This is a genomic window from Clostridium sp. 7_2_43FAA (assembly GCF_000158375.2).
Taxonomy (GTDB): domain Bacteria; phylum Bacillota; class Clostridia; order Clostridiales; family Clostridiaceae; genus Clostridium; species Clostridium tertium.
In genome coordinates this window covers 1,379,886-1,437,556 of record NZ_JH815222.1, presented here as the reverse complement: position 1 = coordinate 1,437,556, position 57,671 = coordinate 1,379,886, and the positions used below count along the sequence as shown (strand labels likewise).

Genomic DNA, 57,671 nt, shown 5'->3' with positions numbered 1-57,671 from the left:
CTGTTGTTTTGTACGTATTTTCCATATCATTTTCACCTCCATTTTTATAATAACACCTATATAAAGTCTGGTGTTATATTGGAGTGTTTATAGGTTGCATGTTAAATAATTAAAAATATTTTTACTTTTTATATAATTTCAAATTATCCCCTTGACTATCAATCCAAATATTTAGAAGTTCTTTTAAGTCATAAAGAGTTTCTTTTTCTGTAGAACCTTCCTTTTTCTTAAGCTTTTCTACAACTTTAAATTCAAATGCACTTTCTCCATATTTATCTCTCTTCAAATAACCATAGTCCACAAATATCGTCTTATTAATGCATCGTTATCATAAACTTTATTGATTATTGCTTTAACTTCATTTTTTGTATATAACCTATTTGGCTCAAATAAATTAGCAAATCTAGGCAGTAAGACTTTTCTTTTTTCTTCTTAATAGGAAAATATCTAATTTTATGATTTACCGAATTTGATGCGCCTTCATCCACTAACTCCATAATAGCCAAAAATGCTCTCGCTTGCCTTGCTCTTTCCCTTAAAGAAAATCTAATATTCCTTACTGTAGAGTCTGTACAAGCAAGATTACTTGCTATTTCTTTATCACTACATTTGCTAGATAACATATCAAGTAACTCTTTTTTAATTTCAGTTAATCCTGTATGCTTTTTATCTAACATTAATAATCTTTCTACTGGAGATCCATGAGTTAGCATATGATCATTTATAATATCAGTATTTATTCCAATATTCTTTCCACATATTAAGCATATAAACTCACCTTTTTTGTTATCCCATAGATACCCTCTTTTAAAATCTTCTATGGTTTCATTACGAATAATCTCTTTCTTTTTCCCTCACATCTATTAAATTTATAGATATAGTAATATTTATGTCAAATATACAATTTCACAAACTTTCTAATTAATATCTTTACATTAATATTCATTAAAAATATAGATTATTAGGTATTTTTTAATTACTACAACTTCTCCATTTAACTAATCAACTAGACTATCATATTTATTAAGCTTTATTTGAATTATAAGATTATTTGATACCCTAATCCTTTTTATGAAGCTCGTATAACAAAATAATTTCATTCATTATTTATTAATCAAATTATTTTCGATATAAATTACTCATTATTTAATTAATCAATTCACTTATGAGGTTAATATTAGTATAATTAAATAAAAAGAACTATGGAGGAAAGATAAATGAGTAATATAAAAGTAATTATTATGGATGTAGATGGTACATTAACTAATAGTAAAAAAGTAGTAACTGAAAAAACTAAAAATGCTCTAATTAAAGCACAGGAAGAAGGAGCTATATTGGTTTTAGCATCAGGGAGACCTACATCTGGATTGCTAGATCTTGCTAAAGAATTAAAAATGAATGAACATAATGGACTTTTAGTTGCTTTTAACGGATCTAAGGTTATAGATTGTGAAACTAATGAAGTTTTATTTAATGAAACCATGAGTATAGAAGAAGGACAAGCTGTTCTTGAACATATGAAGAAATTTGATGTTAAACCTATGATTGATAAAGATGATTATATGTATGTTAATGATGTTTTCAACAATGAAATAAACTATAAAGGGTCCCTTTTTAACATAATTCAATATGAAGCTCGCGGTGGTAAATTTAAGCTTTGTGAAAAAGATGATTTAGCTGCTTTTGCTAATTATCCATTGAATAAAATTTTAACTGCAGGAGAACCTGAATATCTGAAATCTCATTACAAAGAAATGATGGAACCTTTTAAGGATACTTTAAGCTGCATGTTCACAGCAGATTTCTACTTTGAATTTACTGCTAAAGGAATTGATAAGGCTAAGGCCTTAGATTCTGTCCTAATTCCTAGGGGATATAAAAAAGAGGAAATGATTGCTTTTGGAGATGGTCATAACGATGCTTCCATGGTTAACTATGCTGGCATAGGAGTTGCTATGGCTAATGCTGTAGACGATTTAAAGGCTATAGCAGATGAAATTACTTTATCTAATGAAGAAGATGGGATTGCGCATACACTAAGTAAATATATTAAGGGGATAAATATTTAAATTATAAATAGACTTAAAAAGTAAACTTAATAAATTATTGTATAATATTCATAAAATGATTCTTAATGAAAATTTTTAGTAAATTTAATAAATTAACTAACTTACAAAAAAATAAAAGAGTAATTCAATTATATTTTTAAAAGCTAGTCTTCATTTTATAATTATGTACTTAATATAATAATATCTAAGGGAAGTCATATGACTTCCCTTGTTTCAATTTATAATATATACAATTTTAAGTATAACTATTTGGTATTCTCATTTATATCTAACAATGTTTTACAGTTTAATACTAATTCTTGTACTTCATTAATAAATCCGCTGAGATGGTAACCATCACAAAATGCATGATGAACCTATACAGATATAACTATTTTATTATTCTGCTCAAAATATTTACCATCGCAAATTAAATTAAAATGAAAATCTAGGACTGGCTATTTTGAGACAGCCCCTATAAATATTTAATTTATTTATTATTTTTCTTTAAGCAATTTTGTGCATTCACCTAAATAGTATATTCGTAAGATATGAAGTGCCCTAGTACAAGCTGTATAAAGTAGCAATCTTTCCTCTTCACAATCGTAATTTTCATCTCCTGCATTATATATAAGAACTACGTCAAATTCTAACCCTTTAGCAAGAAATGCTGGAATTACTAATGTGTCATTTACATACTCGTCCTCATCATTTAGTAGCGCATTCACATTTACTTTATCTTTAAGAAAATTGTGAACATCCTGTGCTTCTTTTATAGTTTTTGTTATAATTCCAATAGATTTATATCCTTTTTCTTTATAAGTTTTTATATCTTTAAGTAATTGTTCATTTATATTATTTTCATCAGAAAAGCCAAGAACAATTGGTTTATCTCCTCTTCGTGCTACACATTCATAATTAACATTGTTACTTAAAAGCTTTTTAGAAAACTCAGTAATCTCTATTGTAGATCTATAACTTTTTGTCAAATTAATTATACAAGTTTCATCTTTTGGAAATATTTCTAATATATTTGTATAACTTCCAAGATTCATAAATGGATTTATAGATTGATTTAAATCCCCTAGTATAGTAATACTTGCATTATTAAAAAGCTTGTATAATATTTCATATTGTAATGGTGTATAATCTTGTGCTTCATCAATAATAACGTATTTAATTTCTGAAATTTTCAAAATATCTCCTAATGATCCTTTTAAATATAAAAGAGCATGCTGATCTTCATAATTAAACTTTTTAGATTTTATCATTTCTAGTGTATAAAATTTAACTTCATTAATGTATTTATCATCATATTCACTTATTATTAAAGTTGAAAATCTCTCTAAATTCTCAAACAACTCTTTATAAATATCAATTATATTAAAATCTGTCATCTTATAGATTTCAGAGCATATACTCTTTATTTCATTTTTCACAACTGATTTACTTTGTTTAAGAATCTCTGTTTCATCATTCTGGCTACTATAATTCTTAATATCTTCAGCCACTTCCCCTACTCTATTTTTCTCATAAGTTTCTAAAAGATATAAAATTCTCTCTCTTAACTTTTCAAGTCTTCTCTTTAATGGAAGGTGACCATAATCCTTAAAATACAACTCTTGTATTTCTTTAGATGATATTATTAAATTCCCTTTAAAAATTATATCCTTAAAATCTCTATTCTTTTTCTCTAAATAGATTACGTATTCTTTTAATATATTTAAAAATTGTTTTGAAGATTTAAATTTAATACTCTTAATTCTCTCCTTATAGCTATCTTCATTCTTAGAAGAAAGTATATATTCCATCATCTCACAATATTCTTCTTTAATAATTTCATTACCTAAAGCTTTATGCATATACTCTTTAAATGTAGTTTGGCACATATTATCTTCACCAAGCTGTGGTAACACATCTGAAATATAATCATTGAAAATATTATTTGGAGAAAATATTAATATATTTTGAGGTCCTATTTTTTCCCTATGCTTATATAATAAATAGGCAATTCTATGAAGAGCAACAGAAGTTTTTCCACTTCCTGCAGGGCCCTGTACAATTAAATTTTTATATAATTGATTACGTATTATTTTATTTTGTTCTCTTTGAATAGTTGTTACTATTGCTTTCATCTTACTATCGCTACTCTTGGCTAAAATATCCTGCAATATTTCATCATCTATTTTAAGATTACTATCAAACATATAATCAAGTTTACCATCATTAACCTTGTATTGTCTTTTTAGCGTAAGATCACCATTAATTACGCCTTCAGGACATGTATACCCAGCTTTTCCAACTTCATAATCATAAAACATGCTAGATATTGGAGCTCTCCAATCATATACTAAAAAATCGAAATCATCATTAATTAAATTAGAAATTCCTATATAATATTTTCCAGGTAAGTCTTTTCCTTCTTCAGTAAAATCTATTCTTGCAAAATAAGGAGATAAAAGCATTTTTTCATATTTTTCTTCAAGCTTTCTTGTAAACTCATGTCTTCTTTTTTGAATTTTCATAGTATTTATAAATTCCATAAAATCTACAATTTGATCTAGTCCATTGATCACTGAAACAGATCCTACATCTTCCCATAGCTGCTTTTGCGTTTCAATTGCTTCCTTCCTAAATCTTTCTTTGAAATTATGCTTTTTATCAAATTGTTTCTTAACCTCTTTAAGTACATCCTGTAACCATTCATTTTCAAGATTCCACTCATAGTTGCTACTATTCATAACCTTTCACTCTCCCTAATATAACATTATAAAAATAATTTATAAATTCTATTGACATTAAACTTTAGAAGGTGTAAAATAAAATTGAGAGAATATATTTTATACTCAATAAATAAAGTGATGTCAAACTTCATTGTATCACTTTTATTTTTTATGTCAATAGATTCATATCTCTAAATCATTATATATCTATCAATTATTCCTATTCCTCACATTATAATTTACTTTTTATATTACTTGGATTTTATAAATAAAAAACTCTTACCCATTTCTAACATGAATAAGAGCTCTTTTATTCAACTATATTAATATTCTTCAAAATATCTTAATAATATATAGTTATATAAGGTTAAACAATTATATTAAGTTATTTTTCTTAAGGCTAAAATATATTTTATTATTACTAGCAGTATTTGTTACTTCATCTACTATTTCTATATCTTCTCTAGTTGACTTCGGTACTTATCCAGATAAATCACATAGAGTTCCATCTCCATCTATAAAAAACAACTTTTTATCCATATATACTACTATTAACTTCGCTTAATTTTTATATACTGCTTATTAACTCTAAGGTTCAATATTATATTTCTTTAATTCTGCAAAACATCATCTTAAAACTATATTATAATTTATATCTCCACTATTATGATTATTTAACTCATCTATAACTATCAATAGCTCTAATTCTCCTATTTCTGCTACAAATTATTATAAATTATTTTATAAAATTATAACATAAAATAAATTTTATAAACATCCATAGTTGAATCATAAAATTATTTTGTTATAGTTTTCAATAATTCATAAATAAGTAAATGAATTATTTATTTCTTGATTCTTTTTTCTTTAAAATATTAGTATTTATTTCATAAAAACATAAATTTGTATTTAATTTCCTCATGATTTATAATAAAAGTGACTATATAAAATGGAGGTTTTCGTATGAATACAAAAAAAGAGGTAAGTATAAAAAAAATATCTCAAGATGCTGAAGATTTATTTAGAGGAGGATTTTTCTGTTCTGAAGCACTAATAAGTTCGATACGTTCTAACTTTGAGTTAGATATACCAGAAGAAGTAATAGCAATGGCTTCAGGATTTCCTGTTGGAATTGGACGTTCTAAATGTATATGCGGAGCAGTGTCTGGTGGTGTTATGGCTTTAGGTTTATTTTTTGGACGTACTAAACAGGGAGATTCTAAGGTGGAAAAAAATCTAGAATTATCAAAAGAATTGCATGACTGGTTTAAAGAATACAACGGTAAAAATTCTCTTTGCTGTCGTATATTAACTAAAGAATTCGATATGTCATCTGGAGCTCATAAAGAACAATGTATACATTTTACAGGCATGGTTGCTGGAAAAGTTGCTGAAATAATAGTAAGAGAACTAAATCTAGTTAATACAGACACTTTAGTTACAGTATAGGAGTGCAAGATATGATAAAAAAAATACCACTTCCTATTTCAGGGGTAATCCTTGGTTTTGCAGCTTTAGGTAATTTACTTCAAAGCTATTCTGAATCTATCCGCTTAATATGCGCAATTGTATCTTTAATTTTAGGATTACTATTAATATGTAAAATCCTACTATATCCGTCTATGATAAAAGAAGATATGAAAAATCCAATTATGGCTGGTGTATCTGCAACATTTCCAATGGCTATAATGCTTTTATCTACTTATATAAAACCTTTTATAGGCCAAAAGGCTATTTATATTTGGTATTTAGGATTACTTCTTCACTTAACTTTAATTGTGTACTTCTCAATAAAATTTATATTAAAGTTCAATATAAAAAAAGTTTTTACTACATATTTTATAGTTTATGTTGGACTAGCTGTTGCAAGTGTTTCTGCACCAGCCTTTGAAAAAACAAATATAGGTACATTAGCATTTTGGTTTGCATTTGTATTATGTATGATATTACTTGTAGTTGTAACATATAGATATAGTAAATATAAAGAAATACCTGATCCAGCTAAACCATTATTTTGCATATATGCAGCTCCTGTAAACCTTTGCCTTGCTGGATATATTCAATCAGTACAAACAAAGTCATTGTTAATGATATCTTTTTTAGCTGTTTTAGCATTCATAACATTTATTATAGTTTTATTTAAATTACCAAAGTATTTAAAGATGCCATTTTTTCCAAGCTACTCGGCATTTACATTTCCATTTGTTATAAGTGGGATTGCAACGAAAATGACTATGACTTACTTAACTAAAATAGGATATAATGTAGATTTTCTAAAATATGTTGTTTTATTACAAACAATTATTGCTACAGTATTAGTAATTTATACTTTATTTAGATTTATAATCTTTTTAATTCCCGAAAAAAAAGATTATTCTATAAATCAATAATTTTCATCATTAATTCACTTTTATAAGTAAAAAAATGAATTGTAAAAAATAATTATATTCTTTTAAGTAAATAAGAAACAACTTACCATATTAAAAACATTGTAAGTTGTTTCTTGTTATTTTGTATCTATTATCTTAATAGAATCTTATTTATAAATCAATTTTTGAGCATTAACTTTATCACTTTCATTAATTTCTCTTAAAACCTTACATGGATTTCCTACTGCAACTACATTTCCAGGAATATCTTTAGTTACCACGCTGCCTGCCCAATAACTGTATTATCACCAATTGTAATTCCTGGTAATATAATAGCACATGCTCCTATCCAACAATTTTTACCAATATAAACTGGTTTATTATATTGTGTTACAGGCATACGAAAACCTGGATCTATTGGATGTGCTGCAGTAGCAACAGTAACATTAGGTCCAAACATTGTATAATCCCCCACATAAATATGTGTATCATCTACTAATGTCAAGTTAAAATTGGCATACACATTATTACCAAAATGAACATGCTTTCCACCCCAGTTACTATGAAATGGAGGCTCAATATAGCATTCTTCTCCTATTTCTGCTAGCATTTCTTTTAACATACTTTGGCGTTTCTCATATTCTGTTGGACGTGTTTCACTAAAATCATATAACTTATCCAAACACTTGGTTTGCATCTCTAATAACTCTTCATCACCACAATTATAAATCTTTCCACTATGCATTTTTTCATATTCTCTCATTTTCAATTCTCCTTCTTTACCTGATCCTTTTCATAACAAATAATTTAATTTTAATAAATTATCATATGTATGAATTTCTTTAAATCAATACCTTGTCCATATTTATTATATCTATATAAAAATGTACTTGATAATATCATAACACATATTTTTCAATTACTCTGAAAAAGCTATATTTATTAACCCTCATTAAAGATATCTACATTCAAAATTTGTGAACTCTGAGTAATTATAACAACTTTCTCCATGAGCATACAATCCAATAATAACACCTGTAAATTCTCCAGCAACCTCAGAAGAAAGATATCTAGTCTTAGCTATTCCAAGATTTATTTCTTCATCCTCTGATTTAATATTAAAACTGTAATTACTATTGCTTGCATGAATGACTAGAGAAATCTTATTTGCATCATTTAAACTAACAGTTTTTTCTACTGATTTAATATCACCAATATTAAGTCGTTTTATTACCTCATATCCATTTTCATTTTTTCTTATTGCTAAATCATAAAATATGTTTTTTCATCCTCAAAATATAGAGATGGATCAATTCCTCCTTGGTCTACATAAATAGGATCAGACCATTCATCATAAATATTATCTGTCCAGACATAGAAATTTTGGCTAGTTGTATTATTGGTAGTAGTCATATAAAAACGACCATTGTTATATCTTATTGCTGGGGCAAAAACTTCACCAGAACTATTTATCTTATCAAGCTGAATCTGACTTTTTTTGTTAAGCAATGCCCTATTTGTTTCCAATTGATTAAATCCTTACTCTCGAAAAGAGGAACACCATGGAAATATTGAAATGAACTACATACAAGATAATACGTATCATCAACCTTACAAACCTTTAATTATAGGATTATTATATTTCACTTTATTTACCTCCATTTATAAATATAAAAATCAATTTTATATTATTTACATTAAAAATATCTATTATTTTATTATCTATTATAAGAATTTTTTAAATTTTATCATAAAATTAAAATACTAAATATCTATATTTATTGATATAAAATACATAAAATTTTACAATACAGCATTATCTATTTTCATCCATTTTTACTTATATAGACATTAATTATTACTCTTCTACTACATATTCTAATTTAAGTTAATTTAATAAAACCTTTAATTAGTTCGGAAAAAATATTATACTAAAATAAGTGTTCAAGTCTTTGATTGACTTACACAATTTTACTTATTGATATAAAATGTAATTAATTTTATTACAATTAATGTTACAAATATAAAAATTAGATTGAGAGGTTTATATATGAGAAAAAAAGATATACTTGAGCTAAAAAGACGTTTAAAGAAAGATCATTGCACCTTCACTAAAATGTGTGGATGCTATGTTAATGGAGAAAAACATGTTATTTTAAAGTTTAGGGAAACATTTTTAAATTTAGATGAAGATGAATATTTTAAATACTTAGAAATTGCTAAAAAAGTACTCTCTGGAACCATTGGTAACAATATTTTAGAACTTAACTTCCCAGCTAACGAAGATCTTATAAATGAAAGACAAATTTCTCTTATGCAGCTTAAAAACAGTCAATTAAGAGATGATACTCTTCTTGATAATTTTTATGACTCAATTATAGATAATTATGATTATACTGGTAACTTTTTAATACTAATTTTTCATGATGCTTATGATGTTATTACTAAAACTAAAGATAATGCTAAAATAGATGAATCAGAGGAAGTATATGAATATTTGTTATGTGCAATATGTCCTGTTTCACTTTCAGAGCCTGGCCTTAGATACTTTGAGGAAGATAATAAAATAAAAGCACGTATTAGAGATTGGGTGGTTGAAGCTCCAACTAATGGATTTGTATTTCCTGCTTTTATTGATCGTAGCTCAGATGTTAATTCTATTATGTATTACACTAAAAATACAAAGGATACACATCCTGAGTTAATGGAAAATGCTTTAGGATGTTATTCAAAGCAAACTGCAACTATACAAAAGGAAACATTCCAATCAATCATTAAAGATACATTTAGTACTGATGAAAAGGAAGCTGAAAAAATATTTATGGAAGTACAAGAAAACCTAAATAATATGCTTGATGAATACAATGCAATATATGATGATACAGATGCTGAACCTATAAGTTTAACAAAAGATGATATACAAAGTCTATTAATTGAAAGTGGAGTTCCTGAAGAACTTACTACAAAAATTGAAAAGTCTTATGTAGACACCTTTGGTGATGAGCTTCCTTTAGTAGAAAATTTAATTGATGCAAAAACACTTAAAGCAAATGAACAAATTAAAAGAGAAAAACATTTAGAAAAACAAGTGGAAATACTTCAAAATAGACTTGAGCAAGTTAAACAAGAATCTGCAGTAGATAATGAAACTCCTTTATCTACAGAAAATAATGAAGCTAGCTTAGTAAATAACATTGATAATTTAGAAGTTAATAATGATACTACGGATCTAGACAAAGAATCTATTAATAATATTATTAGTTTAGAGGAAAATTCTGATACTGATTCAAAAGAAGATTTAGAATCTAACATCAAAAATGTTGATGATACAGATTTAGATGATAATGATACTACCCTTAATTATGATGTTATTCTTCAAGTAAGGCCTGAAAAAATACCTCAAATAAAATCTCAAATAATTGATGGTCAAAAATGTATAGTTATTCCTATTAATGAAGATGAACAAACTACAGTTAATGGCTTAGACGACTTAATTTGATATAGTACTTCAAATTTGGTATAATATTCTGAAAAATAGTAGGAGGATATAAAATGTTTGAAGAAGATCAATATGAAGAAAATATAAAATCATTTAAAAAAATATCTTCTATGGAGGCAGATTACCTATTAAATAATGAAGATAAAGCTATTGTTTATATTGGTAGATCAACCTGCCCTTTCTGTCGTAAATTTGCTAAAAAATTAAGTGGATTAGCTAATAAAGTTATTACAACCATTTATTATATTGATAGTGCAGATTCTTCTGATAATGAAATTAGATTATTTAGAGATAAATATAATATTGTAACTGTGCCAGGTTTCATTGTTCATAAAAATGGAGAAATAGAAGTTCGTTGTGACTCTTCTATTCCAGAAAATGAAATATTAGATATGTTAAAATAAATACTTTATTGAATTTAAATCAATTATATTAACATAACTTTTCAATTATATATACAATAAATAATATAAGTATTTTTAAGGCTAAAATTTAAAATTCATATACAAAATTTAAGGACTTACTATATTTAGTAAGTCCTTTTTTTATTGTATTTAGAATAAAAAGGATTGTATATTGCATTATCACAATATACAATCTTTAATGTGATTTTACCACTTACCGTTAGTCATATGTCCTGCAAGTTCCGCCTTACATCTTTGCTTTATTGTCCAAGCTTCATTTTTTGCCTTTTCAAATCCATTTACACATTTTGGATCAAGATTTATTTCTATACCTTCTTGTGCAAGCTTAGCAATCTTACTTGCTAGTACAATGATTTCAGCATGAATATCGTTAGTTCTATCTGATGAATAAATTTTTTCAGCTTCTTCACTAGTAAGTTCAACAAACTTTTCTTTTCCTAAATTACATTTTGGGCACACTTCTGGTGCTTCTATTCCTTCATGTATATATCCGCATACAGCGCATTTAAATAACTTTTTCATAATAATTTCTCCTTCAATCTATATCAAAATTTTTCTTGAATTTCCATACTTATATACTACCTCTAATAATGTTAATTGTCAACTAATAATAATTATTATTTATTTTAAAATTAATAAAATTTATATAGCCATATCTAGAGTTTTATTATAATAGTAACTATAAGCTATAAATCCTTAGTGCTTTTTATTCACTAATACATATTAAGCCTAAAAAAAGTAACCTATTTCCTTTATATATTTTTTTATAAATTTTGCAGTAACTCAAGCATATATAGTATTATCAGGCACATCTTTATCTTCATAATGATAATATTATTAGTGTGGATATATACATTGGATGTGGAGAAACAGATGCTATGAGAATCATCTCTCGAATAGCTAAACAAATACAAACAGAATATCCTCATGTAAAGTTCCACTTACGTAGTGGTAAGATCAGTCGGGACTTTTAATGCCTAAAAATAGCTATCTTTCTTCCCATAATGTAATTAATCCTGATGATTTATTAAATCTTCCTCTTTTGATTTCTGCACAAACAATTATAAGCAATTAATTTTCCGGTTGGTTAGGAACAGATTTTTAAATATTAAATATAGTTGCTACATATATTATTTTATATAACGCTTCTTTAATAGTTAAAGAAGGTGTTGATTATGCACTATGTCTTGATAAAATTATAAATACAACATGAAACAGTAATTTATGTTTCAGACCACTCTCCTCTAAACTTGAGTATTGCCTTGACATTGTTTGGAGAAAAAATCATGTATTTTCTAGCTCAGCTATAAATTTTTTAAGAAGAGTGCAAAAAGAACTTTAACTGCTAAGTTATTTTCAATTCTGAGTAAACTAAAAAAGGAGAATTCAAATTTGAATCCTCCTTTCTTACTGACTAGTATCAAAATTTATTTTGATACAGCTCCTTTTAGTAATTCTAAGTTAAATACCAGAAATCTTTATTTTTTTCCATTAAGTCATCTAATACAGCTTTTGCCTTTTCAGGATTTACAATAGTTCTATTTAAAGTTAATGCTTGTAATGCCTTAGTATAATTTTTCTCTAAAAATGCTTCAACTGTAAGAAGTTCATATGCATGTTGCCCTTCCATTAACCCTTTATAAAATGGTTTGATTTCCCCATATTTATAAGGATGTGCTCCATCTTTTCCTACTGTTCCTGAAACTTCAACTATAGCATCTTTACTAAAATTAGTTATAATATCATTATTTCTACTCATAAGAATAAATTCATTATGAAGATCATAAGCTATGGATTCAGCAAGTTCAATCATTAAGTCTCCAAATACACTATTTGTAATTATTTCAACATCATCTATTGAATTAGCATTAGTAGCTTTAGAACATATGTCCCAAACTTCTTTTTCTCTTGAGTCCTTTGCTTCATCTGCTCTTGTATAATTAGGATCACTTTCAGCTACTATTTCCTCTGCAAAGAAATAATATTGAAGATACGTTGTTGGAATATATTCATCAAAAAAGTTCATATATTTATTTACTCTTAAGTATGTATCAAGCCAAGATTTAGAACGTTGCTCTGCATTATAAGGTTTAAAGTCATAATCTATTAAGTAAGTTCTTAGCTTATCGAAATAGTCATTTCCATCTACATCTTTAAGCTCTGTAAACCATCCAAAGTGATTTAATCCAAAGTAAGTAGCTCTTAAATTTTTTTGCTCAACTCCTAATATTTTAGCGTAAGATCTCATAAGTGAATATGGTTGATCACACAAATTTAAGATTCTCTTATCATCTGGAAAGACTTTATCAAGACCTAATGCAACTATTGCAGCAGGATTTGTATAATTTAGTATCCATGTATCTTTTGAATGTTTACGAACTTGATTAACCATTTCTACCATTGCTCCAAGAGATCTCATTCCATAAGCAAATCCTCCTGGTCCACAAGTTTCTTGTCCTACTAATCCATGCTTTAGTGGAATCTTTTCATCAAAACTTCTCATTTCATTTTTTCCAACACGCATTTGACAAAATACAAAATCAGTTTTTTCATATGCCACATCTGGATCTGTTGTGAAAACTACTTCTGTCTCATTGGAATAAGTTTTTAAAACTAACCTAATATAGTCTTCCATTTTTGATGTTCTCTCATTATCTATATCATAAAAAATGATCTTCTTTAGTGGAAATCTATCCTTTAATTTTACTAAGCTTCCTACTAAGGCTGGAGTTCTAGCACTTCCTGCTCCAGTTATTGTGATTATATTACTACTTCTCATTATCTATCCCTCCGCTGTATTTATAATTTAAAAGTTTTCTTATTTTTAATTTTACATATATTAATATTTTTTCTTATTTTTTAACTATTGTATTTGCACATTATTATATATTACTTAATTCATCATCTACTGCATTTCTAACAAACTCAACTAAAGGCCCATAAACTATATGAATATGCTTAGATGCTGGGAAGAAGACTCCTGTACATCCTGATGTTTCTAAAAGCTTTTGATCTACTATATTAACTTCACCTAAATCTATCCTTAAACGAGTTATACAGTTATCTACATTCTTTATATTTGACTTACCACCTAAAGCTTTAATAACTATTTTAGCTATTTCATCATATCTTTTTTCTTTTATAAGAGTATTATCTGCAGAAGGTGAATCTTCTCTTCCTGGAGTTTTTAAATCAAATTTTAATATTGTCCATTTAAATACAAAGTAAATTACAACTGCTAAAATTAATCCGATTATTATAAAGCTAACCCAATGAGTATTTTCATAAAGTAATCCAAATATTGCAAAATCAAAAACTGTACCTCTTATATATCCAATTGCAACATTAGCTAATGATAATACTACTGCTCCAACACCTATGATACATGCATAAACTACATATAATAATGGTGCAATAAATACAAATGAAAACTCTAGTGGTTCAGTAACATTACCTAAAAGTGCAGTTAATATACAAGTAATCATTAAAGATTTAACTAGTTTTTTATTTTCTTTATAAGCTGTTTTATACATTGCTAGTCCGATAGCTGGAAAAGCAAACAAAGTACATAACATTTGTTGTTGAGCCATAAATCTTGTTAATGATGGCATCATACTCCAATATTCACTAGTTGGACCTTGATTAAATAAAACTTCATTTAATGTTGGAACAACACCTACAAAAGTTTCTCCATTTATTACATATGACCCACCAGCTTCAGTAAATCTAAATAACGCATTCCAAAGATGATGTAGTCCAAAAGGTATAAATAATCTTTCACCTGCAGCTGTAAAAAATGGACCAACTGGACTTAAAAAAACTACTGATAATTTAGTAAGTAAAGTTACTAATGCTTCCCATATAAATGGTATTGTTAAACCAATTACAACCATAATTCCCATTGTTATTATTGGAACTGATTTTTTACCTGAGAAGAATGCAAAGGCAATTGGTAATTCAAGTTTATAGAATTTATCTGTTGCCCATGCAGCAACTAAACCCGTTACAATTCCTCCTAAAGCGTTTACATTCATAGTTTGTATTCCTAATACCTTTATTTGTCCAAATTGACTCATAACTTCTGGATCTGCTAGCTTTCCAGTTACAGTCAGCCAAACATTCATAGATATAATTAAAATTATATATCCTATAACTGATGCAAATACTGAAATTCCTTTGTCTTTCTTAGACATTCCATAAGCAACACCCATTGCAAACATTAATGGAATATTATCAAATACAGCACTTGCTATAGTTCTTATATTAACTAAAATAGTATTAAGGATTTCATTTCCTAAGAATGGGAATCTTGCTATCATATAGGATTGAACAAGTGCTCCCGTTATACCTAGTATCATTCCAACTGGCGCCATAACAGCAATCGGTAATAGTAATGTTCTACCGAATTGTTGAATCTTTTGACTAAACTCTTTTGACATTTCGTCTTCCTCCATTTATTAAATTATATACTTTATGAATACCTTTTCTTAAAAGAGCGCTCCTCTTAATAATCATTTTACGTTGTGCTTAGAAATGTTGCAATAACTTAAGGTGATACTCTTTTCTTTTATGAAGTCCAAGGTCACAAGAAATGACTTAGGTCATAAATAAAAATAACTCGCATTTTGCGAGCTATTTATAACTAAACTCTTTAATTGAATTTACTAACATCTCAATTACTATAAACATACCAATTCTAGATATACTATCATTAAACTTAGTTTCTGTATCATTAGAGACACAATGAAGAGTATAATCACTAATCTTTGATAATTCATTATTACCAAAAGACGTTATTGCAATAGTTCTAGAGCCTTTAACTTTTGCAATATTAGCAACTTCTAATATTTTTTCTGTATTACCAGATAATGAAATTAAAATAACTAACTCATCACTTTCTAATGTATTTCCAACTAAAGTAAGTAAATTATAGTCTTTAACAAAAATACACTTAACTCCTAAAGTTAATAATAGATGATTTAAATAATATCCAGCTGCTTTACTTGTACCTCTTGCAAAAACATAGACGGTTTTTGCTTCAATGACTTCTCTAGAAATTTTTTTATATAAGTCAGCTTCTATTACTACAAAGGTTTTTTCTATATTTTGTTTTAATCCATATTGTAAATCTTCTAAAACCTTTATATCATCATCAGCACTATTATTTGATTTTAAATAATATTTTAAATCTGAAAATCCTTCAAATCCTAATTTTTGAGATAAATTAATAATTACAGTTTTAGAAGTAAATGTCTCCTTAGCTAAATCATTTATTTTCATTTTTATTACCTTCTGTTGATTAGCATAAATATATGTAAATACTTTCTGCTCACTATTAGTTAATTTGTTAAATAATTTAGCTAAATTCTCCATAAAAACTCCTTACTTTTTGAAACTACAAATTATACCACAAACTAAATCTACTATTCTTTTATCAAATACACTTGGAATAATATTTTCACTATTTAGTTTATCTTCATCTATGCATTTAGAAACTCCTTTAGCAACTTCTAGCTGCATTTCTGTAGTAATTTTATTAACACGTGCTTTTAAAGCTCCTTTTATTATTCCTGGAAAAACTAATAAATTATTTATTTGATTAGGATAATCACTTCTTCCGGTAGCAATAACCTTTACATTAGCTTCCTTAGCAACTTCAGGCATTATTTCTGGAATTGGATTAGCTAGTGCAAATATTATGGAATCTGAATTCATTGACATTGCCATTTCTTTTGTTAAGATATTTCCTGCACTTACTCCTATAAATACATCTGAATTTACTAATGCATCTTTAAGACTCCCAGCTTTATTTTTATTGAACTTAATTGCACATTTTTCTTGATATTTATTACTTGCATTATCACTAGTGATTATACCATATCTATCACAAATTACAACATTATGAAATCCTGCATCGTAAATTAAATTAACAATAGCTATTCCTGCTGCTCCAGCTCCATTTACTACTATCTTAATATCAAAATCCTTTTTTACAACCTTTTTAGCATTTAAAAGTGCAGCTAAAACTGCAATAGCAGTTCCATGCTGATCATCATGAAAAACAGGTATATCACAAATTTCATTTAGTTTTTCTTCAATTTCAAAGCAACGTGGTGCACTTATATCCTCTAAATTTATTGCTCCAAAGCTACCTTCTATCAATTTTATTGTATTTACTAATACATCAACATCATTATTGTTAATACAAATAGGAAAAGCATCTACCCCGGCAAACTCTTTAAATAATACGCATTTTCCTTCCATAACAGGCATTGCAGCTAAAGATCCAATATTACCAAGCCCTAATACAGCACTTCCATCAGTAATTACACCAACTAAATTAGATCTTCTTGTATATTTATATGAAGCCTCTTTATCATTTTCAATTTCTAAACACGGATATGATACACCTGGAGTATACGCAATTGTTAAATCTTCATTATTATTTACAGGACACCTACTTATAACTTCTATTTTTCCTTTCCACATTTCGTGGGCTTGCAAACTTTTTTCTTTCATAAAACATCCCCTCCTTCCTATGTATAATAGATTCTTTTTATGTTCTATTCAATAGAATTGGTATATTTAAGACCTAAGTAATTTTTTGATTATACATAAATTATCTTCAGAAATAAAATAGATTATTAAAAATCTATATACTATATTAGTAAATTTAGGTATTATTATTATATCTTTATCATATTAGGAGGATATTTAAATTGTTAGTATATATATGTTGTGCTGGAGGAGCAACCTCTAGCTTATTCTGCTCAAAAATCAAAAAAGCTTCAAAAGAAAATACCATTTTAGTTGATGATATTATGACAATTATATGAAATTTTAAAGAATACAATGAAAGATACAAATTTATACTCGCTTATGGACCTGCTGAATTTATAAAAGAATCCTCTATAAAAGAATATAATCTGAATAATATAATTGACTTAATTTTAATTTGTCCTCAAGTAAGATACCTACTATCATCCATAAAAAAGCTTATATCACCTTATAATATAAATTGTGATGTTCTAGATATGAAAACATTTGGAACTATGAATGGAGAAAAAGCATTAAAAGATATAATGAAATATGCTGCTGGTCTAAATGGAAAAGTTGCTTCACCTCCAGTAAATGTATAAGTATAAGTAATGCTATTACCATTATTTCCCAGAAAATATTTTTAATATATTTTATAAATTAAATAGCCATTAAGCTAAAGTAAACTATTTTATCTTTTCATAAATAGTGAGTAGTAATTCATTATTAAGAAAATAATTCCCGTATTTGATAACTAAAAATTTAAATTCAGAATCATAATTAAGAGAAATAAAATTAAGAGAATTTACATTAAATTTAACCTTAACATAAATTCCCTTTTATTGTATTTAAGAATTTGTTTTTTTCACTATCATTTAAAAATACTTTAACAGGCACTATTGCAAATATATTAAAATTTTCTTTAAAGATAAAAATTCTTTTTTTATAAATTATTATATTAGAAATACCTTTAAAACTTAATTCACTTTTATTATCATTTTTTAAAATAACAATTTTATCATTTTTTAATTTTAATATTGTCTCACTATATAAATACTTATTATTGCTATCTTTATCTTTAAGCCTATGTCTTAATTCCATTTTAACAATAATAGGTAGAAGTACTAACCATAATAAACATAAAATTGTTACTATAATTAAAAAAATATATTTATCTTCATAATTGTATTTAAAATACCATATGGAAATAAGTAATATTATTAACATATAACCATATTTTAAAAAATAATTTTTAACCCTCCTATTCTTTAATTTAGTATTTAAATAAAAATTTAGTTCTATTAAATCATCTACTGTATTTTTATATTTTATTTTCACTTAATCACCTAATTAATAATATTTTTCATTTATATATAATTATATCAATTTATACCAAATTAATCTATGCCAATTTATTACAATAATGGTGACTATTCTAAGATTATGTTAATTCAAGATTTTACTGTTTAATATCCTAAAAAAAATATATACTTATGGTGATTTATTTTATTTTTTTAACTATTTCTAAACCATATTTATTTAATAAATTTATATCTACATCATTATAAAACTCAATAATTTGACTTAATATTATATTGGCTTCAGTTTTATAGCTAAGAACTCTCCCTTTTGATTCCCGCCTAAAATCGCTCCAAGTCCAAAGATGAGCCGTTCCATTAATTGCTTTAATCTCATATATATAATTATTAGACCTTATAATATATTGTAATAAAGATAATCTTATATTATTTTTATCAGTTATAAATTCTTGAGGATAAGAATTTATAGTTTTCTTTATTTCTTCATCTAAATTAGAATATTTAATATATAATTCTTTAAATTTTCCCATTGAAATACTCCACTTTTAACATTTTTATATTTGTATAATATCTATTATACCATCTTATTAAAAAAATTAAATTTATAGACATTTTGAGCTTAAATATAAGTTTTTATCTATTATTTATAACTTACTTAAATATTAATCCCTTCGTATAACTTATATACCATAAATACATTAAAAAAGGATAAAACCTAAGTTTTACCCTTAATAAGAAATTATTTTACATTATATATTGTATAGTACTTATTTTTCAAATAATCTATAAAGTATTTAGGATTAAGTTCTTCTCCCGTAATATTTTTTATAAGTTCCTCTGGAGTATATAATGCACCATGTACATGAACTTTTTCTTTTAACCACTTAAATATTTCAGTAAAGTTACCATTTTTAACTTCTGCCATTATATCTGGTTTTTCTTCTAAAAGTTTATGAAACATTTGAGCTCCATATAAATTTCCTAATGCATAACTTGGGAAGTATCCAAAAGATCCATCTGACCAGTGCATATCTTGAAGTATTCCTTCACTATCACTTTTAGGTTCAACCCCTAAATACTCCTTATATTTTTTATTCCATAACTCTTTAAGATCATCTACTTTTATTCTTCCATTAATTAATTCTTTTTCTATTTCATATCTTATTATAATATGAATCCCGTATGTTAATTCATCTGCTTCAGTTCTAATTAAAGAAGTTTCCACATAGTTCATTCCATCATAGAATTGGTCTAGAGTAACATTTTTAAAATCTTCAAAGTATTTTTTAGCTATAGGTAATAAATATGAACAAAACTCTTTACTTCTTCCTAATATATTTTCATAAAATCTTGATTGTGATTCATGTATTGCCATAGAAGCTCCAGTTTGAAGACCAGTACCTTCTAACTCATCACTTATATTTTGTTCATAAATACCATGCCCACCTTCATGAATAGTACTAAATAAAGCTGAAGTAAATTCATCTTCATGGTAATTAGTAGTTAGTCTTACATCTTTATTTCCAAAGTTCGTTGTGAAAGGATGAACACTTTCATCTAGTCTACCAGCTTCTAAATCAAATCCCATTTTATTTAAAATATATAATGATAAGTCCTTTTGTTTCTTTATATCAAAATTACCATATAAAAAATCACGATTTATCTTTTTATTACTAGCTTTAACATTATTTAATACCTCTATTATTCCATCTCTTAGCTCTGCGAATATTTTATCTAATTTTTCAGTAGTTAATCCTAATTCATATTTATCTAAAAGGGTATCATATTTATCATTCTTAAATCCCCAATAATTAATAAATTCTTTTTGAAATTCAACTACTTTTTCTAAATGAGGCTTGAATATTTCAAAATCATTAGCATCTTTTGCTTTTTCCCAAGCTAATTCTGAATTGCTGCAAACACCAACAAAAGCTACATATCTATCTTGAGGTATTTTTTTAGTTTCATTATAATTTCTTTCAAGTTCCTGTAGCATTCTAGCCTCGGTATGATTCATTTCGTTTTTATATTTGGATAAATCATTTATAAAATCTTCTACTTTAGAGCTAGTAACCATCTTAAAGCTTTCACCTGACAAATACTCTAAAACTTTTGATCTAGATTCACCTGCCTTAGTCGGCATATTAGTTCTCATATCCCAGTAAACTAAACTCATTGCTTGGACTAGTTTTTCATATTCACTTAAATAATTTTTAAGTTCTTCAATTTTTTCTTTTAACTGCATATTATTTCCTCCCTATATAAATTTTACTTATATATAAATATATCATATTTTAATTATTAAAATAAATATATTTTAAATTTATAATAAAACTAAGGTACTAACATATACTCAATACATTATTTATCTAAATAAAAAGAATATGACTTTTAGCCATATTCTTAAACATACTTATCAATTAATACTATTTCTGATTAGTAACTTCATTATAAGTATTACCTATTTTAGTTATCTCCTCTTCTGATGCTGGACATAGTGGATAATAACCTTTTTTCACCATCCATTGCCATACTTCATAAGCATGATTACAACTCATAGTAAATGCATCTTTTAAAAATTCTCTTAAATCTGGATTACTTGCTTCCATAGCACTCCATGCATATTCTCTACCTGCTCTTTTTAATGTTAAAAGATATGATGTTGCAATTTCTCTATCATTTAATGTTGTAGCATTTGTATTAGGAGTTGTAGGTTGAGTCATATTTACTGGTGCCTTCGTAAAGTCTTGTAGAATTTTCTTTAATGCTGGTACATTTAATTTTTGTGTAGGTGTAGTTGCATTTTTAACATATTCCACCTTTATATTATAATCTTGAATATGGACTGGCAAATGAGTTTCTAATATACTCTTAAGTTCTGGATCTTGAACCATATTCTTAAATAATCCCATAGATGTTATTGAATTGACACAGCTCATTATTAATTCACTTAATTGATTTAATTCGTTTGAAGCTAATTGCATGATAATTCTCCTTTATATTATTTATTTTCTTGGATCATTAAAAGAAGGTGCTGTTGGATCTGGTGCTTTATGTTCTGGTCCTGGAGTTGATAAATCAAAATAAAGCTTAGAATCTTCAGTAACTCCAAAATCTCTATTTGATCCAGTTCCTTGAACTTTGTTAAGTGCTTCTCTAAATAAAGCATTATGAGCTTCTTCTCTATTTAATAGAAAATCAATAGTTGCCCTTACTTCTTTATCTTCAATTTGACGATACAAGTATTCATATACAACTTTAGCTCTTTGCTCAGATGCAATATTGGAAAGTAAATCCGCAACTAAATCTCCTGTACATGATACATAATCAGAAGTCCATGAATATCCAGATGAATTAATTAATAATGGTGATAATCCACCTAAAACATGCCCTTGAATTTCCCCAGAAACTACCTTCTTATAATCTACATCATGACCATTTAATAAATTAATAGTTGTTGCTACCATTTCCATATGACTTAATTCTTCTGCAGCAATATCAAGGAATAAGTCTTTTATCTCTTGATCTTTTATTCTAAAACTTTGTGAGATGTATTGCATTGCTGCTTTTAATTCCCCATTAGCTCCTCCTAACTGCTCTTGTAATAATACAGCATATTGAGGATTTGGTCTTTCTACTTTGACTTCATGTAATAATGCTTTTTCATGTTTAAACATATTTATCCCTCCATAAAAAAATTTTCAAGATTATTTTCCCCTTTTTATCTCCTAATATTCTCTATATTTTGCATATCATAAATGCTTTTCTATTACTTCTAATTCAATACTAATACCCATTTTTACATTATAGAATAGTAAAAGCACAGTAACCTTGAAAGTATTACTGTGCCCTTATATATTTAATATTCTTTATTTAATTATTATTTCTTATATATCATAAAAAGTATTAATATTAATAATCTAAGTACTAATTAATTGAAAAAAGACTTAATATATCTTCTTCGCTTAATGTATTTATACTTGATATATCATTTTCATTATCAATTATCTTTTCAATTAGTTTTCTCTTTTCATCTTGAAGATCAATTATTTTTTCTTCTATAGAATTCCTTGCTATAAGTTTAATTACTTCAACTATATTCGTTTGCCCAAATCTGTGTGCTCTATCAGTCGCTTGATCTTCAACAGCAGGATTCCACCAAGGATCAAAGTGTATTACTATATCTGCTGAAGTTAAGTTTAAACCAGTTCCCCCTGCTTTTAAGCTTATTAAAAATACAGAGTTTATTCCTTCATTAAATTCATTTACAAGTTCTAATCTCTTTTCTGAAGGAATTGATCCATCTAAGTAACTAAACAAAATGTGTTCTGATCTTAATTTACTAGCAATATTTTTTAAAACTGAAGTAAATTGTGAAAATACTAATATCTTATGTCCTTCTTCTATACCCTGCTGTAGAATTTCAATAAGAGCATCTACTTTTCCACTAGTTCCAACATAATCATTTATCAATACAGAAGGATCCAGGCACAGTTGTCTAAGTTTAGTTATATAAGATAAAATTTCTATTTTACTTGTTTTTAAATCATCATCCTTAACCTTCTTTTCAATTAAACTCTTAGCATGATCTGCATAAATTGTATATACCTTTTCTTGTTCTTCTGACATAGATACTATTAATTTCTTTTCTATCTTTTGAGGTAGTTCTTTTATTACATCCTTTTTATATCTTCTTAATATAAAAGGCTTAATAAGCTTATTTAATTCTTCTAAAATTTCTTCAGATTCATTTAATTTCTTATGATACCTTACGCTAAATCTTTTTTCATCAAAAAGATAACCAGGCATTATAAAATCAAAAATTGACCATAATTCCATTAAGGAATTTTCAACTGGAGTACCAGTTAATGCAAATTTTCTATATGATTTTATCTTTTTTACAGACAATGAATTTTGAGAATGACTATTCTTAATATATTGTGCTTCATCTATAAAACAATAATCAAATTGTAATTTTTCATATTCATCTAAATCTCTCTTAATTAAATTATAGGTAGTAATGATTACATCATATTTTTCAATATTATCTAATATTTTAATTCTTTCATCCTTAGATCCATTTACAACAGTATATTTAATGCTCGGTGCAAATTTTTCTATTTCACTACTCCAATTATAAATTAATGACGTTGGTGCAACAATTAAAGTTTTAGATGGTAAGCTTGACAAAATAAAAGTTATTGCTTGAATTGTTTTACCAAGGCCCATCTCATCACCTAGAATTCCACCAAAACCTAAATAATCCATCGTTTTAAGCCAATTATATCCTTCCTTTTGGTAAGGTCTAAGTTCTGCAATTAATTTTAATGGCTCTTTAAACGTTAGCTTATTTACATCCTTTATTTTCTTTTGAATTTGCGATAATTCTTTTTTGCCTTTTATATATCTAATATTATTTTCCTTAATAAAACTATCTATATATAATGCTTTATTTTTGCTAAATAGTATACTATCATTTTCTATATCATTTTCTAATGATAATATATCTAGTAAATTTAAAAAGTTTTTAAGCTCTATTTCTTCTAAATCCAAAAATTCTCCACTTTTAAGCTTAAAATACTTAAGATTATCTCTAAGAGCTAATACTATATCTTTAACTTCATTTTCTGGTATGTTATCAATTTTAAATTTTAATTCAAAATAATCAAATTTTCCACTTTGTATATTACCTTTTATATTTTTACTATTGACTTGCTTTATCATTTTAAAGTTCTGTGAATAAAAAACTTCTCCAACATCTTGAAGTTTTTCTATATCATATTTAAAGAATTTAAATAAAAAATCATCGCCAAATAATAAGTAAAATTTATCTCCAGAAGCATCAAAACCAAGAGACCTTAAAAATGACATAACTTCTCTTTCTTTGTTTAAATCTCTATAAATAATTTTATTTTTATATTCATGAAAAATATTAAATTCATGCTCTCCATATTTAACTTTTAAAGTTAATGTTACATCTTTATTAACTTTATCAAAATAAAACTTAAACTTAACGTCTTCTTTTACAATTTTATTTTTTATAGACTTATTAATACTTACATCATTAGATAATGTATAAAGTTTAGGTAATAACTTAGATAAAACTCTTATTTCCTCAGCTTTATCTATTGATACAGATTTTGTATTATTAAATATATCCAAATAAGTAGATATATCATAGCAATACTCCAAACTCGGTAAATAAATACTACTTCCATAAATAAATACGGTTCCCTTTTTATCTATTTTTTCAGGTATTCCATCCTCTAAGCTTAATAAATATTCTTTTTCTAATCCTTTTAAAGAAATTTTAATACTTGGCTTATCAAAAATAATCTCACTTTCTACAGGTTTATAAAAAAAGCCTTCATTTAAGTAAACTCTATTTTTTGAAACAGTATCAAAAAATTCTCTTATTAAAAAGTCTGGTATTATTAACATCTTTCCATCTATATATTTATCTTGCCTCCTCATAAAATTTGAAGAAGCTAATTCTATATCTTTTACCTTTTCAATGAAATCTATTATTTTCTTTTCCTTTATCCCTAGCCTTTGATATCTTAGATCAAAATTAAAGTCCTTGCCATATTTAATTGGTATCTTATTATAATAAGAAGTTAAAAGCTGATTTATATCTTTAATAACATATAGTCTATTAGAAGATAATCCTTTTAATCCTATCTTAAATTCTGCTGCTAGTTTATTCTTTAAACCTTGTTTATTTATATAAACCTCTATTTTAATTTCATTTTTATTTTCTTCTTCTAAAAGTAAATCTAATATATTCTCTTTTTTACTTTTAAAAATTATCTTATTTAAAAGTGTTTCATTAAATTTTGCTTTGACTTCTTCATTATTATCTAATTCATTTAAAAATTTATAAAAACTTGCAAATAAATGCTTACAACAATAATTATGTTTACGCAACTCATTTCTTTCAAAGTCATCACAGCTACAAAAAGTTGATATTATATTTTTAGTATTTATATCTATTTCCATTTTAGAGTTGTACTCATTAAAATAATTTTCTGATATAATTTTAGAATCTATATAAACTAAATCATCATCACATTTCACATTAAAATTAGAAATTAAATCATTTTCTAATATCCTCTTACCGCCCAAATCATTTTTCCCTGATATATCTTTATTAAATTTTTCTAATAAAACTTGTTTAATCATAATTCTCACCTTATTAATAATGAAATAGTGAAAGAATTAAGGATATAATTCAATTATATTGAATTATAAAAATTGAAAAGTTAATAAAAAATCTTAAAGATTTCTTATTAAAAGTGCTTTGCACTTTTTTATTTTAAGTTTTGCATAACAAAATCTCCTCAATTCTTTAATTCTTTAATTTTTTCATTCCTTCATCTTATATATTGATTTGCAAAATATAAACTATCTTTAATTATAACAAAAAGAAGCGGCTTTTGCCACTTCTCATTATGCATTCACCCATAACTCCTTTATTTTACATTGCCTATTTTCAAAATCATAGGAAGGGCTATATTTAACTCTTTTCTTTATAATATAATCTTTAATTGAATTTTTAAAATCATTTTCAACTAAAGTTGTAGCAATTATTTTATTATTAGAATCTACAAAACATATAGGTATCCTATCTTGAAATACTAACATTTGAAGATGTTCTTTATCTAAATCAAAATTCTTATTATATATACGTCCATAAATAAATTTATTACCTCCAGCAAATTTAAAAAGTAATGCAAGAACTACTTGTCCATTTATTTTTATAGAATTTGCCTTCATTTCAACAATAGATTCTTCTAGTATATATTTTAAATTAATGTTATCTTCCTTTAAGTAAAAACTAGAATATACCTTATTATCCTCAAATTTTGTAATATAATTACCTATATCTCCGCAATCTAATAGATCTAAATTTTCAGCATAGAACAAAGCCCGTCCCCTCCTAAGAATACAAATTAATCATTAATTAATTATACTACTTATATGCCATAGTATTAAAGGAGTATATAATGGGAATAATACCATTAATGCTTAAACAAGTGTTATTTATTTTCGGATATTTCTTAATTTTCTTTTCTATTAGTCTCATTAATTTTTTCGGTTACTATATCTTTTTTAGTTTTTCTAGCTTCTTTAGGTTTTTCGCCATAAAAAAATAACTTTAATTGCATAATTGAGGAATAACTTAAATTAAAGAAGTTATTATATTCATCTAACATTTTTGATAACTTTGAATCATTTATCATATTGCTATTTATCTTATATCTAAAATTATCTTTTCCTAAAATATCACTATGATTTATTACTGCTTCAATGTCGTAATTTACAAATCCTAATGACTTTAAAAGAGTTATAAGTACCCTTCCAATTTCTCTATTACCATTTAAATTAGATTGAAACTTTGCTAAATTATCGTTTAAAGCTTTAATTAAATTATTTTTAGGATATGTTAATCCCCAAAGCTCACTATCAATATCAATTATAATTACTTTTCCTCCAGGTTTAAGAATCCTATATATTTCTTTTAATGCCGAAATTGGATTATTAAGATGTTGAAATACAAATCTAGCAATAACACATTCATAATAGTTATCTGGTATCGAAGCACTTGTAATATCATCAACTACAAAACTAACTCTATTACCATATTCTTTATTAAGATTACTATAAGCATATTCAAGAAGTTTCTCATCATTATCTAAAGAAGTAACTTCACATTTACTAAAATTATCTAAGAGTATCTTAGTAAAAAAACCTGGTCCACCTCCAACCTCTAAAATATCACTATCTTCTTTTACTCCTAATAATTTTAGCATTCTCACTTCTTTTTCCGAACCTAAATACGCCTGTTTTTCTAACCTTTCCATCTCTTTCTTGAAACCAATTTTTTCATAAATTTCACTGTATGACATAAATATTTCTCCTAAGATTTATATACATAATATAGTATATACTTTTCAACAAAAATGGTTCTTTTATATAAATCAATAAAAAAAGATAGAAGTTTCCCTCTATCTTATCTTTCATTAATCAACTGATTTTAATGATTCAATCATTTTAACTTTTTTTAGTTTATAATACATAACAATATTTACAAGTACTGCAAATACTATTGTAAGTAGTGCCGATATTATAAAACTTAATGAATCAATACTTCTTCCAAACATCATATTATCCATTTCCACTGTAATCATTATGAATCTATGTAGGAATACTCCTAAAATTTCACCAAACACAATACCAAACACTGTTAATATTATATTTTCCCTATAAATATACGCAGATACTTCATTATTATAAAATCCTAATACCTTTATAGTCGCAATTTCTCTGATTCTTTCACTGATATTTACATTAGTTAAATTATAAAGAACAACAAAGGCTAATGCCCCAGCTGATACTATCATTACTAAAACAACATAATTTAAACTTTGAATTGTATTATCAAAATTATCTTTTATACCAGTATTAAAAGATACACTCTTAACTATAGGCTTATCCATAATTGATTTTGAGAATTGGTCTTCATTTTCTATTATAGAAGTATTAACTAAGATAGAATTAAAGTTACTATCAATATCAAATTTTTCTTTATAATATTTAGAGGACATATAAAGATAATTAAATGTATAATTTTCTGCTATTCCAGAAACCTTCAATGAAATTTCTTTATTGTTAACTTTAACTTTCACATCATCGCCAACTTTAACATTTGCCTTTGTTGCTGCTTTTTCTGAAAGTATTACTCCATCATTATTTAATTTAAGCTTCTCTTTAGATAACCTATTTTGTAAATTTATAAACTGATCTAGCTTATCTAAAGATTCAGGAACTATAATATAAATATCTTTATCTCCGTCACCAGTAACTATCTTAGCACTTTCTGATTGTATCATTAATAGCTTATCTACTTCTGATAAACCACTTATATCTGAAATAATGTCTTGTTTTTCTAATTCACTAGAATCTTTATCTATACTAATAGTTAAATTATATCTAAATATTTCTCCAAATTGCTTATCTACTATAGTCTTTATTGAATCTTTAATTCCAAAGCCAGTAACAATTAAAGCTGTACATCCTGCAATACCAAAAACAGTCATAAAAAATCTTTTCTTATACCTAAATATATTTCTTACTGTTACTTTCCCAATAAAACTTAGCTTATTCCAAATAAAATTAATTCTTTCAATTAAAATTCTCTTTCCATCTTTAGGAGGCTTAGGTCTCATTAAAGCTGAAGGTGTTTCAATTAACTCTTTATAGCATGCAAAAAATGCAGATAGTGTAGTAACTAAAATAGCTATTATAGTTATAGAAATTGATATTGGTATATTAAACTCTAATTCAACTTTAGGTAAAGTATACATAATACCATAGGCATCAAAAACTACTATTGGGAATATAGTTAATCCTATTGCAAGACCTACTATACTACCTAAAAAGCTAGCTAAAAAAGAATATATAAGATATTTTGATACTATCTTATATTTTGAATATCCTAAAGCTTTTAATGTTCCAATATTTATTCTTTGCTCATCTACCATTCTAGTCATAGTTGTTAAACATACTAAAGCTGCAACTAAAAAAAAGAATACTGGAAATATTTTAGCTAACTTGTCTATACTATCAGCGTTATTTTTATAATCTACATAAGAATAATGACTATTTCTATCTAATATATACCAACTAGGCTCTTCAATACTCTTTACATCATTTTCTGCTTTTTTAATTTTAGCCTCTGCAGATGAAATTTCTCTTTCGAATATTTCTTTAGATTTTTCGTATTCTTCTTTTCCCTTTTCTAACTCTTCTTTTCCATTTTTAAGTTCTAATTTTGAACTCTCAAATCGATTAATTGCTTCTTTTTTAGAAGATTCTAATTCACTTTTCTTTTCACTTAATAAATTTTCGCCATTTATTAATTCATTTTCTTTAGTTGTAATTTCTATTTCTGCTAGCCTTAATTTTTCTTCTCCACTTTTAATTTCATTACTAATATATTCTATACCTTTAACTACTTCATCTCTACTTTTAGTTAAAACTTCTAGCTCAATATTTAATTTGTTTTTTTCCTCTTCTGAAATATTAGGAGCTTGTACAGCTAATTCTAATTCATTAACTTTTGTATCTAAACCTGATTTTGTGTCATTTAAAGTTGAAAGAGTGCTTTTAGCTATATTAATTTGCCTTTCTGCATTTAACTTTTCTAATTCAAAAGCCCTTTTTGCAGATTCTAAAGTAGCTTTACCATCATTTATTTTATATTCTGATAAAGCAATTTGATTTTCTGCTTGCATAATTGAAATCTTAAACTCATTTTCTTTTTTAGTTAATTCGCTTTCTCCATTCTTTAAGAAAGCTTCTGATTCTTCTAATTTCTTTTTAGCCTTATTTAACTCTTCTTGTCCTTCATTTTTTTGATTTTCAATCTCATTTTTGCTACTATTTATCTTCTTATTAGCTTCATTTACTATATCATTGTATCTAATACTTGCTCTATTATCACCTAGTTCTTCTAATGGATTTTCTACAGCATCAATTAAATCAAAATATTTATTTGAGTATGAATTTAATTCTTTAGCACCTTCCACTGTTACATATACTTCCGTATATGCAGGAATTTTAAAATTTTCTTGTGGGATAACAATAAAACTAGATATTTTTCCATTACCTATACTTGATATACCTTTTTCAAATGATAAATAATAAGGAGTTTGTACTTTACCTACAACTTCATATTCAACATTTTCTAATTTATCACTTAATAAATCACTTGTACCTGATGTAAGTTTAATTTTACTTCCTATAGATAAATTTAAAGATTCCAACTTTCCTGCTTCTATGACACATTCATTAGGATTTTCAGGAAGATTTCCTTCTACTAATTTATATTTATTAACATAATTAGAATTATTTAAAGGAATTCCCATAACCTTCAGTACACTTTCTGAAGAATCTATTGTGGTTATTGCATCCAATGAGTAAGTTGCAAATACATCTAAGACACCATTAACTTTACTTATCTCATCTATATCTTCATCTGTAAATCCTAGAGTAGAATATAATGTTAAATCCATAAGATTATAATCATCATAATACTTATCTGCAGTTCTTTTCATATCAACAGGAGATACTTTTATGCCAGAGAAAAAAGCAACACCTAAAGCTATTATTGCAAATATAGAAAAAAATCTTCCTTTTGATTTCTTAATATCTCCAATAACATCTTTCATAAAAGCATTTTTAAACATTACCACTCAATCCTTTCTACAGGAATAGGATTTTCATTTAATGTGATACTTTCAATCATCCCATTTTTCACCTTAATAACCTTATCTCCCATTGGAGTTAATGCAAGATTATGTGTTATTATTACTACTGTCATATTATATTTTTTGCATGTATCTTGTAACAATTTTAATATTGCTTTTCCAGTATTATAATCTAAAGCACCAGTTGGCTCATCACATAATAATAATTTGGGGTTCTTAGCTAATGCTCTTGCTATTGCAACGCGTTGTTGCTCTCCTCCTGAAAGTTGAGCTGGAAAATTATCTTTTCTTTTTTCTAAGCCAACTGCATTTAAAATTTCAAAAGGATCTAATGGATTTTTGCAAATTTGAGTAGCTAACTCAACATTTTCTAATGCAGTCAGGTTTTGTACCAAGTTGTAAAACTGAAATACAAATCCAATATCATAACGCCTGTATGTGATAAGTTCTTTTTCCGAATATTTATTCACCTTATTATTATCTACTATAATTTCTCCAGAACTTGCAGTATCCATTCCACCTAAAATATTTAAAATAGTGCTTTTACCTGCTCCACTAGCACCTGCTACTATCACAAATTCACCTTTTTCAATATTGAATGAAACTCCACTTAAAGCATCAATATTTACTTCACCCATCTTATATGTTTTCTTAACATCTTTAAACTCTATAAAGCTACTCAAAGATATCCCTCACTTTTATATTAAATTTATTTCTTCATCTATTTCTTTATGTGGTATAAGAAACTTAATTGCTTTATTTTCAAGAGAAATACTTAAATTATCATGAATAAAAATTTCTCCATCAACACATATTGTAAACTTTTCTTTAGATCTAACATTTATACTTTTGCACTTTTTATAAATAATATAATCTCTTAATTCATCACTTTCAAGATGTTTTCCTTCTTTATAAAGCTTTATTAATTTTACTAATTTAACTCTTGAAACTTTTTTGATAATACATAAATCAATAAATCCATCATTAACTTCTGCTAAAGGAGCCCCTATATAACCACCACCATAAGATTTTCCATTTGCAATTGCACATAATAAAAAATCTCCATGGATTAATTCATTATTATCTATCATTATATCAAAAGTATTATACATCTTATGAATTAATGAATAAAATATTGAAAGTGTATATGCACCTTGTCCATTTACAAATGGAAATTTTTTGAACTTAACCATATTCTCTGCAACTTTTGCATCAAACCCTATATTACATAAATTTACTGAATATAAACCATTTACATTTAATAAATCTACCTCTTGAGTCTCTGACTTTATATGTCTAGTTATATCATAAAAATTTATTTCTGATTCAAAGTTTTTTACAAAATCATTGCCTGTCCCATATGGAATAACTGAAACGCTTGCATTTTCGTAACCAATAATTCCATTGATTACTTCATTTAAAGTTCCATCTCCTCCACATGCATAAAACCTCAAATTTCCTTCTTCACTTTCACATATATTTTTTACATAATTAGTCGCATCATTTTTTCCTTTTGTTATATAAATTCTATATTCATCATACAAATCTTTAAATATTTCATTTATATCATTACTTATTTTATCTGAAACATTAACTTTACCTGCTTCAGGATTTATCACAAAAAAGTGTTTGTTTTTAGTCATATTTTTTCCTCTCTACCATGATAATGGTTATTTAAAACTGTTCAAAATAAGTATACTATATAAATTTATATTTATCATCATTTTTTATTTTATCAATACCATTTACTACATAAAAATTAAAGCTATATCTATTATACAAGCTTATAGATATAGCTTATTAGTAAATAACATTTTATTTATAAGTAAACATTTAGCTTTGCATTTGATAGCATTAATTTAATTCTATTTTCCTGATTTATTTGAGATTGAGATGGATCATAATCTATAACTACTATATTAGCATTAGGATTCTTTTCTAATATTTTTCTAATGGCCCCTCTTCCTACTATATGATTAGGTAAACATCCAAAAGGTTCAGCACAAATTATATTATTTGCCCCTATGTTTATAAGTTCTATCATATTAGCAACTAATAGCCAGCCTTCTCCCATTTTTACTCCATACCCTATATATCCATCTGCCATTTTTCTAACTTCTTCAAAATCTGTAGGTGATTCAAACTTAGAATACTTTTCTATATTACTATTTATCTTTCTTTGTAGTCTTAAAATGAATTTATAGGCTACCTTTGCAAATTTAGACTTAATAAATCCTCTTTTATATAACTTATAATCTATTATTGAATTTAGTATGCAATAATTAACAAAATCCATAAGTCCAGATTGAACAACTTCTGCATCTTCTTTAACTAAAAATTCTTCTAGATGATTATTACCCATTCTAGAATATTTCATATATATTTCTCCAACAATTCCTACCTTTATTTTTTCTTTTTTATTTATGTCGATATCATCAAAAGCTTTTATAATTATTTTTGAAATTTTTGAAACGTTCATATATTTTATTCCTGAAAAATTTTTATTTAAATATTCTATCATCTCGTCTAATATTTTGTCTGTTTCTCCATCATTAATTTCATACGGCTTAACTTTATTATATAAGCACATAATTAAATCACCATATAGTACAGCATAAACTGCTTTCAAAATTATTGATGGGCTTAATTTTAAACCTGGGTGTTTTTCAATTCCAGTTAAACTTAATCCAATAGCTGGTACCTCTTCAAAACCACTATTTTCTAAAGCTTTTCTAATTAAATGAATATAATTAGAAGCTCTACACCCTCCCCCTGTTTGACTCATAAGTAAAGCAGTTTTATTTATATCATATTTACCACTTTTTAATGCAGAAATAAATTGGCCAATAACTATCATTGCAGGATAACAGATATCATTATTAGAATATTTAAGACCTGCATCTATTATTGTAGATACATCATCTTCTAAAAACTCTATATCAAAACCATAGTCTTTTAAAATTTTATCTAATATTTTGAAATGAATTGGTAGCATATTCGGTACTAAAATTTTATAATTTTCTTTCATTTCTTTAGTAAAAATCTTATATTCATACTTCATAGTTCTCACCTACTCTTAATTGCTTCAACCATACTTCTTATTCTAATTTTTGCTGCTCCTAAATTACTAGTTTCATCTATTTTTAATTGAGTATATAATTTACCTTTATCCTCCAATATTCTTTTGGTTTCATCAGCTGTTATTGCATCTGTACCACATCCAAATGAAACTAATTGAACTAACTGCATATCGTCATTATTAACTACAAAATTTGCTGCATTAAATAATCTTGCTTGATATGTCCATTGATTTAGCATTTTTACTTCTTTATTGCTTTTATCTATTGGTATTGAATCTTCAGTTAATATAACCAACCCTAAAGAGTTCATCATTTTATCTATACCATGATTTATTTCTTTATCTACATGATATGGTCTTCCGGCTAAAACAACAATTAATAAATTATTTTCTCTAGCATACTTAATAGCTTTCTTTCCTCTATCTAGAATATCTATCTTATATTGTCTATACTCTTTAATTGCTTTTTCATAAGCAAACTTTACTTTTTCTTTACTTATCCAATTATAATAATCCTTTAAGGAATTATATAAGTTATCAACTGTACTTTTACTTGAATTTAAATCTAAGTATGGACTTATATAGTTAAATTCTTTTAATTTAGAAATATTATTTTTAATAACTTCTGGATAATAAGCTACAACTGGACAATTAAAACAATTATCGGATATTCCTTCATCAAAATTATATGTCATACAAGGGTAAAATATATTTTTTATATCTTTACTTATAAGACTTTCAATATGTCCATGACTAAGCTTTGCAGGATAACATACTGTATCTGATGGAATAGTATGTTGCCCCTTTAAATAAAGCTTTTTTGACGAATCCTCAGATAAAACTACTTTAATATCTAATTCATTAAAAAACTTTACAAAGAAAGATAAATTTTCATACATATTTAAAACCATTGGAATTCCTATAGTATCCTTTATCCCATCATTATCAGCATATTCCATAATCTTATTATTTTTATATTCATAAAGATTAGGAATATTATTATCATTGTATTTTCCAGTTGGCTTTGAACATCTGTTACCTGATATATACTTTTTACCACCTGCAAATGTATTTATAGTTAAATTGCACTTATTAGTGCATAAACCACATTTAGCACCTTTAGATTCATGATTAAAATTTTTAATACTTTCCTTATCTATAATTTGAGATTTTTCTATATTTTGACTTTTAGCATATAAAGCAGCTCCATATGCTCCCATTAACCCAGAAATATTTGATCTTATTACATTTTGTCCTAATTCAAGTTCTAAACTTCTTAATATAGCGTCATTACATAAGGTGCCTCCTTGAACTATAACATTCTTTCCTATGTTTTTAGTTCTAATAACCTTATACAATGCATTTTTAACAATACTCATCGAAAGTCCTGCTGAAACATCTTCAATAGTTGCTCCATCTCTTTGAGCTTGCTTTACTGATGAATTCATAAAAACAGTACACCTAGACCCTAAATCTGCTGGATGCTGTGCAAATAATCCTAGCTTTGCAAAACTTTCAACATCATATCCCATAGCTTTTGCAAAAGTTTCTATAAATGATCCGCATCCTGAAGAGCAAGCCTCATTTAAAATAATGCTTTTAATTGATTGATTTTCTATTTCAAAACATTTTATATCTTGTCCACCAATATCAAGTATAAAATCTACATCCGGATTAAATCTACTTGCTGCTATATAGTGAGCTAATGTTTCAACTATTCCAAAATCTATCCCAAATCCCTTTTTTATAAGTTCTTCCCCATATCCAGTAACAGAACTTGCTTTTATATTTATTCTATCTCCAAATTCTTTATAAATGTATTCTAATTGCTCTTTTATTATTTTAACTGGATTCCCTTCATTATGTGCATAATAATCATATAAAATATTATCATCTTTATCTATAAGAACTAATTTTGTAGTAGTACTTCCTGCGTCTATTCCTAGATACGCATCACCATTAAAGTTATTTATATCTCTATCTAATACTTTAGCTTTATTATGTCTTTCTATAAAGCTTTTATATTCTTCCTTAGTTGAAAATAAAGGTTTAATATACTTTTTCATATCTACATTTATATTATTAGAATATGATAGTTTTGAAATTAGTTTTTCATATGTATATGTTCTATCTTCATTATTTGAAAATAACGCAGCACCTCTTGCTACAAAAACTTCTGCATCATTAGGTATTATTGCTTCCTCATCCTTTAAGTTTAGATCTTTTATAAATCTTTCTCTTAGTCCCTTGTAAAAAAATAATGGCCCCCCTAAAAATAATATATTTCCCTTTATTTCTCTACCTTGAGCGAGCCCACCAATTGTTTGATTTACTACAGCTTCATAAATACTTGCAGCAATATCTGATTTACTTGCTCCTTGATTTAATAAAGGTTGAACGTCAGATTTTGCAAATACTCCACATCTTGATGCAATTGGGTATATACTATTATATTCTAAGCTAATTTCATCTAATTCTTCTACCGTTATTCCCATTAAGCTTGCCATTTGATCTATAAAAGCCCCTGTTCCACCAGCACAACTCGAATTCATTCTTTCCTCTAACCCATTAGTTAAATAAATTATTTTTGCATCTTCTCCACCTAATTCAATAACAACATCAATATTATTAAATAACTTTTTTACACCAATAGTTGTTGCAAATACTTCTTGAACAAAGGAAATACTTGTATCTTTAGCAACACCATATCCTGATGAACCTGTTATAGAAACTTTTATATCATTATTTATTAACAAATCCCTTATTAATATAATTTCTTCTAATATAGTTTCCCTAACTTTTGTAAGGTGTCTCTTATAAGACTTATATTTTACATTATCATTTTCGTCCAATAATACTAACTTTACTGTAGTTGAACCTGCATCTATACCAAGTCTATATATCACTTAAATTCCCCCCGCCTATATAATTATCTAATATAAACAAGCCCTATAAGTAGTATACTACTTATAGGGCAAAAAAATTATACTAATTTACAACTATCTCTAATAATTAATTTAACTGGCAAAACAATTTTTTTACTTAGGCTTCTTTCATCTTTTATTCTTTCTATAAGAGTATTAAGAGCAGTTTCCCCCATAAAATCAGTAAATACTTTTACTGTTGTTAATGATGGAGATAAGTATTGAGCTGTTGCAATATCATCAAACCCAACTATACTTATATCATCTGGGATCTTATATCCATTTTCTTGTATAGCCTTATAAGCTCCTATAGCCATAGGATCACTTGCAATAAAAAAAGCTGATGGAATATTGTTTAAATTTAAAGCTTTACTCATAAGATTATATCCATCCTCTGGTGTAAAATCACCTTTAAATATCCAATTATCATTTAAATTATCGATTTCATTCATGAAATCTTTATATGTTGCTTCTCTATAATTTACAAGTTCTACACCGTTATTGTTATTATTATGTGGAATAACCTTAGCTCCTATATATCCTATATCCTTATGACCTAAAGAATATAAATATTCTAGTGCTTTTCTAACTCCATATTTTAAGTCCACAACAATTGAATCAAATTCCCACTCATCAGGAGATGAATCTATAAATACTATATTTTGAGATAGTTCCCTAAGTTTTTTAATTTCATCATCTTGGAATATTCCTATAGCAATTATTCCATCTAATCCCTTATAATTTGAGGTATCATCATTTAATATTTTAGTATAGTATAATGATTTAAAATCTATATTGTCTTCAATACATTTTTTTTCTATAGTCATTCTAATAGATAAAAAATATGGATCATTTAATTCCTTAACTTCAGTAAATGAACATATTATGCCAATAGTATGATTTTTAAGTTTACTTTTTCTTTCTTTTATTGTAACGTAATTCATTTCTTCAGCTATGCTTAAAACCTTTTTTCTAGTATCCTCAGAAACGTTTAGAGTTTTATCTAAATTTAAAATACGCGAAACTGTCGAAATAGAAACTCCAGCAGCACTTGCAATATCTTTTATAGTCGCCATTATAATCACCTCCATTATCTTTATAATACTTTATAATCTCTTAAATAACAATTAAAGATGAGGCAAACTTAATTTTAATATTGCCTCACCTTATATCTTATTAATTAATTGTTTCTTTTAAGCTATTTATATATCTTTTCATAGCTTCTTTTCCATCTTCATCCCATTTAAATACTCCACAATGTTCAAGAACTTTTGAAAATACCTTTCCAACTTCCTTTTCTATAATGGAATCCACATTTTCTTTATTTATAGATTGATTATTTCTTTTTATTTCTTCATACCAATTTAAATGAATTTTCATTTCTTCATTATTATAAATATCGTCAGTATCATTAACTAAAGCTAACTTTATAATTTCCAATTCATCTTTTAGTCTAGCTGGAAGTACTGCAAGTCCTAAAACTTCTATTAAGCCTATATTTTCTTTTTTTATATTATGGAGTTCTTTATGGGGATGGAAAATTCCATCTGGATGCTCTTCACTAGTTCTATTATTTCTAAGTACTAAATCTAGAACATAAAATTCTCCGTCTTTTCTAGCTATAGGTGTTATTGTATTATGAGGAATTTCATTAGTGCAAGAATATACATCAACAATAGAATCACTATAATTTCTCCAATGAACTAAAACTTTATCGGCTAGTTCACTTAACTCTATTCTATTTCTTCCCTTTAATCTTAATACAGTTAATGGCCATTTAACAATAGATAATTCAATATTTTTATAACTATTTAAATTAAATTTATAAACATCTTTTGCTTTATCCATTGCAAATTCATAATTTCCCCCCTGATAATGATCGTGTGTAAGAATAGATCCTCCAACTATAGGTAAGTCTGCATTAGATCCTACAAAATAATGAGGGAATTTTTCTATAAACTCTAATAATCTGTTAAAGGTATTCTTTGTTATTTTCATAGGCACATGTTCACCTGCAAAAACAATACAATGCTCATTATAATATGCATAAGGTGAGTACTGTAAATACCAACTTTCATTATTCAATTCCATCGGTATTATTCTTATATTTTGCCTTGCAGGATGATTTATTCTACCTCTATACCCCTCATTCTCCTTACACAATAAACACTTAGGATACTTAGCCGGTGGTAAATTCTTTGCTGCAGCAATGGCTTTAGGGTCTTTTTCAGGCTTTGATAAATTTATAGTTATATCTAAATCTCCATATTCTGTACTTGATTTCCATACTAAATTCTGTGCTATTCTATCAGTTCTAACATAATCACATGCCTTACTTATATTGTATAAATAAGAGGTAGCACTTTCTTTTGATTCTTTATAACGATTGTAAAACTCACGTATAACCTCTGAAGGTCTTGGCATTAAAACTCCCATAATCTTAGTATCTAGTAAATCTCTATATATAGGAGAATTAGATTCTAATATTCCATTATTAAATGCATAATCTAATATATTACCTAGTATCTCAGTTGGAGTATTTAAATTTTCATCCTCTATTTCAAAATCTTCATATTCATCAATATTTAATACATCTAATAAACCATTTCTTATAAATATTTCATCATCTTTAGTAAAAAGCTCATGCTTCAATCCATATTGAATAAGTCTTTTGATTTCCCTATAAATATTCATATCATCACCTACTTATCAAACCCTGTTGGGTTATTCTTATGCCAATTCCAAGCTGAAGCTATTATATCTTCAACATTAGTATATTTTGGGCTCCATTTTAAAGTATTTCTTGCTTTTTCAGCTGAGGCTATTAATCTAGCTGGATCTCCAGCCCTTCTTTCACAAATCTTAGCTGGGATCTCGTGACCAGTAACTCTTCTTGCAGCTTCTATCATTTCTTTAACTGAAAATCCACTTCCATTTCCTAAGTTGAATATATTACTAGAATTTCCACCTCTAAGATGCTCTACCGCAAGAATATGAGCATTAGCTAAGTCTATTACATGAATATAGTCTCTAATGCAAGTACCATCCTCTGTATCATAGTCATCTCCAAAAATAGATATAAATTCTCTCTTACCTAGAGGAACTTGTAGTATTAAAGGAATCAAATGAGTTTCAGGACTATGATCTTCTCCAATACTTCCACTTACATGAGCTCCGGCAACATTAAAGTATCTAAGTGATACATATTTAACTCCATGTGCTATATCTGCCCATTTCATCATTTTTTCCATTGCAAGCTTTGTTTCTCCATATGCATTAGTTGGTTCAGTTCTATCTGTTTCAACTATAGGCATTTTAGTAGCTTCACCATAAGTTGCAGCTGTAGAAGAAAATACAATTTTCTTAACATTATTTGCAATCATAACCTTTAATAAAACTTCTGTTCCATGAACATTATTATTGTAATATTTTAAAGGATTTGTCATGCTTTCTCCAACTAAAGAATTAGCTGCAAAATGAATAACTTCTGTTATATCATTTTCTTTAAATACCTTATCAAGCTCCTCTTCATTTCTTATATCAACCTTATAAAATTTAGCTTTGGGATTCACTGCTTCTATATGCCCAGTTTCTAAATTATCTACAACTATTACTTCTTCGCCTTTATCTACTAACTGATAAACAGTATGACTTCCTATATAACCTGCTCCACCACAAACTAATATCATTTCTATACCTCCTAAATTTCTCTAGTTCCATCGCCTATATTTGCTATATAGAAACTAGCTTCGTATCCTATTTTTTCTTTATACCCTTGCCCTACTTTTTCTATAAAATCTTGAGCTCTATCTTTTTTAACTAATGCAACTGTGCATCCACCAAATCCTGCACCAGTCATTCTAGCCCCTATTGTAGCTTCATGATTCCATGCAAGTTCAACTAATGTGTCTAATTCAATTCCTGTAACTTCATAGTCATCTCTTAAAGAAATATGAGATTCATTCATAAGTTTACCAAAAGTACTTAAATCATTTTTTGCTAGTGCTTCTTTAGCCATTAATGTTCTTTGATTTTCATATACTGCATGTTTAGCTCTCTTAATTCTTATTTCACTATCTATTAAATTCTTATTATTTTCAAAATCCTCTATTGATAATTCACCTAATGAATTTATATTTAGCTTTGTTTTTAACTCTTCTAATGCTTGCTCACATTCGCTTCTACGTTCGTTATATTTAGAATCAGCTAACCCTCTTCTCTTATTTGTATTTGCAATTACTAATATTTCATCTTTTAATTCGACAGGACAATAATTATATTTTAAAGTGTTACAATCTAAAAGTATAGCATTATTCTTCTTACCCATTCCAATTGCAAATTGGTCCATTATACCACAATTAACTCCAACGAATTTATTTTCTGCCTCTTGAGAAAATTTTACTAAATCTACTCTATCTATCTTTAATTCAAATAGGTTGTCCATCATCACAGCTATTAAAAGTTCTAATGATGCTGAGGATGAAAGCCCTGCTCCATTTGGAATATTACCATAAACAGCTATATCAAACCCTATATTTATATCATATCCATGTTTTTTCATCACATCGATTACACCTTTAGGGTAATTAACCCAATCATGGGACTTTTCATAACTAATGTTGTCTAAATCAAATTCAATAATACCTATATCCTCAAAGTTGCTTGAATACATTCTTACTTTTTTATCATTTCTTAAGCTTATAACTCCATAAGTTCCAAAGCTTAATGCACAAGGAAATACATTTCCTCCATTATAATCAGTGTGTTCACCAATTAAATTTACTCTACCAGGTGAAAAAAATGTTTTGCAATTTTCTTTTTCTCCAAATACTTTTTTAAAAGTAGCATTAATTTCGTTTCTCATAACAACTCTCCCAATCATATTTTAGATTTCTTTACAATACTATAATATCACCCCAGGAAAATTTTATCAATATATATTTGATTTTTTTACTAACTTTTTACTATATTTTTCACTTGTTTTACTAAAATGCGAAATATTCTATGTTTACTTATTTAATAAATTTACCTACTTCAATATAAACTTATAAATTAGCAATTGAACCCCTAATAAATATAACTATTTTTCAAGTATAGTCTCATAAAAGTCATCTATAAACAATTACCTAATTTTTCACTTTTCATATTAAAAGAGTATCGTCCAAATATGACGATACTCTTTTAAATTATGATATTTGTGAAGTTTCAAATTGACTATTATATAATGAAGCATAAAATCCTTTTTTGCTTAAAAGTTCATTGTGAGTACCTTGCTCTACAATATCCCCATCTTTCATTACTAAAATTAGATCTGCATCTTTGATAGTAGATAATCTATGAGCAATTATAAAGCTAGTTCTATTTTTCATTAAATTATCCATAGCTTTTTGAATAAGCACTTCAGTTCTTGTATCAACTGAACTTGTAGCTTCATCTAAAATTAATATTTTAGGATCTGCTAAGATTGCACGTGCAATTGTTAATAATTGCTTTTGTCCTTGAGAAACATTACTTGCATCTTCATTTAACTCCATATTGTATCCATCTGGTAATGTTTTAACAAAATGATGAACATGTGCTGCTTTTGATGCTTCTATAACTTCTTCATCGGTAGCATTTAAATTACCATATCTTATGTTTTCCATTATACTTCCGCTAAATAACCATGTATCTTGCAGAACCATTCCAAAAACTTTTCTTAAATCACTTCTCTTAAAATCATTTATATTATGATTATCTAGTAAAATTTCACCACTATTTAATTCATAAAATCTCATTAATAATTTTACAATTGTAGTTTTTCCTGCACCAGTAGGTCCTACAATGGCAACTCTTTGTCCTGGCTTTATTTTACTAGAGAAGTCATTTATTATTATTTTGTCTTCATTATAACCAAAGTGAACATCCTTAAATGTAACTTCACCTTCAATGTCATTAATGCTTACAGGATTCTTAATATCTTCAATTTCTTCCTCTTCTTCTAAGAATTCAAAAACTCTTTCTGCAGCAGCTGCTGTAGATTGAAGTACATTTGCAATTTGTGCTGTTTGAGCTATTGGTTGTGTAAAAGATCTTATATATTGAACAAAAGAAAGAATATCTCCAACTTCAATTGTTTTTTTAACAGCAAGGTATCCACCTAATATAGATACCATAACATACCCTAGGTTTCCTATAAATGTCATTATAGGCATCATCATTCCTGATAAAAATTGAGATTTCCATGCTGAATTATATAAAGTATCATTTAATTTATTAAATTCTTCTACAGCAGCATCCTCTCCATTAAAAGCCTTCATTATATTATGACCGCTATATACTTCTTCTACATGCCCGTTAACATGTCCTAAGAAATTTTGTTGTTCTTTAAAATACTTTTGTGATTTTTTAACTACTAAAGCTATTAATATACCTGATATAGGTATTATTATTATTGCTGCAATAGTCATTGTTACACTTATTGATAACATCATTATAAGAACACCAATTAATGTCGTTATAGATGTTAACATTTGTGATAAACTTTGATTTAAAGTATTACTTACTGTATCAACATCATTAGTAACTCTTGATAAAACTTCTCCATGTGTCATTTTATCAAAGTATTTAAGTGGCATACGATTTATTTTTTCTGCAATTTCTTTTCTAAGATTATATGAAACCTTTTGAGCAACTCCAGACATTATAAATCCTTGAATAAATGAAAATACTGCACTTATTACGTATAATACTAATAATAATGCTATTATATTTCCTATATAAGTAAAATCTATTGCAGCGCCTACTTCTCCTGATACTTTACTTACTAATCCTTCAAATAACTTAGTTGTAGCTTTTCCTAATATCTTAGGACCTATTATTGAAAAAGCAGCACTACCTATTGCAAATATTAATACTGTGATAATTGATATTCTATATGGTTTTAAATATTTTAATAGCTTGCTAACAGTTCCTTTAAAATCCTTAGCCTTTCCGCCACCGACCTGCATTCCACCCATAGGACCACCGAAACCACCATGTCTTTTATTTCTTACATTATTACTCATGACATAAGTTCCTCCTTTGAAAGTTGTGATAAGGCTATTTGCTCGTAAACCTCACAGTTTTCTAAAAGCTCTTTATGAGTTCCAATTCCTACAACTCTTCCTTCATCTAATACTATAATTTGATTTGCATCCTTTATTGTACTTATTCTTTGTGCAACAATTATCATAGTAGCATCTTTAATATTTTCTTTAAGTGACTTTCTAAGAGCAGCATCCGTTTTAAAATCTAAAGCTGAAAAACTATCATCAAAAATATACACTTCTGGTTTCTTAACTAAAGCTCTAGCAATAGATAATCTTTGCTTTTGTCCACCGGATACATTTGTACCACCTTGAGAAATTTCAGTATTATATTTTTCAGGCTTATTATCAATAAATTCTAATGCTTGTGCAATTTGTGCTGATTTTTCTAAATCTTCTGCAGTTGCATTAGGAGAACCATATTTTAAGTTACTTTCTATAGTTCCTGAGAAAAGTACTCCTTTTTGAGGAATATATCCAATTTTATCTCTTAATGATTTTTGATTTACATCTTTTATATCAACTCCATCAATAGTGATTTGACCTTGAGATACATCATAAAATCTTGGTATTAAATTTATTAATGTTGATTTACCACTACCAGTACTTCCAATAATAGCTGTAGTTTCCCCTGGTTTTGCTGTAAAACTAATATTTTCTAAGACATAATCTTCTGCACCTGGGTATTTAAAGCTTACATTTTTATATTCCACATAACCCTTTTTAGAATCCATAAAATTATTAGGGTTTTCTTTATCTTTTATGCTTAAATCTGTATACAGTATTTCACTAATACGTTGAGCAGATACTGATGCACGAGGTAACATTATTGAAATCATTGAAATCATTAAGAATGACATTATTATTTGCATTGCATATTGCATAAATGCCATCATATCTCCTACTTGCATTGTCCCTAAATCAACTTGATGAGATCCTACCCATACAATTAAAAGTGTTAGTCCATTCATTATAAGCATCATCACTGGCATCATTGATGACATTAATCTATTAACAAATAAATTTGTTTTAGTTAAATCCTTATTTGCATTATCGAACTTAACTTCTTCATGCTTTTGAGTGCTAAAAGCTCTAATAACTAACATACCTGTTAGATGCTCTCTAGTAACTAAGTTTAATTTATCAACTAACTTTTGAACTGCTTTAAACTTAGGCATAGCAAATCCAAATAATACACTTACAAGTAATGAAATTAGAATTACACCTACTGCTATAATCCAAGTCATATTTGTATCTGTTCTTAATACTTTCATTACACCACCAATGCCCAATATTGGAGCATAGAAAACTATTCTAAATAACATAACCATAAGCATTTGAATTTGTTGTATATCATTAGTACTACGTGTAATTAAAGAAGCAGTTGAAAATTTATCAAATTCAGCGTTAGAGAATTTTGTAACTTTCTTAAATACATCTCCTCTTAAAGATCTACTTAATCCAGCTGCTATTCTTGCAGATATAAGACCAACAGCAACTGCAGCTGCCATACTAATCAATGCTATTCCAAGCATCTTTAATCCAGAAATAATAATAAAGTTTGTTTGTAGTTTATCTGTATTTATTCCTATTTCAGAATACTCATTTTTAACATATGAGACAGCAGCTTGATCTATCATACTATCCGGCATTTCTTCAAATTTTTCATTTATTGAATCTTTTAAAACATTTAATTGCTCTTTAGGAATATTACTCAAAATAAAAAAAGGATCTGTATCAGCTGGCACAGGCATATTATTTGACATATTTCCAAGTATAGCAGTATCAAAACTACCATTTTCAATTCCATATACAATAAGCTCTGGCTTAGCTAAAATACTATTCAATCTAGATATAGAATCTTTATTTTTTGAATTAAGTTCATATAAAGGTTCTTCATCAAGCTTTGAATAATTTTTTAAATATTTATCAAATTCATCCTTTGAAAGAGTATCTTTATCTAATAATGTATAATTATCTTCTATGAATTTAAAATCATCCTCCCCTATAAATATCGAAAGCTTATCCATTTCACTTTTACGTATTATAGTAGGTACCGAATTTTCTATTCCACCTTGCTGAATACCAATATTTACTATATTAGACATATAATCTGGTAATGATAATTCACTAACAGCTTGAATAAATAATAATATTATTACAGCAATGATAGAACCGATAAATGGTTTTAAGTACTTTGTCAGTTTCATCATTTTATTTATCTCCTTTCAAATCCTGCTTTATTTTTAAGTTAATTATTAGAAATATATATTAATTATATTTTCATAACTATTATATGTCAATAACATTTATAGTTGTATAATAAAAAAAAATAGTTTATAATTAAATTGTTATAAATACTTAGGAGGGACTATATGAATAATAATGAACTACATGATATATCTGATAATTTACTTAATCTATTATTCCAAATACATAATAGATTATTCAATCCAAGCGAAATGGTTAAAGGGGTTTCCATTCCTCCCTCTCATGTGAAAGTAATATTTTATCTCTCACAAAAGAAATCGATGTCAGTATCTGATGTTGCTAAATGCTTAGATATATCTAAGCCAAATATGACTCCAATAATAGATAAATTAATAAGCAATGGGCTTGTAAATAGGTATACAGATCCAAATGATAGAAGAAAAATAAATATAGAACTAACTGAAAAAGCTCATAACCTTCTAAAAAATAAAAAGCGTGAAATAAAAAATAATTTATTTAATAAAATTTCAACTTTAAATGATGAAGATTTATATAAATTAGATGCTTCAATAAGGGAGATGTATGACATATTAATTAAACTAAAAAAATGAGCAATTAATATTGCTCATTTTTAATTTCTATAATTTGTCTATTGATGTTACATCATAGCCTGCTTCATCTATGGCTGCTATTAAAGTATTGTCTTCAACTTCTGTATTAACTAAAGCATTTTTACCTTCTAAGTTAACTTCTAAAATTTCAACTCCACTTATTTCCTCTAATGCTTCCTTTACATGTGCAACACAATGTCCACAACTCATACCTTCAATATTTATTTTCTTTTTCATATTCAAAACCTCCACTTTAATAATTTATCTCGTTATAACTTTATCTAATATTTTCATAATTTCATTTATTTTCTCGTCTCCATCACCACTAATACAGGCATCTTTAACACAATGAGACAAATGATTTTCTAATATTATAAGATTTGCTTTCTTTAATAATGACTGGGCAGCAAAAATTTGATTTGAAATATCAATACAATATCTATCCTCTTCAATCATCTTTATTATTCCATCAATTTGTCCTTTAGCAGTTTTTAAAGATTGTAATGATTTCTTTCTCTCTTCATTCATAATATACCTCCCCCACCCTCTAGGGGTGTATTATAATTAAATTATAATATTTAAAATATATTTGTCAATATATTTAGTTGTATAAATAGTATGTACTTTTAAATATATATTATATTCAAATAAGTTAAGAAAAAAATGTGTTATCGCACAATACGACAACACTTTATTATACTATTTAAAAAAATCTATATCTTCTATCAATCAACTTATAATCAAGATCCGGAGTAGTTTTTCCAAGCTCCTCAAATTTAGATTTTAGAAATTTTCTGTTATAATCTACCTTATCTATATTTCCACCATATAGCGCTGTTAATTCATTATAATAATAAGCAGCATCATAATCACCTAGGATAGAATAACAAACACATAATTGAATACTTGGTATCCAAGTATAATAATCTCGGTTATCTATTCCAAGATTATCTTTTTCATGAATGCATCCCATTGCAATTTTATACCAAAAGATTGCTTGCTTAATTTGTTTCTTGCTTAAAAATATTTCTGCAAGCCTACAGCAAATATCAGCCCTAGGAACATCAAATTCAAAGGACTTCAAAATTATTCCTATTTTCTTTTCTGGTTTATTTGTATTAGTATAGCATTGAATCAAATTAGCTATAGCAGTTTTTACATCTTCCACCCAACCTAATTTAGTATCTAAAAAAGCTTCATATTTTTTTGTAGCTTCCTCATATAAGCCATTATAGTATAGCTCATTAGCATAATAAAACATATCTCTTACGCTAAATTTCTCTCCTTCTTCTTCCATCTTTTTAAAAATGGTCAGATTTCTATCCCCACTAGGTTTAACTTTTCCATGATTTACGGATATATCACTATTTAAACTAATTCCTCCTACTTCTAAATATTCGTGAATTCTTCCTATCCATTTGAAACCCTTAGATCTTTTTACTAATCGATTTCTCTTTAAGGAATAAGTTGTATTACCATTTACATCCCTATTTAAAGAATATTCCATAGTTACAGTATCAACATTTCTATCAAAAGTTTCTTTTAATATTTTGAATTTTTCTATATTATCCTCATCCAAATAGTCGTCTGCATCAAGCCAAAAAATATATTCTTTAGTAGCTTTGCTAAAAGCATAGTTCCTAGCTTTTGCAAAATCATCAATCCACTTAAAACTATATATTTGGCTATTAAAGCTTTTAGCTATATCAACAGTTTTATCCGTAGAACCAGTATCTACAATGATCATTTCATCAACTATATCTTTTACTGAAGATAAGCATCTTGCTAATGTCTTTTCTTCATCTTTTACTATCATACATAAACTTATAGTAATTCTATTTGTCAAAGTTATCCCCCTTTACTCTATTAATATCTTCTATATACTATGATTTAACGAATAATTTTGTTGTAATTTTGCAAAAATATATTTGAATATAATTTTTTGTCTTTTTATATATAAAATTTGACTTTAATTTATTTCTACTCTTTAAATTTAAAAATTTAATGATATAATTATTTAGACATCAATCGGTGCGGGCGGGTGAGGGATAAAGAAAAGAGGTTTTTACAGAAAGGATGGACAAATTATTTAAACTTAAGGAACACAAAACTAATTTTAAAACTGAGCTAGTAGCTGGTTTAACTTCTTTTTTTGCTGCAGTATATATTATTGTAGTTAATGCTAGTATTTTAAGTGATGGAGGTAAATCACAAGAACCACTTATAATTGCAACTGTACTTGCTTCATTTGTAGGATGCTTATTAGTGTCTTTCATGAGTAATACACCACTTGTAATTATGCCTGGTATGGGAATTAATGCACTATTTACTTATACAATTGTACTAAGTATGGGATTATCATTTAATCAAGCATTAGCAAGTGTTGTTATGGCTGGAATATTATTTTTAATTGTTGCTATTACACCTTTATCTAAAATACTAGATACATCTATACCTAATTCATTAAAGGAATCGATAACTATTGGAATAGGATTATTTATTACATTTTTAGGCTTTCAAAAAGGAGGTCTAATTATTTCAGATCCATCTACAATGGTCAAAATCGGATCACTTTCAGATCCAAGGGTAATATTTTTCATAGCTATGTTTTTATTAACAGTAATATTATTTGCTAAAAATATTCCTGGTGGATTTTTAATAAGTATAGTTGTTGGTACTATAGCTGCAATTTTATTAAACCTTGTTGATACAACAGGCTTAAAGTTTTCATTACCTAATTTTAATGAATATAAAGGAATTCTATTCAATATAGATTTAAGTGCATTTTTCACTATTCCTTTTTGGATTTCTACTTTTTCATTAACTTTAGTATTAATTTTTGAAAATATAGGTTTACTACATGGACAAATAAACGGACTTTTAAAAGCTCCTGAAAAGCAAAGTAAAGCATTAAATGCTATAGCAATATCAACAATAACGTGTGGTTTATTTGGAACAAGTCCTTCTGTTTCTACAGTAGAAGGAGCAGCCGGAATAGCTGCTGGGGGAAAAACTGGTTTAACATCATTAATTTCGGGATTACTACTTTTAATATCCTTATTATTTATTCCATTTATAAATTTGATCCCTAATGAAGTAATTGCTCCAATTTTAATTATTATAGGAAGTTTAATGATTAAAGGAATAGTTAATATAGACTTTAATGATATTTCAGAAGCAATTCCATCATTTTTAATTATTGTTTTAATACCACTAACCTTTAGTATAGTAGATGGTATTGCATTTGGATTTATATCATATACAATAATGAAACTTATAACGAAGAAAAAAGATCAACTTTCAATTGTGATGTATATAATTTCATTTGTATTTATAGTATATTTTATACTACATAGTATTTAAAAATATAAGGCTAGGAATTTCCTAGCCTTTAGTCATATCTTTATTAAAATCATTCAAAAAATCTTCTAATATTAATGCTGTAATACCCCAAATAACATAATTCTCATATTTATAAAATAATGATCTATATACTCCCTCTTTAAACTTATAATTCTTACCTCCATTTATTAAATCATAAGGAAAATCTTCTGAGCGATTAGCTATAATCTTACTTTTTTCTATTCTAGGCTCGTTATTTAACAAGTAATCTAATGGAACTAAAAATATATGATCAACTTCATCTTTATTAATATTTATGTTATCAAAATTTTTAATATATCCAACAAAGGGATGTATTAGCAAACTATAATGAGTAACTAATAAATTAAGTGGAGCTATTATTTCAAAATCTTCATTTGATAAACCTAATTCCTCACATACTTCTCTAGTTATAGCTTCCTTTTCATTTTCTTTTAAATCTATCTTACCTCCTGGAAAAGAAATATCTCCTGGTTGACTTCTCATATGCTTTGCCCTAACTTCAAAAACTATATTTAATTTACCCTCTACTTCTACGAGTAATATAGCTACAGAAGCTCTTTTCATTTTTTGCCATCCATTTATATATGGAATATTATTATAAAATTTTTTAATAACATCATTTATCATCTTTATACTCCTTTTATTTCTACCTTAATCCAATATGATTTAACATTTTATTTATATAAATAATTTTTTGTCTTTCTCCAGCTGAAAACATTTAAGCAATTTGATAATTTATTACATATATTGTATAATATTGTTAATATTATACAAGGACGTGATTTTATGAAAATAAATAACTGCTATGAAGCAGCATTAAGAATGTTTGAACTTTCTGAGGAATTAAGTATATTACTTAATGAAAATCAAAAAGCAAAAACAGAAAGAGAAAAAGAAATTTTATCAGGTAAAATTGATAGAGTAGAAATGGACTTTTTAACACTAAAACATTCACTAGACAAGATTCCATATGAAGAAAAGAAATTATCTATTTTTAATTTATAAAAAAGTGAAAATTTATTAGATAAAGCCTCCATAGTATACTCTATGGAGGCCATTTTTTATTCCTTAATTATTTTATCAATAATTTCTATTCTTTCATCACCCAAATATGGATATAGTTTTAATGATATTTTTCCATCTTTATAAACTCTATCTCCATTTGCTTCAACTATTTTCTTAATTTTACTTTCTAAATTTTCATAACTCAGTAAATCCTCTAAATAATTATCTACTAAGTCCTTTAAACAAGTTGCTAATTCCTTTGGATTTCTATATACGGCTCTCATGTTCATCTCCTTAATACTTTTCTATAGTTTTATAAGTTAATTATAAATACTATAAGTGTTTTTTTCTAGTATTATTTTTAAAAAAATTTCATATTTTATTCATCTTGATTCAAAAAACTATATTGAGTCCTATATAAATTATAATAAAAATCTTTTATCGCTATTAATTCCTCTTGAGACCCACATTCTTTAGTTTCACCATTTTCTAATACTATATTCCTGTTACACTCCCTTATAATGGATAATCTATTAACTAATGATGTTCTATTATTAAGAAGTTTTTTATTCCTTTTTGAATCATCATTTTAGTTTGTTTTATCATATTTAATAAAAGGATATATATCCGTTCTTAAAAAATTCTATCTCCAGTAAATAAAGTATTATAAAAATTAAATAAGTTCATGATAGGTCTCTAGAACATTCCACATAAATAGAAAATATAATTAGCATATTCCCATTCCTAATTAAACATATTTATTTCGGAACTTCTTTCTCCTTTTGTTTCATAAACTTTAACTTTCCCATCCTTAGAAATCCATGAAATTGCCTCTTCAGTAAACTCATTTTCTGCTTTAATTGGAATTATTAAATATTCTCCACCTTTTATACTTTCAGAAACTTTTTCATAATTAGTATTTCTTTGTCCCTTTATATAGTCACTAGAATTTAAGCCTTTAGATGCATTTATCTTATGAATCCGTATATCTTTAGCTTCTGATTCGGTAGTCATTATATAAATACAATCCCCTTCTCTATTTACTACACTTATTACAGATCCTTTTGAACTTAAATCTTCTTGTACTTTTTTAATTAAATCTTCTATATCTACATTTTTTTTCTTTAAATGAAGCTTTTAAAATTACAGTATCATCATTATCTTTTATAGTTCTTTGCTTATCTTCTGTTTTATCTTGAATATTAGATTCAGTTTTACTATTAATTTCTTTGTTACTACAAGAGTAAAATGTTGAAACCACTAAAAATAATAAAATAATAATCTTCTTCATATATTTCCTCCTAAGTTTATAAATTTCATATAATTAGTATTCCAAATTTTTTATAAAAAACTTAGTCTACGTTTCAATTAATAATTTTTTATTTAGATAACTTATTTAAAAATATAATTTAATATTATTAATTATAAAATTATATTATATAAATAATATAAATGTTTAAAGTTATTATTTTATAATTACCTACATTTAATAAAGTCAATTAATATCAACTATTGTCATGTATTAGGTTAGATATAAAAGTATAGATTTACTCTAAGAAATGGAGCTATGTTAACTTCATTAACATAGCTCCATTTTCCTTTAGCCAATATTTACTTTCTTTATAATTCGGACAATGTGATTCAACTAATTTCCAAAATTCTTTCGAATGATTCATTTGCTTTATATGACATAGTTCATGAATAATTATATAATCCATAACAAATTGCGGCATAAGAACAAGTCTCCAATTCAATCTTATTTCTCTTCTCGAATTACAACTTCCCCAAAGACTTTTCTGATCTTTTATAATAATCTTACTAGGCCTTATATAAATATTATTAGAAATATCCATTACTCTTTTACCAACAATGTCTAGTGCCATATTCTTATACCAACTTATTAATAATTCATCAATATACTGTCTATTTAAGTCTTTACTATTTATGATTATATTACTATTATCCCTAAATATCTTATCTTCATGTGATTTATTTATTATTAAATTGTAATATTTTCCTAATAAGATAGCTTTATTATCAATAGAACTTTCTTTATTCATCTTATCTAGAGATTTTAATATCCAATTAGCCTTTCTAATAATTAAATCATCAATATAGTTATAATCTACTCCTAAGGGTGCAAGTACTTTTATTTCTCCGCTATTTTCAATCTTTATAGAAATATTTTTCTTTTTCTTAAAAATTAATACATATTCAATAGTTTGATTATTTAAATTAACTTTTCTATTCATATAAACAACAATAATTTATTTTATAGATTTCTTTGGATTTGGTAAGAAACTAAAGAAAATCACTACTGATAATATTAATAATATAAAGCCTAATATATACATCCCAACATAACCAAACTTTCCTTGAATTAAGCTATAAATAGATGGATATATAAAATTAGAACCCCCAGTACTTAATACAGATAGTACTGCAAAAGAAGTAGCAACTAAATGCTCATCTAATATTTCTCTTAAATATTTAAATAAGAAACTTAAATATAATCCATACATTATTCCATGAAGCTGATCTCCTAAAACTATAAGGAAAACACTTCCGCTAGAAAATAATAGGACTTTAATTGCAGCTATTGATAAAGCAATAGTAAGACACTTTTTGCTATTAGAATTGCTTAAATACTTAGCAATTATCATAAATGTAAAGAATTCAATTACAACCCTAAAACTTATTGATGCACTATATATCTCATTTGCTTTATTCACATCACCAACTATATCCACTAAGTAAGAAGAATAAGCAAAGTCTAAGCCCATATAGCTCCCCATACCTAGGAATACTACTATTATAAGAAATATAATATTCTTATCTTTAAATAAATCTTTTATTCTTGTATTATTTTGTTTCTCATTTATTTCTATATTATCCTTAAACTTTAAGATTATAACTAACATCATTGCACTAACCATAAGTAGAGCTAAAATATGTAATATCCTATATCCAAATTTATTTATTATAATACCTGCAATAAATACTATAAATGCATATCCTATAGATCCCCATTTTCTTATATCTGAAAATTCATATCCATTTCTTATTGATAATTCTTCAATATATATTTCAAATATTCCTGCTACTGATCCAAGTAAAGAGCCATATATAGGAGCAAATATTATTGATAAATTCTTATTTATAAACATAAGTCCTACTATAGATATAAAAACGCTAACTAAATAAATTAATATAAATCTATTTTTATTTTTTACTTTAGAAAATCTATTAGATAATATAGGTTGTGCAACTAAAGTAAATAATGCTCCTATTGATACTACTCGTCCGACCTCTCCTAATGATAAACCAATTTCTTGATTTAAATAAGGAAAGTAAAAAGTTGTTAATATACTAAAAACTCCAAATGTCAAGAAGGTAGTCATACTATAATACTTCTTCATTTGTATTACCTCCATTTTATTATTACTACCTGTAAATTTTATCATTTGTAGATAGTAATGTAAATAATAAGCATTTAATAAGCAACAAAATGCTATCTTAGAAATCTAAGATAGCATTTATATTATTTACTATTTATTGCTCCATAATCCATGTAAGTTACAGTATTCTCTAACTCTATCTACATTACCACTTACTTTAAATGTAGCTTGTGGTTTTTCACCTGGATTTAATTCTTTTCTTAAAACTTCACCATCAGTAGTTATAACTTCTACCCATTGAATGAAATGCTCGTCCACCATTGGATGCTCAACTTCTCCAACTTTAACTAAAAGTTCTCCATCTTTTTCTACGGCTACTGGTATATGTTTTTCTACAGCCGCATCAACAGTGTTTTCATTTAATAAAGTCATTTGCTTGCCACAACATACTAAAGTCCCCATTGCTTCATTTAAAACCTCAACCATTGATCCACACACTTCACATTTATATACTTGTAATTTCTTTACCATAAAACTCACTCCTCATTTAATAAATATTTATGATATATATTTTACTATACTTTTCCCATACTTACAAATTTTTCTTATAACTTTAAAGCGTCTTCTGCTAATGTTCTTACATAATTATACTCATTTACTTCAAAATACTCATAATATATGCTTATTCCCAAACCTTCCACTAGATTATTTAATCTATTTGCTAAAACTTCGGTTCCCGGACTTACTTCATGCTCTCTACCATTTAAATATTCTACAAGCATTAAATTTGAAACATATACTATAATGCTAGTAGCATTATTAAATTTTGATATTTCATATATCCCTTGCAAAATAGCATAGATTTGTGCCTCTGAGCAAGTACCTACTCCTACATTTCTTGAAAATGAAATTTCCTCTCCATGATCACTTAAAATTACTCCACCAATTCCAATATCACTTTGAAAATTTCTTGTATTTTTACATTTACCATTTACATAAAGTCTATACTTCATATATCCTCCACTTATAAACTTATATACTATAAAAATATTCTAAATATAAGTTTATTATTCTATAATTGATATACATAATATAGAAATTTTAAAATTAATTATAATATTCATACTTATTTAAAAGTTACGCTTGATATAAAACTATATTATAATGAAATAATTATTATTAACTTAAATTTTTATTCTATTTACATTTTTATATCTATCATTACTTTATTTATATAAATACCTAATTTAATCCCTTAATGTTATATATATGAATCTATACTATGAAACTAATTAATTGCTTTTTTAATTTTTATTTTTTATACTAAATAATAAATAATTAATATTATGGAGGATTTTATGAAAAGTTTATTAAATAGAAATGATACAATTGGACTAATATCCTGTTCCAATGGCTTAGATGTAAATATGAAAGAGAAAATAGACGAATTAATAACTATATTATCATCTATGAAAATTAATGTTATAACATCGAAAACATTGTTTAAAGATAGTTCCGGGATGACATACGATCCTAAAATAAGAGCAAAAGAACTTATGAATTTATATATTAATGAGGATATTAAGATTATATTTGATTTATCCGGTGGAGATTTATGTAATGAAATTCTTGATTATTTAGATTATGATATTATTTCAAAATATGAGAAACCTTTCTTTGGATACAGTGATTTAACTGTAATCTTAAATGCATTATTAAAACAATCAAATACTGTTAATTATAATTATCAATTAAGAAATCTTATAAGAGAAGATTCTATAAACCAAATTAATAATTTTAAAAACAGCATTTTAGAAGGAAACTCTGATTTATTTAACTTTAATTATAAATGGATTCAAGGTAGCTCTATGTCTGGAACTGTTATTGGAGGCAATATTAGATGCTTCTTAAAGTTAGCTGGGACAAAATTCATGCCAGATTTTAAAAATAAGATACTTTTTCTTGAAGCATTAAGTGGAGATATTAATAAAATAACAACTTTTCTAACTCAATATAAACAAATCGGAGCCTTTGATAATATAAATGGAATTTTATTAGGAACATTTACTGAATTAGAAAAGGATTCATCATCTCCTAAAATTGAAGATATACTTATAAAAATACTTGAAAATCCTATTATTCCTATAGCTAAAACAGATGAATTAGGCCATAGTTCAAATTCTAAATGCATAGGTATAGGAAAAAGTTTATACTTAGACTAGTCTTTGCTTATAATTAGATTTCTTGCAATAATATTCCTTAAAGTATATAATTTTAACAAGGATAAACAATATTGTTTATTATAAGTATTCCAGTGAGGTGAAATTATATGTTAAAAGAAGAATTAAAAAAGAATGAAATAGCTGCTATGAAAGCTAGGGATAAAGCTACTGTTAATGTTTTAAGATTAGTTAATTCAGAAATCAAAGCTTTTGAAGTTAATGAAAGAAAAGATATTTCAGATGAAGATGTTATAAAAATTATAGAAAAACAAATTAAACAACTTAAAGAAGCTCTTCAATATGCTATACAATTAAATGATAATGATAAGATTGAAGAAGGAAACTTTGCAATCAATTTATTAACACCATATCTTCCAGCACAATTAAGCGAAGAAGAAGTTGAATCTATGCTTAAAGAAATAATTACAAACGGTAATTATGGACCTAAAGACATGGGAAAAATAATGAAAGAAATAATGCCAAAAGTAAATGGTAAGTTTGATAGATCAAAAATTAATCCTATGGTAAAAAATATATTAGGATAAATAAAAACCTCTCGCTATGAGAGGTTTTTATTT

At 26.4% G+C, this 57,671-nt stretch carries 50 protein-coding genes and 2 pseudogenes (1 of these 52 only partly in view); 10 read left to right on the top strand and 42 right to left on the bottom strand.

The window, feature by feature from the left end:
* The 3 genes from CSBG_RS08280 to CSBG_RS18720 form a co-directional block, all read right to left on the bottom strand.
* Positions 1-25, bottom strand: partial view of a MerR family transcriptional regulator gene (locus tag CSBG_RS08280; protein ID WP_008678656.1) — the start only. 740 nt of this gene lie to the left of the window's left edge; 25 of the gene's 765 nt are visible here — the first part of the coding sequence; it begins with the start codon at positions 23-25; its stop codon lies off the left edge, out of view.
* Positions 26-121: 96 nt separating this feature from the next.
* Positions 122-286 carry a hypothetical protein gene (locus CSBG_RS18725; RefSeq protein WP_008678654.1) on the bottom strand — a complete coding sequence of 55 codons (165 nt, stop codon included), beginning with the start codon at positions 284-286 and terminating at the stop codon, positions 122-124.
* Positions 283-411 carry a DUF2087 domain-containing protein gene (locus CSBG_RS18720; RefSeq protein WP_235840830.1) on the bottom strand — a complete coding sequence of 43 codons (129 nt, stop codon included), beginning with the start codon at positions 409-411 and terminating at the stop codon, positions 283-285. The genes CSBG_RS18725 and CSBG_RS18720 overlap by 4 nt, the downstream gene beginning before the upstream one ends.
* Positions 412-1,217: 806 nt before the next feature.
* Between CSBG_RS18720 and CSBG_RS08265 the strand changes: the two genes are divergently transcribed.
* Positions 1,218-2,069, top strand: coding sequence for a Cof-type HAD-IIB family hydrolase (locus tag CSBG_RS08265; RefSeq protein ID WP_008678651.1), 852 nt, complete (start codon positions 1,218-1,220; stop codon positions 2,067-2,069).
* A gap of 476 nt (positions 2,070-2,545) precedes the next feature.
* Here CSBG_RS08265 and helD read toward each other — a convergent pair whose 3' ends face one another.
* On the bottom strand, positions 2,546-4,789 hold the full coding sequence (helD, locus tag CSBG_RS08260; protein WP_008678650.1) for an RNA polymerase recycling motor HelD: 2,244 nt from the start codon (positions 4,787-4,789) through the stop codon (positions 2,546-2,548).
* Positions 4,790-5,734: 945 nt separating this feature from the next.
* Here helD and CSBG_RS08255 point away from each other — a divergent pair.
* Positions 5,735-6,220, top strand: a complete 486-nt coding sequence (locus tag CSBG_RS08255; RefSeq protein ID WP_008678649.1) for a C-GCAxxG-C-C family protein — start codon at positions 5,735-5,737, stop codon at positions 6,218-6,220.
* An 11-nt stretch (positions 6,221-6,231) separates the two neighbouring features.
* Positions 6,232-7,161 carry a TDT family transporter gene (locus tag CSBG_RS08250; RefSeq protein ID WP_008678648.1) on the top strand — a complete coding sequence of 310 codons (930 nt, stop codon included), beginning with the start codon at positions 6,232-6,234 and terminating at the stop codon, positions 7,159-7,161.
* A gap of 146 nt (positions 7,162-7,307) precedes the next feature.
* On the opposite strand, the pseudogene CSBG_RS08245 reads toward CSBG_RS08250, so the two are convergent.
* The 3 genes and pseudogenes from CSBG_RS08245 to CSBG_RS18510 form a co-directional block, all read right to left on the bottom strand.
* Positions 7,308-7,903: pseudogene (locus tag CSBG_RS08245) on the bottom strand (sugar O-acetyltransferase).
* Positions 7,904-8,092: 189 nt separating this feature from the next.
* Positions 8,093-8,356, bottom strand: a complete 264-nt coding sequence (locus tag CSBG_RS18515) for a hypothetical protein (RefSeq protein WP_242825287.1) — start codon at positions 8,354-8,356, stop codon at positions 8,093-8,095.
* Positions 8,357-8,403: 47 nt separating this feature from the next.
* Positions 8,404-8,699: pseudogene (locus CSBG_RS18510) on the bottom strand (family 43 glycosylhydrolase); the annotation flags it as partial.
* Between the two features lie 491 nt (positions 8,700-9,190).
* Here CSBG_RS18510 and CSBG_RS08235 point away from each other — a divergent pair.
* Positions 9,191-10,639: a DUF4317 domain-containing protein gene (locus CSBG_RS08235; RefSeq protein WP_008678647.1), complete on the top strand. Its 1,449-nt coding sequence runs from the start codon at positions 9,191-9,193 to the stop codon at positions 10,637-10,639.
* A gap of 53 nt (positions 10,640-10,692) precedes the next feature.
* On the top strand, positions 10,693-11,043 hold the full coding sequence (locus CSBG_RS08230) for a thiol reductase thioredoxin (protein ID WP_008678646.1): 351 nt from the start codon (positions 10,693-10,695) through the stop codon (positions 11,041-11,043).
* Between the two features lie 207 nt (positions 11,044-11,250).
* Here the strand turns inward: CSBG_RS08230 and CSBG_RS08225 are convergent, their stop codons facing one another.
* The 24 genes from CSBG_RS08225 to CSBG_RS08105 form a co-directional block, all read right to left on the bottom strand.
* Positions 11,251-11,586 (bottom strand): rubredoxin-like domain-containing protein, encoded by a 336-nt coding sequence (locus tag CSBG_RS08225; RefSeq protein WP_008678645.1) that lies wholly within the window; start codon positions 11,584-11,586, stop codon positions 11,251-11,253.
* 934 nt (positions 11,587-12,520) lie between these two features.
* Complete coding sequence (locus CSBG_RS08220; RefSeq protein WP_008678643.1) at positions 12,521-13,843, bottom strand: 6-phospho-alpha-glucosidase; 1,323 nt, start codon at positions 13,841-13,843, stop codon at positions 12,521-12,523.
* Between the two features lie 103 nt (positions 13,844-13,946).
* Positions 13,947-15,503 carry a PTS transporter subunit EIIC gene (locus CSBG_RS08215; protein ID WP_008678641.1) on the bottom strand — a complete coding sequence of 519 codons (1,557 nt, stop codon included), beginning with the start codon at positions 15,501-15,503 and terminating at the stop codon, positions 13,947-13,949.
* A gap of 193 nt (positions 15,504-15,696) precedes the next feature.
* A complete protein-coding gene (locus CSBG_RS08210; protein ID WP_008678638.1) occupies positions 15,697-16,437 on the bottom strand; it encodes a MurR/RpiR family transcriptional regulator in 741 nt (246 codons plus the stop codon).
* A gap of 9 nt (positions 16,438-16,446) precedes the next feature.
* Complete coding sequence (locus CSBG_RS08205) at positions 16,447-17,583, bottom strand: malic enzyme-like NAD(P)-binding protein (RefSeq protein ID WP_008678636.1); 1,137 nt, start codon at positions 17,581-17,583, stop codon at positions 16,447-16,449.
* An 840-nt stretch (positions 17,584-18,423) separates the two neighbouring features.
* Positions 18,424-18,939: a hypothetical protein gene (locus CSBG_RS08195; protein ID WP_008678634.1), complete on the bottom strand. Its 516-nt coding sequence runs from the start codon at positions 18,937-18,939 to the stop codon at positions 18,424-18,426.
* Between the two features lie 163 nt (positions 18,940-19,102).
* Complete coding sequence (locus CSBG_RS08190) at positions 19,103-19,450, bottom strand: hypothetical protein (protein ID WP_008678633.1); 348 nt, start codon at positions 19,448-19,450, stop codon at positions 19,103-19,105.
* A 209-nt stretch (positions 19,451-19,659) separates the two neighbouring features.
* Positions 19,660-21,165, bottom strand: a complete 1,506-nt coding sequence (locus CSBG_RS08185) for a carboxypeptidase M32 (protein WP_008678630.1) — start codon at positions 21,163-21,165, stop codon at positions 19,660-19,662.
* 181 nt (positions 21,166-21,346) lie between these two features.
* Positions 21,347-21,904 (bottom strand): spore coat protein, encoded by a 558-nt coding sequence (locus CSBG_RS08180; protein WP_008678628.1) that lies wholly within the window; start codon positions 21,902-21,904, stop codon positions 21,347-21,349.
* Positions 21,905-21,925: 21 nt separating this feature from the next.
* A complete protein-coding gene (locus CSBG_RS08175) occupies positions 21,926-22,597 on the bottom strand; it encodes a manganese catalase family protein (RefSeq protein ID WP_008678625.1) in 672 nt (223 codons plus the stop codon).
* Between the two features lie 250 nt (positions 22,598-22,847).
* The gene (locus CSBG_RS08170; protein ID WP_008678623.1) at positions 22,848-26,102 is read right to left on the bottom strand and encodes an SNF2 helicase associated domain-containing protein; all 3,255 of its coding nucleotides are present in this window, start codon (positions 26,100-26,102) and stop codon (positions 22,848-22,850) included.
* Between the two features lie 267 nt (positions 26,103-26,369).
* Entirely contained in the window at positions 26,370-26,846 is a 477-nt protein-coding gene (locus tag CSBG_RS08165; protein ID WP_008678622.1) for a hypothetical protein, read from the bottom strand.
* 134 nt (positions 26,847-26,980) lie between these two features.
* Entirely contained in the window at positions 26,981-27,829 is an 849-nt protein-coding gene (locus tag CSBG_RS08160) for a class I SAM-dependent methyltransferase (protein WP_008678619.1), read from the bottom strand.
* Positions 27,830-27,943: 114 nt separating this feature from the next.
* Positions 27,944-31,153, bottom strand: a complete 3,210-nt coding sequence (locus CSBG_RS08155) for an ABC transporter permease (RefSeq protein WP_198007865.1) — start codon at positions 31,151-31,153, stop codon at positions 27,944-27,946.
* A gap of 17 nt (positions 31,154-31,170) precedes the next feature.
* Positions 31,171-31,875, bottom strand: coding sequence for an ABC transporter ATP-binding protein (locus CSBG_RS08150; RefSeq protein WP_008678616.1), 705 nt, complete (start codon positions 31,873-31,875; stop codon positions 31,171-31,173).
* Between the two features lie 15 nt (positions 31,876-31,890).
* Positions 31,891-32,835, bottom strand: coding sequence for a YegS/Rv2252/BmrU family lipid kinase (locus CSBG_RS08145; RefSeq protein WP_008678615.1), 945 nt, complete (start codon positions 32,833-32,835; stop codon positions 31,891-31,893).
* 176 nt (positions 32,836-33,011) lie between these two features.
* Positions 33,012-34,253, bottom strand: coding sequence for a 2-hydroxyacyl-CoA dehydratase (locus CSBG_RS18945; RefSeq protein WP_035285201.1), 1,242 nt, complete (start codon positions 34,251-34,253; stop codon positions 33,012-33,014).
* Between the two features lie 5 nt (positions 34,254-34,258).
* Entirely contained in the window at positions 34,259-37,177 is a 2,919-nt protein-coding gene (locus tag CSBG_RS08135) for an acyl-CoA dehydratase activase (RefSeq protein WP_035285198.1), read from the bottom strand.
* Positions 37,178-37,254: 77 nt separating this feature from the next.
* Complete coding sequence (locus CSBG_RS08130) at positions 37,255-38,271, bottom strand: LacI family DNA-binding transcriptional regulator (protein ID WP_008678614.1); 1,017 nt, start codon at positions 38,269-38,271, stop codon at positions 37,255-37,257.
* A 100-nt stretch (positions 38,272-38,371) separates the two neighbouring features.
* The gene (gene galT, locus CSBG_RS08125) at positions 38,372-39,889 is read right to left on the bottom strand and encodes a UDP-glucose--hexose-1-phosphate uridylyltransferase (protein ID WP_008678613.1); all 1,518 of its coding nucleotides are present in this window, start codon (positions 39,887-39,889) and stop codon (positions 38,372-38,374) included.
* An 8-nt stretch (positions 39,890-39,897) separates the two neighbouring features.
* Positions 39,898-40,884 (bottom strand): UDP-glucose 4-epimerase GalE, encoded by a 987-nt coding sequence (gene galE / locus CSBG_RS08120; RefSeq protein WP_008678612.1) that lies wholly within the window; start codon positions 40,882-40,884, stop codon positions 39,898-39,900.
* A gap of 11 nt (positions 40,885-40,895) precedes the next feature.
* Positions 40,896-42,059, bottom strand: a complete 1,164-nt coding sequence (locus CSBG_RS08115; RefSeq protein WP_008678611.1) for a galactokinase — start codon at positions 42,057-42,059, stop codon at positions 40,896-40,898.
* Positions 42,060-42,381: 322 nt separating this feature from the next.
* Positions 42,382-44,241: an ABC transporter ATP-binding protein gene (locus CSBG_RS08110; RefSeq protein WP_008678610.1), complete on the bottom strand. Its 1,860-nt coding sequence runs from the start codon at positions 44,239-44,241 to the stop codon at positions 42,382-42,384.
* A complete protein-coding gene (locus CSBG_RS08105) occupies positions 44,238-46,475 on the bottom strand; it encodes an ABC transporter ATP-binding protein (protein WP_008678608.1) in 2,238 nt (745 codons plus the stop codon). Before CSBG_RS08105 ends, CSBG_RS08110 begins: the two co-directional genes overlap by 4 nt.
* A gap of 162 nt (positions 46,476-46,637) precedes the next feature.
* Here CSBG_RS08105 and CSBG_RS08100 point away from each other — a divergent pair, with 162 nt between their 5' ends.
* Entirely contained in the window at positions 46,638-47,084 is a 447-nt protein-coding gene (locus tag CSBG_RS08100; protein WP_008678606.1) for a MarR family transcriptional regulator, read from the top strand.
* A gap of 27 nt (positions 47,085-47,111) precedes the next feature.
* Here the strand turns inward: CSBG_RS08100 and CSBG_RS08095 are convergent, their stop codons facing one another.
* From CSBG_RS08095 to CSBG_RS08085, 3 genes are all read right to left on the bottom strand, one after another.
* Positions 47,112-47,321, bottom strand: a complete 210-nt coding sequence (locus CSBG_RS08095; protein WP_008678605.1) for a heavy-metal-associated domain-containing protein — start codon at positions 47,319-47,321, stop codon at positions 47,112-47,114.
* 24 nt (positions 47,322-47,345) lie between these two features.
* Positions 47,346-47,612: a metal-sensing transcriptional repressor gene (locus tag CSBG_RS08090; RefSeq protein WP_008678603.1), complete on the bottom strand. Its 267-nt coding sequence runs from the start codon at positions 47,610-47,612 to the stop codon at positions 47,346-47,348.
* Between the two features lie 175 nt (positions 47,613-47,787).
* Positions 47,788-48,930, bottom strand: coding sequence for a glycosyltransferase family 2 protein (locus CSBG_RS08085; protein ID WP_008678601.1), 1,143 nt, complete (start codon positions 48,928-48,930; stop codon positions 47,788-47,790).
* Positions 48,931-49,160: 230 nt separating this feature from the next.
* Between CSBG_RS08085 and CSBG_RS08080 the strand changes: the two genes are divergently transcribed.
* Positions 49,161-50,447 (top strand): NCS2 family permease, encoded by a 1,287-nt coding sequence (locus CSBG_RS08080; protein WP_008678599.1) that lies wholly within the window; start codon positions 49,161-49,163, stop codon positions 50,445-50,447.
* A gap of 21 nt (positions 50,448-50,468) precedes the next feature.
* Here the strand turns inward: CSBG_RS08080 and CSBG_RS08075 are convergent, their stop codons facing one another.
* Positions 50,469-51,095, bottom strand: a complete 627-nt coding sequence (locus tag CSBG_RS08075) for a CoA pyrophosphatase (RefSeq protein ID WP_008678597.1) — start codon at positions 51,093-51,095, stop codon at positions 50,469-50,471.
* Positions 51,096-51,254: 159 nt separating this feature from the next.
* Between CSBG_RS08075 and CSBG_RS08070 the strand changes: the two genes are divergently transcribed.
* Positions 51,255-51,473 (top strand): hypothetical protein, encoded by a 219-nt coding sequence (locus CSBG_RS08070; RefSeq protein WP_008678593.1) that lies wholly within the window; start codon positions 51,255-51,257, stop codon positions 51,471-51,473.
* A gap of 56 nt (positions 51,474-51,529) precedes the next feature.
* Here CSBG_RS08070 and CSBG_RS08065 read toward each other — a convergent pair whose 3' ends face one another.
* The 7 genes from CSBG_RS08065 to CSBG_RS08035 all read right to left on the bottom strand — a co-directional run bounded on the left by CSBG_RS08065 (position 51,530) and on the right by CSBG_RS08035 (position 55,884).
* A complete protein-coding gene (locus CSBG_RS08065) occupies positions 51,530-51,757 on the bottom strand; it encodes a TIGR04540 family protein (protein ID WP_008678591.1) in 228 nt (75 codons plus the stop codon).
* A 460-nt stretch (positions 51,758-52,217) separates the two neighbouring features.
* Complete coding sequence (locus tag CSBG_RS08060; protein ID WP_035285194.1) at positions 52,218-52,487, bottom strand: hypothetical protein; 270 nt, start codon at positions 52,485-52,487, stop codon at positions 52,218-52,220.
* A gap of 76 nt (positions 52,488-52,563) precedes the next feature.
* Positions 52,564-52,764, bottom strand: a complete 201-nt coding sequence (locus CSBG_RS08055) for a hypothetical protein (RefSeq protein ID WP_035285192.1) — start codon at positions 52,762-52,764, stop codon at positions 52,564-52,566.
* A 274-nt stretch (positions 52,765-53,038) separates the two neighbouring features.
* The gene (locus tag CSBG_RS08050) at positions 53,039-53,725 is read right to left on the bottom strand and encodes a SprT family zinc-dependent metalloprotease (protein ID WP_008678589.1); all 687 of its coding nucleotides are present in this window, start codon (positions 53,723-53,725) and stop codon (positions 53,039-53,041) included.
* Positions 53,726-53,740: 15 nt separating this feature from the next.
* Positions 53,741-54,892 (bottom strand): MFS transporter, encoded by a 1,152-nt coding sequence (locus CSBG_RS08045; RefSeq protein ID WP_008678587.1) that lies wholly within the window; start codon positions 54,890-54,892, stop codon positions 53,741-53,743.
* A 129-nt stretch (positions 54,893-55,021) separates the two neighbouring features.
* Positions 55,022-55,402 carry a desulfoferrodoxin gene (locus tag CSBG_RS08040; RefSeq protein WP_008678585.1) on the bottom strand — a complete coding sequence of 127 codons (381 nt, stop codon included), beginning with the start codon at positions 55,400-55,402 and terminating at the stop codon, positions 55,022-55,024.
* Positions 55,403-55,476: 74 nt separating this feature from the next.
* Entirely contained in the window at positions 55,477-55,884 is a 408-nt protein-coding gene (locus CSBG_RS08035) for a hypothetical protein (RefSeq protein WP_008678582.1), read from the bottom strand.
* A gap of 345 nt (positions 55,885-56,229) precedes the next feature.
* Here CSBG_RS08035 and CSBG_RS08030 point away from each other — a divergent pair, with 345 nt between their 5' ends.
* The gene (locus CSBG_RS08030) at positions 56,230-57,093 is read left to right on the top strand and encodes a S66 peptidase family protein (RefSeq protein ID WP_008678579.1); all 864 of its coding nucleotides are present in this window, start codon (positions 56,230-56,232) and stop codon (positions 57,091-57,093) included.
* A gap of 107 nt (positions 57,094-57,200) precedes the next feature.
* Positions 57,201-57,638, top strand: coding sequence for a GatB/YqeY domain-containing protein (locus CSBG_RS08025; protein ID WP_008678577.1), 438 nt, complete (start codon positions 57,201-57,203; stop codon positions 57,636-57,638).
* The last annotated feature ends 33 nt before the right edge of the window (positions 57,639-57,671 follow it).

Bases quoted from the DNA above. Each gene is read 5' to 3' on its own strand.
- CSBG_RS08065 (WP_008678591.1), bottom strand. From the start codon at position 51,757: ATGAGAGCCGTATATAGAAATCCAAAGGAATTAGCAACTTGTTTAAAG.
- CSBG_RS08185 (WP_008678630.1), bottom strand. From the start codon at position 21,165: ATGCAGTTAAAAGAAAAAATTGAAGAACTTAAAAATTATTTAAGTGAA.
- CSBG_RS08175 (WP_008678625.1), bottom strand. From the start codon at position 22,597: ATGTTTAAACATGAAAAAGCATTATTACATGAAGTCAAAGTAGAAAGA.
- CSBG_RS08115 (WP_008678611.1), bottom strand. From the start codon at position 42,059: ATGAGAAACGAAATTAATGCTACTTTTAAAAAAGTATTTGGAGAAAAA.
- CSBG_RS08190 (WP_008678633.1), bottom strand. From the start codon at position 19,450: ATGGGAAAATTTAAAGAATTATATATTAAATATTCTAATTTAGATGAA.
- CSBG_RS08170 (WP_008678623.1), bottom strand. From the start codon at position 26,102: ATGATTAAACAAGTTTTATTAGAAAAATTTAATAAAGATATATCAGGG.
- CSBG_RS08250 (WP_008678648.1), top strand. From the start codon at position 6,232: ATGATAAAAAAAATACCACTTCCTATTTCAGGGGTAATCCTTGGTTTT.
- CSBG_RS08155 (WP_198007865.1), bottom strand. From the start codon at position 31,153: ATGAAAGATGTTATTGGAGATATTAAGAAATCAAAAGGAAGATTTTTT.
- CSBG_RS08030 (WP_008678579.1), top strand. From the start codon at position 56,230: ATGAAAAGTTTATTAAATAGAAATGATACAATTGGACTAATATCCTGT.
- CSBG_RS08050 (WP_008678589.1), bottom strand. From the start codon at position 53,725: ATGAATAGAAAAGTTAATTTAAATAATCAAACTATTGAATATGTATTA.
- CSBG_RS08130 (WP_008678614.1), bottom strand. From the start codon at position 38,271: ATGGCGACTATAAAAGATATTGCAAGTGCTGCTGGAGTTTCTATTTCG.
- CSBG_RS08025 (WP_008678577.1), top strand. From the start codon at position 57,201: ATGTTAAAAGAAGAATTAAAAAAGAATGAAATAGCTGCTATGAAAGCT.
- CSBG_RS08205 (WP_008678636.1), bottom strand. From the start codon at position 17,583: ATGAAAGAAAAAAGTTTGCAAGCCCACGAAATGTGGAAAGGAAAAATA.
- CSBG_RS08265 (WP_008678651.1), top strand. From the start codon at position 1,218: ATGAGTAATATAAAAGTAATTATTATGGATGTAGATGGTACATTAACT.
- CSBG_RS08080 (WP_008678599.1), top strand. From the start codon at position 49,161: ATGGACAAATTATTTAAACTTAAGGAACACAAAACTAATTTTAAAACT.
- CSBG_RS08060 (WP_035285194.1), bottom strand. From the start codon at position 52,487: ATGACTACCGAATCAGAAGCTAAAGATATACGGATTCATAAGATAAAT.
- CSBG_RS08225 (WP_008678645.1), bottom strand. From the start codon at position 11,586: ATGAAAAAGTTATTTAAATGCGCTGTATGCGGATATATACATGAAGGA.
- helD (WP_008678650.1), bottom strand. From the start codon at position 4,789: ATGAATAGTAGCAACTATGAGTGGAATCTTGAAAATGAATGGTTACAG.
- CSBG_RS08075 (WP_008678597.1), bottom strand. From the start codon at position 51,095: ATGATAAATGATGTTATTAAAAAATTTTATAATAATATTCCATATATA.
- CSBG_RS08105 (WP_008678608.1), bottom strand. From the start codon at position 46,475: ATGATGAAACTGACAAAGTACTTAAAACCATTTATCGGTTCTATCATT.
- galE (WP_008678612.1), bottom strand. From the start codon at position 40,884: ATGATATTAGTTTGTGGTGGAGCAGGTTATATAGGAAGTCATACTGTT.
- CSBG_RS08110 (WP_008678610.1), bottom strand. From the start codon at position 44,241: ATGAGTAATAATGTAAGAAATAAAAGACATGGTGGTTTCGGTGGTCCT.
- CSBG_RS08145 (WP_008678615.1), bottom strand. From the start codon at position 32,835: ATGACTAAAAACAAACACTTTTTTGTGATAAATCCTGAAGCAGGTAAA.
- CSBG_RS08220 (WP_008678643.1), bottom strand. From the start codon at position 13,843: ATGAGAAGTAGTAATATAATCACAATAACTGGAGCAGGAAGTGCTAGA.
- CSBG_RS08235 (WP_008678647.1), top strand. From the start codon at position 9,191: ATGAGAAAAAAAGATATACTTGAGCTAAAAAGACGTTTAAAGAAAGAT.
- CSBG_RS08070 (WP_008678593.1), top strand. From the start codon at position 51,255: ATGAAAATAAATAACTGCTATGAAGCAGCATTAAGAATGTTTGAACTT.
- galT (WP_008678613.1), bottom strand. From the start codon at position 39,889: ATGAATATTTATAGGGAAATCAAAAGACTTATTCAATATGGATTGAAG.
- CSBG_RS08040 (WP_008678585.1), bottom strand. From the start codon at position 55,402: ATGGTAAAGAAATTACAAGTATATAAATGTGAAGTGTGTGGATCAATG.
- CSBG_RS18945 (WP_035285201.1), bottom strand. From the start codon at position 34,253: ATGAAGTATGAATATAAGATTTTTACTAAAGAAATGAAAGAAAATTAT.
- CSBG_RS08100 (WP_008678606.1), top strand. From the start codon at position 46,638: ATGAATAATAATGAACTACATGATATATCTGATAATTTACTTAATCTA.
- CSBG_RS08180 (WP_008678628.1), bottom strand. From the start codon at position 21,904: ATGCAATTAGCTTCAAACGAATTAAATCAATTAAGTGAATTAATAATG.
- CSBG_RS08045 (WP_008678587.1), bottom strand. From the start codon at position 54,892: ATGAAGAAGTATTATAGTATGACTACCTTCTTGACATTTGGAGTTTTT.
- CSBG_RS08090 (WP_008678603.1), bottom strand. From the start codon at position 47,612: ATGAATGAAGAGAGAAAGAAATCATTACAATCTTTAAAAACTGCTAAA.
- CSBG_RS08255 (WP_008678649.1), top strand. From the start codon at position 5,735: ATGAATACAAAAAAAGAGGTAAGTATAAAAAAAATATCTCAAGATGCT.
- CSBG_RS08095 (WP_008678605.1), bottom strand. From the start codon at position 47,321: ATGAAAAAGAAAATAAATATTGAAGGTATGAGTTGTGGACATTGTGTT.
- CSBG_RS08210 (WP_008678638.1), bottom strand. From the start codon at position 16,437: ATGGAGAATTTAGCTAAATTATTTAACAAATTAACTAATAGTGAGCAG.
- CSBG_RS08230 (WP_008678646.1), top strand. From the start codon at position 10,693: ATGTTTGAAGAAGATCAATATGAAGAAAATATAAAATCATTTAAAAAA.
- CSBG_RS08215 (WP_008678641.1), bottom strand. From the start codon at position 15,503: ATGTCAAAAGAGTTTAGTCAAAAGATTCAACAATTCGGTAGAACATTA.
- CSBG_RS08035 (WP_008678582.1), bottom strand. From the start codon at position 55,884: ATGAAGTATAGACTTTATGTAAATGGTAAATGTAAAAATACAAGAAAT.
- CSBG_RS08160 (WP_008678619.1), bottom strand. From the start codon at position 27,829: ATGTCATACAGTGAAATTTATGAAAAAATTGGTTTCAAGAAAGAGATG.
- CSBG_RS08055 (WP_035285192.1), bottom strand. From the start codon at position 52,764: ATGAAGAAGATTATTATTTTATTATTTTTAGTGGTTTCAACATTTTAC.